The organism is Spirillospora sp. NPDC127506 (genome assembly GCF_040302145.1).
In the GTDB taxonomy this organism is placed as follows: domain Bacteria; phylum Actinomycetota; class Actinomycetes; order Streptosporangiales; family Streptosporangiaceae; genus Spirillospora.
On record NZ_JBEORG010000039.1, the window covers coordinates 1 to 57,103 of the forward strand.

Genomic DNA, 57,103 nt, shown 5'->3' on the forward strand with positions numbered 1-57,103 from the left:
ACTCAACAACAAGGTCGCGGTTCCAAAGAGCCAGCCCCACCGGCAGCGTCTACATCCCTAGTCTCACTGGGTTCCAGGGGGTCGCCCCCCTGGGCCAACACCTCCCCCTGGGCAAACACAGCCCCCTGGGCCAACACCTCCCCCTGGGCCAACAGCGCCTTACCTCACTCCGTACAGGTGTTCCAGCGCCAGCTGGTCCAGGTGTTCGAAGGCGGTGCGGCGGGCGCCGAGGGTTTCGGCGTCGGCGGTGGCGCTGCGGACGGCGCGCCAGTCTTCGCCGTCGGCGAGGGTGGGCTGGGCGAGTTCGGCGACCTTGGCCTGGCGCAGGGCGTCCTGGACGTCGGGGTCGGCGCGGAACGCGCGGACCTTTTCGCGCAGGATGAGCCAGTTGCGCATGCAGGCGGCGGCCGATTCCCACACGCCTTCGTCGTCTTCGGTGCGCGGCGGCTTGAAGTCGAAGTGGATGGGGCCGTCGTAGTCGCTGTTCTCGATGAGGTCGACGACCCAGAACGCGCCGCGCGCGTTGCCGGCGCCGAAGCGGAGGTCCTGGTCGTAGCGGGGACCGTTCTGCCCGTTCAGGTCGATGTGGAAGAGCTTGCCCTGCCACAGCGCCTGGGCGAGTCCGTGGGCGTAGTTGAGCCCGGCCATCTCCTCGTGGCCGACTTCGGGGTTCAGGCCGACCTTGTCGGCGTGTTCGAGGGTCTGGATGAAGGCGAGGGCGTGGCCGATGGTGGGGAGCAGGATGTCGCCGCGCGGCTCGTTGGGCTTCGGCTCGATCGCGAAGCGCAGGTCGTAGCCCTGGTCGGCGACGTAGGAGCCGAGGACGTCGAACGCCTCCTTGTAGCGGTCCAGGGCGGCCCGGACGTCCTTGGCCGCGCCGGATTCGGCGCCTTCGCGGCCGCCCCAGCACACGTAGGTCTTGGCGCCGAGTTCGGCGGCGAGGTCCAGGTTGTCCATGACCTTGCGGAGCGCGAACCGGCGGACGTCGCGGTCGTTGGCGGTGAACGCGCCGTCCTTGAAGATGGGGTGGCCGAACAGGTTCGTGGTGGCGGTGGTGACGACGAGGCCCGTCTCGTCGAGGGCCTTGCGGAACGCGTTGATCTTCTCCTGCCGCTCGCCGGGCGAGGCGTCGAAGTCGAACACGTCGTTGTCGTGGAAGTTGACGCCGTAGGCGCCGATCTCGGCGAGCTTGCGGACGGCGCGGTCGGCGGGCATCGGCGGGCGGGTGCCGGGGCCGAACACGTCGACGCCCTGCCAGCCGACGGTCCAGATGCCGAACGAGAACCGGTCCTCGGGCGTGGGCGTGTAGTCGCTCATGGAATCCTCCTCAGATCTCCGGGGCGGAGTCGCGCAGCGCGGCGTAGCGCTCGCGGACCTCCGGCTCGGTGCGGTCGCTGGTGTGTTCGGTGGCGGGCGGCGCGGGCCATGCGGGCGGCTCGGGCGTTCCGGCGAGCGCCCACGCGGCCTGGCGGGCGGCGCCGAGCGCGACGTATTCGGCGGGCTCGGGCACGGTCACCGGCGTCCCGAAGATCGCGGGGGCGAGTTCCCGGACGGCGGCGGAGCGTGCGCCGCCGCCGATCAGCAGGGTGCGGTTGGGCCGGACGCCCTGCGCGGCGAGGTGGTCGACGGCGTCGGCGAGCGAGCACAGCAGCGCCTCGACCGCGGCCCGCGCCACGTTCTGCCGCGTCGCGTTGGCGGTGGTGAGGCCCGCGAGGACGCCGGTGGCGCCGGGACGGTCGGGGGTGCGCTCGCCGTCCAGGTAGGGCAGGAGGGTCACGCCGCCGGCGCCGGGCTCGGCGGCGAGGGCGAGGTCGGACAGCTCGTCCAGCGTGGCGCCGGTCATCGCGGCGGCGGAGGTGAGGATCCGCGCGGCGTTCAGCGTGCAGACGAGCGGCAGGAACCGGCCGGTCGCGTCGGCGAACCCGGCGACGAGGCCGGAGGGGTCGGCGGCGGGCTCGTCGGCGACCGCGAACGCCGTCCCGGACGTGCCGATCGACACGACGACGTCGCCGGGCCGCAGCCCGAGGCCGAGCGCGGCGCCCATGTTGTCGCCGGTGCCGGGGCCGAGCGCGGCGCCCCACGCCGTCTCGCCGACCTGCTCGCCGGGTGCGGCGACGCGCGGCGTCGCGGCGTCGCGGCCGAGCGCGGCGCGCAGGATGTCGGGCAGGTAGGCGCCGGTGGCGGGGGACCAGTACCCGGTGCCGGACGCGTCGCCCCGGTCGGTGACCGGGGCGGGCGCGCCGAGCCGCAGCGTCAGCCAGTCGTGCGGCAGCATGACCTGCTCGGTGCGCCGCGCGTTCGCGGGCTCGTTGTCGGCCATCCACCGCAGCTTGGTCACCGTGAAGGAGGCGAGCGGCACGCTGCCGGTCCGCTCCGCCCACGCCTTCGCGCCGCCGAGCTCCTCGACGAGCGCGCGGGCCTGCGGCGCCGAGCGGGTGTCGTTCCACAGCAGCGCGGGCCGGACGACGTCGCCGGCCTCGTCGAGCGCGACCATGCCGTGCTGCTGGGCGCCGACGGCGACGGCGTCGGCCCGCTCCAGCAGCTCGCGGACCTGGGAGAGCGCGTTCCACCAGTGGTCGGGGTGGCATTCGGTGCCGTCGGGGTGCGGCGCGGACGCCTCCGCGACCACGGTGCCGTCCGCCGCCCTGCACAGGAGGACCTTCGTCGACTGCGTCGAGGAGTCGACGCCCGCGACCAGGGTCTCGGCCATCCCGCCCCCTTTCGTAAAGAGCTTGGACTAATTAACGTAGCAGAGGGCCGCTGCCCTGCCTATAGTCGCGCTTCATTTAGGGTTATTTCATGACTAAGTCCGCGAACGCCCCCGTCCGGCACGCGACGATGCGCGAGCGGAACCTCGCCGTCGTCCTGGAGCACGTGGCCCGGCACCAGCCCGTGACCAGGGCGCGGCTCGCCGAGCTGACCGGCTTCACCAAGACGACCGTGTCCAACCTCGTCGCCCTGCTGGAGGGCGCCGGGCTGGTCCGGGACGGCGCGCCCGTGCACGAGGGGGAGCGCGGGCGGCCGGGCGTGGGCGTGTCCCTGCACGGCGACGGCGCCGCCGGGCTCGGCCTGGAGGTGAACGTGGACTACCTCGCCGCCTGCGTCCTCGACCTCGCCAAGCAGGTCCGCTACCGGCACGTGATCAGCTCCGACAACCGCGGCCGCGAGCCGGAGGCCGTCCTCGCCGCGCTGTCCGCACTCGCGGCGGAGGCGGTCGCGGCCGCCGCGGGGCAGGGCCTCACCGTCGCCGGCGCCGCGGTGGCACTGCCCGGCCTGCTGGACCGCGAGAACGGCGTGGTGCGCCGCGCCCCGAACCTCGGCTGGACGGACGTGCCCGTCACCGGCGCGCCCGGCCTCGCGGCGGCGCTGCCCGCCGAGTACGACAACGAGGCCAACCTGGCGGCCCTCGGCGAGCTGTGGTTCGGCGGCGGCGCCCGGTTCGGCGACTTCGTGCACGTGTCGGGGGAGATCGGGATCGGCGCCGGCATCGTCGTGGGCGGGCGGGTGTTCCGCGGCGCGCACGGCTTCGCCGGCGAACTCGGCCACCTGGTCGCCGACCCGTCCGGCCCGCCCTGCTCCTGCGGCGGGCGCGGCTGCCTGGAGCAGATCGCCGGTCAGGACGCGATGCTGCGCGCGGCCGGGCTGCCCGTGACGCGGCCGGCCGGCGGGCCGGAGGGCTCGGCCGGCCGGCTCGCCGAGCGGCTCGCCGCCGGCGACGCGGCCGCGCTGGACGCGGTGACCCGCGCCGGGCGGGCGCTCGGCGGCGCGCTCGCCTCGGTCGTCAACCTGATCGACCCGGACACGATCGTGCTCGGCGGCGTGTTCTCCCCGCTGGCGCAATGGGTGCGGCCACCGCTCCAGGACGTCCTCGCGAACGGCTCCGGCGCGCTCCGGCAGGGCGTGCCGCCGGTCGAGGTCTCCGGCCTCGCCGAGGGCGCCGCCGTCCTCGGCGCCGCCGGGCTCGTCGTGGAGCGCGTGATCGCCGACCCCGCGCTCCTGCTCTAGAGGGGCGTGTACTCGAACCAGGCGAAGTCGGCGTGGTTCGTGCTCGCCCGCCCGTTGGACGTGGCGTAGAGGCCGATGTAGGCGCCGGTGAAGCCGCCCGCGACCTGGCTGGTGAGGATGTCGCCGTCCACCGGCTCGCCGAGGGGCGTCCACGTCCCGGGCTCGGTGCTGTAGGACGCCCGGTACCAGCGCCCGTGCGCCTCGAAGCCGAGCTTGACCGGCCCCGGCGCGGCCGGTCCCCGCGCCAGCACCGTCTCGATGCCCTGCTCGCGCTTGATGAGGCGCAGCCCCATGCTCGTCGACACGAGCAGGACGTGGAAGTCGTTGTTCTGGACGAGCGCGAGCCCCGCCGCCTCCTCGTCGGCCGGCGCGAAGTCCAGCGCGGTGAACGCGGCGAAGTCGTGGTGCTGCTGGCGCCGCCCGACGAACGACGGGTTGGCGACGTCGGCGAGGCTCTCCGGGCGGACCCGCAGCCGCAGATGCCCGGGACGCTCGGTCAGGCTCCACCAGCGTTCCCGCGGCGTCCGCTGCATGTTCCAGACCGGGCCCAGCTCGGGGCCGTCGAACTGGTCGCACACCGGTGCGGCGGGCCACGGGTGCGGCGGCAGCGAGGGCGCGGGGGAGGTCGCCTGCAGCCGCCCGCCGGTGACCGGCCAGCCGTCCTCCCAGACGACCGGGGCCAGGAACGTCTCCCGGCCGAGGGCGCACCGGTCGCCGTGGTGCGGGCGCATGGCGAGCAGCACCATCCACCATTCGCCGCCGGGCGTGTCCACCAGGTCGGCGTGCCCGGCGCCGACCACGGGATGGCCGGCGCCGAGATTGCGGTGGGTCAGGATCGGGTTGCGGGGGTTCCCCTGGTACGGGCCGGTCACCTCGTCGGCCCGCGCGACCATCACGGCGTGGTCCATCGCGGTGCCGCCCTCGGCGGTGAGCAGGTGGTACCGGCCGTCGATCTTGTAGATGTGGGAGCCCTCCGACCAGATCGCCCCCTTGACCGCCCCGTCCCAGATCACGTGCTCGTCGCCGGTCAGCGCGAGCGCCTCCGGATCGAACTCGCGCAGCCAGATCTCGGTGTGCCCCTCGTACTTCCCGGTCAGCCGGGTGCCGGTGCACCACGCGCGGCCGTCGTCGTCGAAGAACAGCGACGGATCGATGCCGTCGCCGCCGAGCCGGTGCGCGTCCGACCACGGCCCGGCCGGATCGGACGCGGTCATCACGAAGTGGCCCGACCACTCCGCCCCGTCCACGAGCGTGCAGACGACGTAGAACGTGCCGTCGTGGTGGCGCAGGGTCGGCGCGTACAGGCCGCCCGACGCCGGCACGCCGTCCAGCGGGAGCTGCGAAGGCCGGTCGAGGGCGTGCCCGATCTGCCGCCAGTGCACCAGGTCGCGGCTGTGGAACACCGGCAGGCCCGGGAACCACTCGAAACTGGACGTCATCAGGTAGAAGTCGTCGCCGACGCGGCAGATCGAGGGGTCGGGGTGGAAGCCCGGCAGCACGGGGTTGCGGAACACCGGGTCGCCGGAGGCGGGCCTTCCGAACGCGGGGTCGCCTGGCAGGGTCAAAGCCGTGTCACCTCCACGGGGACGGTGAGGACTCGGTCGGCGCCGAGCTCCCGCACGGGGCCCTCCAGCGTGAAGGAGCCCTGCAGGGGCAGGTCGGCGCTGGACCGCCCGACCGCGACCTCGACCACGCCGGGCTCGACGATGCGCCGCAGGTCCGGCCCGGTGAAGGAGGTCCGGTCGGCGTGCACCTCGAACTCGATGCGGGCCGCCTCGCCGGGCTCCAGCCGGACCCGGGCCCACCCGGCCAGCCAGCGCGCCGGCCGCACCACGGACGCGACCGGGTCGGAGAGGTAGAGCTGGGCGACCTCGGTGCCCGCCCGGTCTCCGGTGTTGCGGACGACCGCGCTGACCGTGACCGACCCGTCGGTGGGGGCGCTCCCGCCGACCTTGAGGTCCTCGTACTCGAACGTCGTCCAGGTCAGGCCGTAGCCGAACGGGTAGAGCGGGACCGGGTCGACGGTGCTCCAGTCGTGCCCGCCGTCCATCGGGGACCGCAGGTAGGTGACCGGAGGGCCGGACGCGCGGCGCGGCACACTGATCGGCATCCGCCCGGACGGCTCGACCCGTCCGGCGAGGACGCCCGCGACCGCGCGCCCGCCCTCCTCCCCGGGGAAGAACGCCTGCACCACGGCGGCGGCCCGGTCCGCGAGGCCCTCGATGGCGTACGGGCGGCCGGTCAGCATCACCAGGACCGTGGGCGTGCCGGTGTCCAGGACCGCCTCGGCCAGCTCCGCCTGCCGGCCGGGCAGCGCGAGCGTCTCGACGTCGCACCCCTCGCCGGAGGTGCCGCGGCCGAACAGCCCCGCACGGTCGCCGAGCACGAGCACGCACACCTCGGCGTCCCGGGCCGCGGCGACGGCGGCCTCGATGTCGGCGTCGTCGGCGACGAACACGTCCTTCGAGCCCGCCACCCGGACGCCGGGCAGCTCGCCGCGCAGCGCGTCCGCCACCGACGGGATCTCCACGCCGAGCGACAGCTCGGGGTGCTGGCGGCCGACGTGGCTCGGAAACGTGTAGCAGCCCATCATCGCGAACGGGTCCTCGGCGAGCGGCCCCGTCACCACGACCCCGCCGCCGGAGCGCAGCGGCAGCACGCCGTCGTTGGCCAGCAGGACGACCGACTCCTCGGCCAGCCGCCGCGCGAGCGCGCGGTGCTCCGGCGGGTCGAAGTCGAGCACCGCGCGGTCCCCGCCGGCCCCGCCGCCGTTGGCGTCCGCGTCGCGGGGCGGCCCGTCGAGCAGGCCCAGCTCGGCCTTCATCGTCAGGACCCGGCCCGCGGCCCGGTCGAGCAGCTCCTCCGGCACGGCGCCCGACCGGACCAGCTCCAGCAGCGGCTCGCCGTAGCAGCGGACGGTCGGCAGCTCCATGTCGATCCCGGCGCGCAGCGCGAGCGCGCCGGCCTCGCCGCGCCCCCCGGCCACCCGGTGCCGGGTCTCCAGGAACGAGATGCCGAAGTAGTCGGAGACGACGAGGCCGGTGAAGCCCAGCTCCTCGCGCAGCAGCCCGGTCAGCAGCCGCTCGTCGGCGGCGGCGGGCATCCCGTCCACGTCGGTGTAGGAGTGCATCACCGAGCGGGCGCCGCCGTCGCGCAGCGCCATCACGAACGGTTCGAGGACGACGTCGGCGAACTCGCGCGGCCCGATAGGCGTCGGGGCCATGTTCCGGCCGGCGCGGGAGGCGGAGTAGCCGGCGAAGTGCTTCAGCGTCGTGATGATGCCGGACCGTTCCATGGCTCTCACGTACGCCGTGCCGAGGACCCCGACGAGATACGGGTCCTCGCCGATGCACTCCTCGGTCCGGCCCCAGCGGGCGTCGCGGACGACGTCCAGCACGGGCGCGAGGCCCTGGTGGACGCCGGCCGCTCGCATGCTGGACCCGATCGCGGCGGCCATCTCGGCGACCAGGTCGGCGTCGAAGGTGGCGCCCCACGCGGGCGGGCTGGGGAACACGGTGGCGCCCCACGTCATGAAGCCGTTGAGGCATTCCTCGTGCGCGATCGCCGGGATGCCGAACCGGTTGCCGGCGGCGACCATGCGCTGCAGCTCGCGGAGCCGCTCGGCGGCCTCGGCGGCCGGGACGGGCGAGGTGCCGAACACGCGGGTGAGCTGGCCGAGGCCGCGATCGATGACCTCCTCCAGGGCCGGGGCGGTCTCGTTCGAGTCGTCCTCCATCGGGGCCACGGGCTCGCCCGGTTCGGCGGGCATCGCCCAGTACCCGGCGAGCTGGCCCGCCTTCTCCTCCGGCGTCATCCGCGCCAGCAGGTCGGCGACCCGCTCGGCGACCGGAGACCCGGGGTCCTGCCAGGGCTCGCGGGTCGCGCTCGCGGCCGGGACGGCTTCGGTCATCGTTCCTCCGAGGGGGGCGGCGGTGCGGTGGACGCGCGGACACGCAGGTCGGTGGCCAGTTCCACGCGCGGGGTCAGCGGTGGCCGGCCGTCCAGCAGCTGCAGCAGGGTGCGGGCCGCGACGCGGCCCATCTCCTCCAGCGGCTGCCGGACGGTCGTCAGCGGTGGCGAGAGCCACTCGCAGGTGGGCAGGTCGTCGAAGCCGACGACGCTGAGGTCCTCGGGGATGCGCAGCCCGGCGATCCGGGCGGCCTGGTAGGCGCCCATGGCCTGCTCGTCGCTGCCCGCGAAGATCGCGGTCGGCGGCTCGGGCAGCTCCAGCAGCTCGCGGGTGCGGGCGAACCCGCCCCGGTGGTGGAAGTCGCCGTACCGGACGAGGTCCTTGTCGACCTCGATCCCGGCGCGCTCCAGCGCCGTGCGGTACCCGTCCACGCGGGCCTGGGTGCAGAGCATGTCGGCCGGGCCGCCGATCATCGCGATGCGGCGGTGGCCGAGCTCGATCAGGTGCTCGGTCGCGGCGAGGCCGCCGGCCCAGTTGGTGGCGCCGACGCTGGCGATCTCGGTGTCCGGCAGGTTCACCGGGTCGACCAGCACGAGGCCGACACCGGCCCGCTCCAGCTGCTCGCGCTGGCGGCGCGTCATCCGGGACGTGACCAGGATGACCCCGTCGCTGTGGTGCAGCGCGGGCAGGTTCTGCCAGCTCGGCGGCCGGGCGTCGTCGTCGCGCACCAGCGAGACGACCACGCCGATGCCGTGGTCGGCGCACTCGGCCTCCACGCCGCGCAGGATCTCGACCGCCCACGGGCTGTCCAGACCGGCGAGCACGAGGTCGATCAGGCCGGACCTGCGGGCCCGGCGGGAGCCGCCCGGGCCCGGGTAGTTGTGGGTGCGCAGGAGCGCCTCGACCCGCTCGCGGGTCGCGGCGGCCACGTCGGTCCGGCCGTTCAGGACCTTGGAGACCGTGGCGGGGGAGACCCCCGCCTTCGACGCGATCAGCGCCAGAGTGGGCCGGGACGGCGGATCCGGCGTCTCGTCGGTGGTGCGCACGGGCACGCTTCACTCCTCCCCGAGGAAACGATTGCGAACAGTATCGCAATGTTTCGCTCGCTCCTAGCCCCCGAGTCCGACTTCTCAACATTTCATTTAGGTCAACAGCCGCTGAGCCCTTGACCCTGGGGTGGGCCTTTCTTAGAGTTCCACCGCAACGGCAAGCTCGAAGAGTTTCGAAAAGCTTTCGTGGCGGGTCCCTCCCGCTCCGTCCCTCCCAGGCCAAGCCCACCCCCGATCCAGGAGGCCATCATGGGCATTCCACACCTGTCGCGCCGTTCGTTCCTCACCGCAGTCTCCGCGGGCGCCGTGGTGGTCACCGCAGCACCCTTCCTCGCCGCCTGCGGCGACTCCGGTTCGGGGAGCGACGGCAAGGTCACCATCGAGTGGATGGACATCGCGACCACCGAACCGTCCAAGACGCTCTACCCGCAGATCGCCAGGGCGTACGAGGCCGCGCACCCGAACGTCAAGATCAAGCTCACCAACCTGGAGAACGAGGCGTTCAAGTCGAAGATGACGGCGCTCACCGCCTCCGGCAAGCTGCCGGACATCTTCGTGACCTGGGGCGGGGGTGTGCTCAAGCAGCAGATCGACGCCGGTCTGGTCAAGGACATCACCTCCGACGGCTCCGCCATCCTGAACACGCTGACGCCGGTGTCGCAGAAGCCGTACCAGTTCGACGGCAAGACCTACGCCATCCCGTACGACATGGGCGGCGTCGGCTTCTGGTACAACAAGGCGCTCTTCAAGAAGGCCGGGGTCAAGGACGTCCCGAAGACCTGGTCGGAGTACCTGGACGCCGTCCGCAAGCTCAAGAGCGCGGGGATCACCCCGATCGCGATCGCCGGCAAGGACAAGTGGCCCGAGATGTACTACTGGGCCTACCTCTCGATGCGCATCGGCGGGCTGTCCGCGCTGCAGCAGGCCCAGGAGAACAACGACTTCAGCGGCGCCGCCTTCGTCTCCGCCGGCCAGAAGCTCAAGGAGCTCACCGACCTGGAGCCCTTCCAGAAGGGCTTCCAGAACGCCGGCTACGACACGCCCGGCGGGCAGGCCGCGACCATGGGCGCCGGCAAGGCCGCCATGGAGCTGATGGGGCAGTGGGCGCCCGCGGTGCAGAAGGACGCCTCCGGCAAGGACCTCGGCGACGACCTCGGCTGGTTCCCCTTCCCGAGCGTGGAGGGCGGCCAGGGCGCGGCGACCGAGGTGTTCGGCGGCGGCAACGGGCACGCGCTCAGCAAGGACGCCCCCAAGGAGGCCATCGACTTCCTGGCCTTCCTCGTGAACGACGAGAACGAGCGCAAGCTCGTCTCCTCCGGCGCGTTCATGCCGGTGGTCAAGGGCGCCGAGAGCGAGCTGGACAAGAACCGCAAGCTGGTCGCCGACGCGCTGAACAGCTCGACCGGGTTCCAGCTCTACCTCGACCAGGCGTTCCCGCCCGCCGTCGGACAGGAGGTCAATGACAGCGTCGCGGCGCTGATCGGCGGCAAGAAGACGCCCCAGCAGGTCACCGAGGCTGTCACCAAGGCGGCCAAGAGCCAATGACACTGTCCGCCACGACCGACAATCGGCCGCGGCACGCCTCGCGGGCCCCGCGCAAGCGGGGCCCCAAGGCGTCGATGGGGACGCGGATCCGCGGCTGGGCGTCCACCACCTGGTTCCTGCTGCCGGCGCTGCTGCTGTTCTTCTTCTTCGTCCTGATCCCGATCTTCGTCGCGTTCTACACCAGCTTCTTCAACTGGGGCGGCTTCGGCCCGCCCGACGACTTCGCCGGCCTCGGCAACTACCGCAAGCTCGCCGACGACCCGGTCTTCCGCGGCGACCTGTGGCGCGGCCTGCTGATCATCGTGTTCTCGATCGCCGTCCAGCTGCCGATCGCGCTCGGCACCGCCGTGCTGCTGAACCAGAAGATGCGCGGCCGGGCGGTGTACCGGGCGATCTTCTTCGCGCCCTACATCCTGTCCGAGGTCATCGCGGGCGTGCTGTTCGGCATCATCTTCCTGCCCGGCGACGGGCTCGCCGACAAGATCGTCGGCGACCTGCCGCTGCTCGGCGAGCTCGCCGGCAAGTGGTTCGCCGATCCCGACACCGCGCTGCCCACCCTGTTCGCGGTCATGACGTGGAAGTACTTCGGCTTCCACATGATGATCTACCTCGCCGGGCTGCAGGGCATCCCCTCGGAGGTGCTGGAGGCCGCCTCGATCGACGGGGCCGGCCCGTGGCGGCGGTTCCGCAGCGTCACGCTGCCGCTGCTCGCCCCGACCCTGCGGATCAGCGTGTTCCTGTCCGTCATCGGCTCGATCCAGCTCTTCGACCTCGTGTGGGTCACCACGACGGGCGGGCCGACGCACTCCACCGAGACGATGGCCGTCACCATGTTCCAGTTCGGCTTCAAGCGCTATCAGATGGGCTATGCGAGCGCGATCAGCGTGGCCATGTTCGTGATCAGCATGATCTTCTCCCTGATCTACCAGCGCTACGCGCTCCGCCGCGACCTGCAGGGCGCGGTCACCTCCGCGGGAGGCCGCCGATGAGAGCGACCATCGCGCGGAGCATGTCACGGCACGCCATGGTCTGGCTGCTCGGCTCCTTCATCGTCGTCCCGCTGCTGTACGCGGTGATCTCCGGGTTCAAGACCACCGGCGACCTCACCGCCAACCCGTTCGGCCTCCCGCACCCGTGGAAGGTCTCGAACTACACCGGCATCCTGGCGTCCGGCGACTTCTGGCGGCAGATCGGCAACAGCGTGCTGATCGCGGTCGCCACCACGCTGATCACCGTCGCGGTGGCGGCGCTGGCGGCGTTCGCGTTCGCCCGGTACGCGTTCCGGGGCCGGGAGTTCTTCTTCACGCTGTTCGCGATGGGGCTGATGTTCCCGCCCGCGGTGGCGGTGCTGCCGCTGTTCGTCCTGCTGCGCTCGTTCGGGCTGCTGGACAACCCGCTCGGCATCGTCCTGCCGCAGGCCGCCTTCGCGCTGCCCGTCACGATCATCATCCTGCGGTCGTTCTTCCGCACCATCCCGGCGGAGCTGGAGGAGGCCGCCATCATGGACGGCTGCAGCCGGTTCGGGTTCTTCTGGCGCATCCTGCTGCCGATGGCGCGGCCCGCCCTCGGCACCGTGTCGGTCCTCGCCATCGTGACGAGCTGGAACAACTTCTTCCTGCCGCTGCTGGTGCTGGCCGACCCGAAATGGCAGACGATCCCCGTCGGCATCCAGCAGTTCCAGGGCCAGTACTCGACGAACTACGCGCTCGTCATCGCCTACATCGTCCTGGCGATGGTCCCGGCGCTGGCGTTCTACGCCGTCGCCGAGCGCCAGCTGATCGGAGGGCTCACCGCCGGCGCGACGAAGGGCTGAGCGCCCGCCGCGGGACGGCCCGGACGACGCGTCCGGGCCGTATGGTCCTGTCCTCCCGGCCTCCGGATGAAAGGTTGAAAGGACCGTTCCGGGGTCCGGTGATCCGGAGCTAGCTTCCGGTTGGACAGGACTCTCCTCACCCCGTGGACGGGAGGACGATGGGCAAGCGAAGACGAAGGGCGCTGCTGGCGGGCGCGGTACTCGGCCCCGCCATGCTCGCCGGCGCCCTGCTGACGGCGGCGCCGGCGTCCGCGCACGGCGCGATGATGGTGCCGGGCAGCCGCACGTACCTGTGCTGGAAGGACGGCCTGACCGCCAGCGGCCAGATCGTCCCGCACAACCCGGCCTGCGCCGCGGCGGTCGCGCAGAGCGGCACGACGTCGCTGTACAACTGGTTCGCCGTGCTCCGCTCGGACGGCGCCGGCCGCACCCGCGGCTTCATCCCCGACGGGGAGCTGTGCAGCGGCGGCGCGGTCGTGTACGACTTCAGCGGCTACGACCTGGCCCGCGACGACTGGCCGGTCACGCACCTGACGTCCGGCGCGGACATCGAGTTCAGGTACAACAAGTGGGCGGCGCATCCGGGAACGTTCCGCACCTACATCACCAAGGACACCTGGAGCCCGACCCGCCCGCTCAGCTGGGACGACCTGGAGAGCGAGCCGTTCTACAGCGTCACCGACCCGCCGAGCGTCGGGTCGCCCGGCAACGAGGACGCCTACTACCACTGGAACGCCAGGCTGCCGTCCGGCAAGAGCGGCCGCCACATCATCTACACCGTGTGGCAGCGCTCGGACAGCAACGAGACGTTCTACGGCTGCTCCGACGTCGTGTTCGACGGCGGCAACGGCGAGGTGACGGGCGTCGGCGAGGGCGACGGAGGCGAGACCGAGCCGCCCACCGATCCCACCGACCCGCCCGGCACGCCGGGCATGGTCTGCACCGCCGAGTACACCTCCGTCAACAGCTGGGGCGGCGGCTACCAGGGCGAAATCAAGATCACCAACACCGGCACGCTGCCGATCAACGGCTGGATGGCCCACTTCACCTTCGCCAACGGTGAGACGGTCGGCAGCCTGTGGAACGGCACCTACACGCAGTCCGGTCCGGACGTCACGGTCAAGAACGCGAGCTGGAACGGCTCGCTGGCCGTCGGCGCCTCGACCAGCTTCGGGTTCACCGTCAACGCACCGAGTTCCGCGACGGACCTCGAACCCCACTGCATGACCTCCTGACAGCGAAGAAGCTCCCGACGAAGACACGGCCCGCGGCGTCCGACAGGGGACGCCGCGGGCCGCTCCCTTTCCCCGCCCCCGCCCGCCGGCCTCCGGCCCGTGAGCCGCGCCGAGCCCGCCCGTGAGGGCTCGTCGAGGTCACTCATGAAGGGGCGTTGAGGTCGCTCATGAAGGAGCGTTGAGGTCGCTCGTGGGGCGCGTCGAGGCCCGTCTGCCGGGCGAGCCGAGGCCGCGGCCCCGTGGGGCGCGCCGGCCCCGTGGGGCGCGTTGCGTCAGCCGCGGAACGAGCCGAGTCCGGATGCGGGGCGCGCCGAGTCCGGATGCGGGGCGCGCCGAGTCCGGATGCGGGGCGCGCCGGCCCCGTGTGCGCGGCGCGCCGGGTTCGCCCTTGGGGCGCGCTGGTTTCACTCGTGAGGCGGGCGGACGGCCTGTTCCGGGTCGCGGTCCCCGGCTCGGTTCGGCGGCGTCTCGGGGACGAGAAGAGGCCCCGTGACCGGGAGCGGGTCACGGGGCCTTTTCCTCGGAGGGTTACTGGACAGGCGGGTAGGCGTTCTGCAGCAGCTCCTGGAACTGCGCGGAGAACCAGTGCCCGGACAGCGGCGCGTTCGGCAGGGCGCCGCTCATGTGGTTGTTGTTGCGCGGGTTGCCGGTGTACGTGGGGTCGCACATCCGGTCGAAGCCCTTGCCCTCGTCGTTCGGGATCTCCTCGCTGGCCCCGTCCGACTCGCCCGGAGGCTTGATCCAGACGTAGGCGTCGATGCCCTCCGCGGGCGCGGCCTTCGGCCGCTCACCGAGGCCCGCGCCGGCCTGGTTGCACCAGTTGCCGAGGTGGATGCGCCGGTCGATCCGGCTGCCGTCGACGTAGGCGTTGACGTCCGTCTGCGGGCCGGGCCCGGTCGGGCGGTCGGAGCCGCCCCAGCCGTTGCGGCTGGTGTCGATGAGCATGCCGATGCCGGAGTCGAAGCCCTTGCCGATGAGCTCCTGGCGGAACGCCTGGGCGTAGGACAGCTCGTCCACGTACCGGTTCCAGTCCACCCACGTCGACTGGCGGACCGACGTGCCGTTCACCGAGTCGTTGATGGAGAAGTAGGGCTCCTTCGTCGCCCCGTAGTTGGCGGTGTTGGTGATGAACCCGGCCACGTTGTTCTTGGAGCCGGACATGTCGGCGGTGTCGGCGAGCAGCTGCGCGGTCGGGCTGAAGTTGTCGTCCCAGCCGATCCAGCCGTGGTGGCCGATGTCGATGTAGTTGTAGACGTTCGACAGGGCGCCGAGCTTCTGCAGGGCGTAGGCGATGCCCTTCTCGTAGTTGCCGTTCGCCTTCATCACGTCGCAGTTCTCGGTGGCGGTCGGCCGGCTGCCCGTGTTGGTGACCAGGTTCGGCAGCGAGTCGATCTCCACGACCGTGACGATCCGCAGGTCGGCGTACTTGGAGTCGCCGAGGATCTCCGCGATCGGGTCGATGAAGTCGGTCTTGTACCGGTCGAGCTCCGTCGGGCCGAGCTCGCCGTTGGAGGCCAGCGCGGAGCAGTCGCGGCCGGGCAGGTCGTAGACGACCAGCTGGATGACGTCGGCGCCCTGGTCGAGCGCCTCGTCCAGGTGGTCGCGCAGGCCCATGCCGCCGTTCACGCCGTTGATCGCGGCGATCCGGTCCAGCCACACGCCGGTCGGCTGGTTCGCGACCGCGGAGCCGCCGGGCTCGGCGGCGGCGTGCGCGGACCATTCGGGGTTCACGTACACCTTCGCGCCGGCGTAGGGGTTGTCGACCCGGTCGCCGTCCGGCGGCGGGGTCACCGGCGGCGTGGTGGGCGGCTCGGAGTCGTCGTCGCCCGTCGAGCCGTCGCACACCGTCCCGTTCAGCTTGAACTGGGTGGGCTTGTCGTTCGAGCCGGAGTAGGTCCCCTGGAATCCGGGGGTGGCGGACGCGTTAGTGCCGAGCGTCCCTCCCCAGCTGGGGTTCGTCACGGTGACGTGCTTGCCCGACTGGGAGAACGTGCCGTTCCAGCCGTTCGTCACCTGCTGGTTGCCGGCGAAGTCCCACTCCAGCGTCCAGCTGTTGAGCGGGTCGCCCAGGTTGGTGACCTTCACATCGGCGGTGAAGCCGCTGCCCCAGTCGTTGACGGTGTAGTCGACGGTACAGCCGGCGGCCGCGCTGGCCTGGGCCTGGGCCAGCGCGACCGTGCCTGAGGCGAGCAGGACGGCCGCCGCGGCGGCCGATACGCCGCGGCGCCGGGCGCCGGGCCTCCTGCGCGCAGGGGGGTGCTTCATGCGGGTTTCCTCCATCTGGTTGAGCGGATCTCTCTTGCCGGAGGGGCAGGGGACGTGCCGGGAGGGTCGGTGGCGTGCCGGAGGGTCAGCCGGCGGACCGCAGGTGGTCGCGGAGCCCGGCGCCGTAGGCGGTGGGGGTGCCGTCGTACGAGCTGATCAGGGAGGGGCCGGAGGAGCAGTCCCACGTGTTCCACGTCCAGCCGAGGTAGGACGCGCCGTGCTGGTCCAGCCAGGCCATGAGCGTGTCGGTGTAGGAGTGGCCGCAGGTGTTCTCGCCGATCTCCCCGGCGACGAGCGGGACCTGCTCGGCGACGGGCGCGAGCTGCTGGTCCCAGCAGGACGCGTCCTTGCAGTAGTTGAAGTTGTAGGAGTGCCAGGCGGCGGCGAGGTTCCCGGTGGGGTCGGAGGGCTTCTGCGCGAGCCACTGGGACAGGTCGTTGGAGTAGCTGCTGCCGGCGGCCATCACCACGTTCTGCGCCCCGGTGGAGCGGACCGCGTCGAGGAGGTCCTGCATGCCGGCGGCCTCGTAGGTGAGGCCGGTGCACTCCGCGCCGCCGTCGCGCCAGCACTTCCACGACTGGGCGTAGTCCATGACCTGGAGATTGTTCGGATACGGCTCGTTGAAAAGGTCGAAGACGACGGCCGTGTCGTTCTTGTAGGCGGCGGCGACCTGCCGCCAGAACTCGGGCGCGTATTCGGCGTCCGGCATCGGCTTCTGGCATTCGGCGTTCGCCGTGGCGCAATGGTTGTCATTCCCGGTCCACAGACCGTGGCTCCAATGCAGCTCCAGAATGGGCGTGATGCCGTTCTTTTCGAGAAGGGCGACGTAGTCGCCGACCGCCTTCTGGTAAGCCGCCCCCCGGTAGGCCGGGTCGACGTTGGACAGCCCCAGCCAGCAGTCGGAGTTGAGCGGCACGCGGACGGCGTCGGCGTTCCAGCTCCTGATCGCCTCGACCGAGGCCGCGTCCATCGGGCCGTCCCAGATGCCGTTGCCCTGGACGCACGCGAACTCGCCGCCGGACCGGTTCACCCCGCGCAGCCGCACGGTGCCGCCCGAGGCGTCCACGAGCCTGTTGCCGGAGACTTCCAGTTCCGGCGCCGCCCCGCCGGGCGGGGGAGTGGTCGGCGGGGTGGTCGTCGGCGTCGTCGGCGGTGTTTCGGACGGTTCCGTGTCCTGGTTGCAGGCCGTCCCGTTCACCGCGAAGTCGGTGGGGTCGTCGTTGGCGCCGCTGTAGCTGAACTGGGCTCCGGCCTGGACGGCGCCGCCGGTCGGGAGGGAGCCGTTCCAGCTCTCGTTCACCACGGTGACGGTCTGGCCGGACTGCGACCAGCGCCCGTTCCAGCCGTTCGCCAGGCGCTGGTTCCCGGAGTAGGAGTACGTCAGCGTCCAGCCGCTGACGGCGGGGCCGCGGTTGGTGATCGTGACGGCTGCCGTGAAGCCGGTGCCCCAGTCGTCGGTGCTGTAGTCGACCTGGCAGGCGACGGCCGCGTGGGCGGCCGGCGCGCCGAGCACGGCCCCCGTGCCCGCGACGAGCGATCCCGCCGCGCAGACCGCGCCGGTGAGCGCGGCGATGGCGGCGGTACGCGGGGAGGGCGATCTCATGGACCTTCGCTTTCACGTCGGATGTTTCAGCTTGGGAGCGCTCCCACTCCTGGACTGCGGTGAACGTAGAACGGGCCGGACGCGACATGGAAGACCTGTTCCATTCCTTTCACGGATTTTCACGGCGGCTCGCGCGCGCGATGCCGGGCGGAGGGATTTCCAAAATCCGCCTGGCCTGTGACACTTGACACAATCGGCGTCCGATCCGATTCTTGGGAGCGCTCCCACTACTCCCCGACCCGGTCCACCCCGCTAAGGCCCGGGAACCCCCGAAGGGAGTGCCCAAGCGTGACCCTCACCCACCCCGAAGACCCCGCCCTCCCCGACCGCCCCCCGACCCTCGCCCACGTGGCACAGCTCGCCGGCGTGTCGCCCGCGACGGCGTCCCGCGTGCTCAACGGCTCGGCCAGGGTCAGCCGGTCGGCCCGCCTCCAGGTCGAGGCGGCCGTCGAGCGGCTCGGCTACGTCCGGCGCCGCAGCGGCTCCCCCGACCGGGAGTCCTCCGGCACGATCGCCGCCGTCGTGTGCGACGACGCCTGCCGCGTCCTCGGCGACCCGTACTACGCCCGCCTGCTGTGGGGCGTGCGGCGCGAGCTGGACGGCCGCGCGCCGCTCGTCGTCCTCATGGCCGGCCGCCCGGACGAGTGGCGCGCCACCGCCGGCTACCTGCGCGGCGGCCGGGCCGAGGGCGTGCTGCTCGTCGGCGCGCGCCGCGACCAGGTCGCCCCGCTCGTGCAGGCCGCCTCCGGCGCGCCCGTGGTGCTGGCCGGGCGCCCCCTCGACGAAGTGGCGCTGCCGTACGTCGACGTCGACAACCGGGGCGGCGCGCACGCCGCCGTCCGGCACCTGCTCACCACCGGCCGCCGCCGCATCGGCACGATCGCCGGGCCCGCCGACATGGGCGCGGCCGTCGACCGGCTGGCCGGCTACCGGCTCGCCGCCCGGGAGGCCGGGATGGGCGTCAACGGGCTGGTCTGCCAGGGCGACTTCGGCCGGCTGTCCGGCGAGCGCGCGATGCGCCGGCTGCTGGAGCGCCGCCCGGACGTCGACGCCGTGCTGGCCGCGTCCGACCAGATGGCGGTCGGCGCGCTCAGCGCGCTGCGCCGGGCCGGCCGCCGCGTGCCGGACGACGTCGCGGTCGTCGGTTTCGACGACGCACCCGTCGCCCGGCAGGTGCGGCCCCGGCTGACCACCGTCCGGCAGCCCGCCGAGGACCTCGGCGCCCGGCTCGCCCGCGAGCTGCGCGCCTGCACCGGCGGCCGGCCGAACACCGAGCGCGGCGTCGTGCTGCGCACCAAGTTGATCATCCGGGAGTCCGGCTGACGGCCCCGGTCTGACGCGCGTCCCGTCCCGGGCGCGCCCCTTGAAGGGACGCCACCGCCGGAGTCCGCCGGCGGTGGAGCCCGTCATGCCCGCACGGCGGGCGACTCAGGAAGGAACCGATGTGAGAAGACGGCAACGATGGCGCGCGCTCACCGCCGTGGGCGCGACGCTGACCCTGCTCTGCGGCGGCCTCGGCGCGCTGGCGCCCGCGGCCTCCGCGGCCGCCGCGTGCAAGGTCGTCTACACGAAGAACGACTGGGGCAGCGGCTTCACGGCGAGCATCGACATCACCAACCAGGGCGACGCGCTGGACGGCTGGACGCTGAAGTACTCCTACTCGGGGAACCAGCGGCTGGCCAACGGCTGGTCGGGCAAGTGGTCGCAGTCCGGGCAGGACATCACCGTCCAGAACGAGAGCTGGAACGGGTCGCTGGCCAGCGGGGCGACCGTGAACATCGGCGCCCAGTTCACCTACAGCGGGACGAACGCCGACCCGACGGCGTTCACGCTGAACGGCACGCCCTGCAACGGCAGCACGTCCGCGCCGAAGGTGACGCTGACCAGCCCGTCCGCCGGGGCGACGTACTCGGTGGGCGCCTCGGTGCCGCTCGCGGCGACCGCGACCGCCGGGACCGGCGCGTCGGTGTCCAAGGTCGAGTTCTTCGACCAGGACGGCTCGCTCGGCGCCGACACCAGCTCCCCCTACAGCCTGAACTGGACGCCGTCGGCGGCGGGCGACTACTCGATCTACGCCAAGGTGACCGACAGCGCGGGCGGGACGGCCGAGTCCGAGCCCGTGGGCATCACGGTGACGGCCGAGGCGAGCATCGTGGCGAGCCCCGCGACGCTGACCGTCGCGCAGGGCTCCACGGCCACGTTCGCGGTGAAGCTGTCGGAGGCGCCGTCCTCCGACGTCACCGTGACGACGACGCGCACCGCGGGGAACAGCGGCCTGTCGGTGGCCGGCGGCGGGACGCTGACCTTCACCCCGCAGAACTGGTCCACCGCGCAGAACGTGACGATCGCCGCGGACGACTCCGGGACGGGGCAGGCGACGTTCACCTCCTCCGCTGACGGGTACGCGGCGGCCGAGGTCACCGCGACCGAGGTGGCCACCGGAGGCGACACCTACACGCAGCGGTTCCTCGACCAGTACAACAAGATCAAGGACCCGGCGAACGGGTACTTCAGCCCCGAGGGCATCCCGTACCACTCGGTCGAGACGTTCATGGTCGAGGCCCCCGACCACGGGCACGAGACCACGTCCGAGGCCTACAGCTACCTCATCTGGCTGGAGGCCATGTACGGCAAGGTCACGCAGAACTGGGACCCCTTCAACGCCGCCTGGGCGCTGATGGAGGAGTACATGATCCCGACCCACGCGGACCAGCCGACGAACTCCTTCTACGACCCGTCCAAGCCCGCCACCTACGCCGCCGAGCACCCGCTGCCGAGCGACTACCCGTCGCAGATCGACGGCAGCATCCCGGTCGGCCAGGACCCGATCGCGGGCGAGCTGAAGTCCGCCTACGGCACCGACGACATCTACGGCATGCACTGGCTGCAGGACGTCGACAACGTGTACGGCTACGGCAACACGCCGGGCGGCGGCTGCGAGGAGGGCCCGGACGCCGACGGCCCGTCCTACATCAACACCTACCAGCGCGGCTCCCAGGAGTCGGTGTTCGAGACCGTCCCGCAGCCGACGTGCGACAAGTTCGCGTTCGGCGGCACCAACGGCTACCTGGACCTGTTCATCAAGGACTCGTCCTACGCCAAGCAGTGGAAGTTCACCGACGCCCCGGACGCCGACGCGCGCGCCATCCAGGCCGCGTACTGGGCGAACGTCTGGGCCGACGAGCAGGGCAAGGCCGGGGACGTCTCGGCGACCGTGGCCAAGGCCGGCAAGATGGGCGACTACCTGCGGTACTCGTTCTTCGACAAGTACTTCAAGAAGATCGGCGACTGCTACCCCGCCTCGTCCTGCCCGGCCGGGTCGGGCAAGAACAGCGAGCACTACCTGCTGTCCTGGTACTACGCGTGGGGCGGCGCGACCGACACGAACGCCGGCTGGGCCTGGCGCATCGGCGACGGCGCCTCGCACTTCGGGTACCAGAACCCCCTCGCGGCCTACGCGCTGGTGAACGACCCCGCGCTCGCGCCCAAGGGCTCGACGGCCAAGTCCGACTGGACCACGAGCCTCACCCGGCAGCTGCAGCTCTACAAGTGGCTGCAGTCCGCCGAGGGCGGCATCGCCGGCGGCGTCACCAACAGCTGGGAGGGCAGCTACAGCACCCCGACCACCGGCCTGACCAAGTTCTACGGCATGGCCTACGACTGGCAGCCCGTCTACCACGACCCGCCGAGCAACCAGTGGTTCGGGTTCCAGGCGTGGTCGATGGAGCGCGTGGCCGAGTACTACCAGGTCACCGGTGACTCGAACGCCAAGGCCATCCTCGACAAGTGGGTGGACTGGGCGCTGTCGGAGACGACCGTCGACCCGTCCACGGGCAGCATCCAGATCCCGTCCACGCTCAAGTGGACCGGGCAGCCGGACGCCGACTGGTCGTCCTCCAGCGGCATGCCGCCCGCGAACGACGACCTGCACGTCTCCGTGCAGGACTACACCAACGACGTCGGCGTGGCCGCCGCGTACGCCAAGACCCTGACGTACTACGCGGCCAAGTCCGGCGACGACGACGCCAAGCAGGCCGCCAAGGACCTGCTGGACGCCATCTGGAAGCACACCGACACCAAGGGCGTCTCGGTGCAGGAGACCAAGGCCGACTACTCGCGCGTCCTGGACCCGGTCTACATCCCGTCCGGCTGGACGGGCACCATGCCCAACGGCGACCCGATCAACTCCAGCTCGACCTTCATGTCCATCCGTTCCTTCTACAAGAGCGACCCGGACTACCAGCGCGTCATGGCGTACGCCAACGGCGAGACCTCGACCGCACCGGTGTTCACCTACCACCGGTTCTGGGCGCAGGCCGACGTGGCCCTGGCCATGGCCGACTACGGCCGGCTGTTCAACGAGTGACCCACCCCAACGGGCCCGTGGCGGCACCCGCCGCCACGGGCCCGTGCCCCTTCTCGGGCACGAGATTCGCCGACCCGTCCCGGACGGCGGCGACGCCGAGTATGCGAACATATGTTCGTGTCCGGTGGCGCCACGATCCTGCACGCCGACCTGGACGCGTTCTACGCGTCGGTCGAGCAGCGCGACGACCCGGCGCTGCGCGGGCGGCCGGTGATCGTCGGGGGCGGCGTGGTGCTGGCGGCGAGCTACGAGGCCAAGGCCCACGGCGTGCGGACGGCGATGAGCGGCGGCCAGGCGCGGCGCCTCTGCCCGCGGGCGGTCGTCGTCCCGCCCCGCATGAGCGCCTACAGCGAGGCGAGCAGGGCCGTGTTCGCCGTGTTCCGCGCCACCACCCCGCTCGTCGAGGGCCTGTCGATCGACGAGGCGTTCCTCGACGTGGACGGGCTGCGCGCGGACCCCGCCGACGTCGCCGCCCGGCTGCGGCGGGAGATCGCCGAGGAGGTCGGCCTCCCGATCACGGTCGGGGTGGCGCGGACCAAGTTCCTCGCCAAGGTCGCCAGCGGCGTCGCCAAACCGGACGGCCTCCTGGTCGTGCCGCCGGACGGCGAGCTCGATTTCCTGCGCCCGCTCCCGGTGCGGCGGCTGTGGGGCGTCGGGCCGGCGACCGCGGCCAAGCTCGCGAGGTTCGGCGTCGCCACGGTGGGCGACGTGGCGGACATGCCCGAGTCCGCACTCGTGTCGATGCTCGGCCCGGGAGCGGGCCGCCACCTGCACGCCCTCGCGCTCAACCGGGACCCGCGCCCGGTGCATACCGGCGCGCGCCGCCGGTCCATGGGCGCGCAGCGCGCCCTGGGGCGCCGCCGCCGGTCGCCCGAGGAGCTGGACGCCCTGCTCGTCGGGCTGGCCGACCGGCTCGGCGGCCGGCTGCGCAAGGCCCGGCGCGTCTGCCGGACGGTCACCCTCCGGCTGCGCTTCGGCGACTTCACCCGGGCCGCCCGCTCCCGGACGATGCCCCAGGCGACCGCCGAGACCTCCGCGATCCTCGCCGCGGCGCGCCGCCTGCTGGCCGCCGCCGCGCCGCTGATCGAGGAGCGCGGCCTGACGCTGATCGGCGTCTCGCTGGGCAACCTGCACGACGACCGGGCCGTCCAGCTCGCGCTCCCGTTCGACCAGGCCATGGCCGTGGACGGCGCGGTGGACGGCGTCCGCGGACGCTTCGGCTCGTCCGCCATCACCCGCGCCGTCCTGCTGGGCCGCGACCAGGGCGTACAGGTCCCGATGCTCCCCGACTAGGGCGGTTCCGCGCCGGCCGGTCCGGCGTCCGCCCGCGGGCGGCCCGGCTGACGCGAAGGTTCTTCCCGTCTTCGCCGTCGGCAAGAATGATGGGCTGACGAGTGGGATGGGAGAAACCGGGTGAGTGCCGCGAAGAAGCAGGCCCAGACCAGGGAGAGCAAGGCGGAGTTCTGCTACGGGCTGCTGAGGTCGCGCATCCTCGACGGCACCTACGTGCCCGGATACCGGCTGGTCATCAACCAGCTCGCGCACGAGACCGGGGTCAGCACGATCCCGCTGCGCGAGGCGCTGCGCCGGCTGCAGTCCGACGGGCTCGTCGAGGTGGTGCGCAACGTCGGCGCCCGCGTCGCGGTGTTCGACGACGAGCAGGTGGAGCACACCCTGCAGATCCTCGCCCGGCTGGAGGGCTACGCCACCGCGATCGCCGCGCCGGCCATGTCGGCCGGGGACGTCGCCGCGTCCCGCAAGATCAACGACCGGATGGCGGAGGCGCTGGAGGAGTTCGACCCGGCCGCGTTCACCGCGCTGAACCGCGAGTTCCACTTCTCGATCTACGAGCACTGCCCCGACGGCCACCTGCGGTCCCTGCTGGAGGCGGAGTGGACGCGCCTGGACCACATGCGCCGCTCCGCGTTCGCCTACGCCCCCGGGCGGGCCCGCCGCTCGGTGGCCGAGCACGGGCGCATCCTGACCCTGATCAGCGAGAAGGCGGACGCGGCCGAGATCGAGCGCGCCGCCCGCGCGCACAAGAACGCCGCGGCCGGGTCCCCGCGCGCCGCCCGCCCGGCCCCGCACGAGTAGCGCCGCGGTGCCCCGCCCACGGTCGGTCCCGATGCGGACGCTCCGCGGTCCATGAGACGATCATCGGACCGGGGATGAGCGGAGTTTGCGAATGGCCGATGAGAGGTGGACTCCCGCCGACGTGGATCTGGCCACCCCCAACACGGCCCGGATCTACGACTACCTGCTCGGCGGCAAGGACAACTACGCGGCGGACCGGGAGGTCGCCGAGCGGCTGCTCGACGTCATCCCGGAGGCGCGGACGGCGGCGCGGGAGAACCACGCCTTCATCGGCCGCGCCGTCCGGTTCCTCGCGCGCGAGGGCGTCCGGCAGTTCATCGACATCGGCAGCAAGCTCCCCGCGAGCGGGAACGTGCACGAGGTCGCCGCGGAGACCGCGCCCGACGCGACCGTCGTGTTCGCCGACGGCGACCCCGTCGTGCTCGCGCACGCCCGCGCGCTCCTCGCCCGGACGCGGCGGGCCGCCTTCGTGCGGTGCGACCCGCTGCGCCCCGACGCCGTCGCCGACGACCCCGAGGTCCGCGCGCTCATCGACTTCGAGCGGCCGGTGGCGGTCGTCCTCGACCGCGTCCTGCACTTCATCGAGGACGACGACGCGGCCGCCGCCGCGCTCCGCCGCCTGCACGCGGCGCTCGCGCCGGGCAGCCACCTGGTCTTCACGCACATCACCCACGAGCCCGAGCCCGAGTCCGGCGGCGACGTCGGCCGGGTGTTCAAGCCGACCAGCGGGCACTTCTGGGGCCGCGGCCGGGCCGGGATCCTCGGCATCGTCGGGTGCTTCGACCTCGTCGAGCCGGGCCTGACCTACACGCCCGAGTGGCGGCCCGACCCGTCCGCGCCGCGGGCCGCCCACCCGGAGCGCACCTTCACCCTGGCGGGCGTGGGCCGCCGCCGCTGACCGACAGGGCGCGCAGCCGGCGCCGCCAGCCGGGCAGGCCGGCCCGCGCGGCCCGCCCGTGGGCGCGCGCCGGCCCGGTCCCGCCGCCGAGGTCGTGCACCCAGCCCTGGTGGCTGCGGCCGGTCACCTCCAGCCGGACGAGCGGGACGTAGGAGTCGGCGCGGATCCCCTCGTACCCGTGCCGGACGATCGAGTGGTAGATGTCCTCGGACACGACCAGCACCAGCGGCGCGCGGGTGCGGCGCAGCGCGTCCTTCGCCTCCGCCGAGTCGAGCAGCCGGAACGCGACGTCCAGCGCCTCGCCGAAATTGCCGTGCCCGTCGTTGTGCACCTCTCCGGCGTGCACGACGACCCGGACGCGAATTCGCCGGTCGCCGCCCGGGGAGATCGTCTGCGCCGAATTGTATTCGGCGAGCAGCGCGGACAGGATCGGGATCACCGGGTGCAGCAGCAGCGTTTTCGGCACCTCGTCGAAAGGGTGCACCAGCACCAGCGCGCCGTCGCCCCGGTCGACGTACTCCTCCCGGTACCGCCGCCCGATTCCGGCCCGGTTGAACGCCTCCTCCAGCAGCGTGTACAGCGTGCGCCGCAACTCGGCCTTGACCGGGTCGGTGCGGGCGGTGGACCCCTCGATGTCCACCGCCAGGATCGCCCGGTACCGCGGCCGGACCCGCGCCCGGCCGGCGGCCGGGACCAGCGGCCCGGGCGCGCCGGCGAGCACGGGCCCCCCGGCCCCCGGCCCCCCGCCGCGCACGGCCGTCTCGTAGTTCATCCCCCCGCGCCCCTTTCTCCGTGCCCCCATTGTTCGCGGGAAACGATCCTGGCATTGCACGCCTTCTCCGGCAACCCAGGCGAACCCGGACCGGAGACCGGGTTTCCCCGGTGAATGTGAATTCCTTTCATCGGGTGTTGAAAGGGCCGCTGACCGGCGCTGCGGCGGGCGGCCGTCCCGAGTCAAGGGGTGCGCGTCCCGAATGGTCCCGGAGGCGCGGGACTCCGGCCCCGCAAGATCGGGACGGAAACGCCGGAACGGCACGCGCATCGATCGGATAACGCCGCTGTGCGGACGGCGGCGAATGGGGAACAATTCCGGTGCGGCCGGTCCGGCCGGCGCCGCGTCCGGGAAAGCACGGAGCGCCGCCCCGTGGGTTTCCGGTGGCAGGACGCCCCCCGAGGTCCGAGCATGGAGAGGGTGGTCGTGGTGATTTCCGCACCGCGGCGGCGCAGGTCGCCACCGTGGTTCGGCGCGGAGACGAGGCGCGCCCTCGTCGCCGGGCTGGCGGTGGCGGGGCTGGCGCTCCTGGCCGGCTGGCCGTACTGGCGGCACCATCCGGCCGCCGCCGCGATCACACTGGTCGGCTGCGCCGCCATCGCCGTGGACGGCGTGCTGCTCTCCACCGGGGGCCGCACCCGCCGCACCGGGCTGCTGTTCACCGTCGCGTCGGTCTGCTGGGCGGTCAACTGGGCGGCGAGCTGGGACGCGACCATCGGGCCGATCATGTCCCCGTACGCGCAGGCCACCTTCTACCTCGCGCTCGCCGTGGGCGTCCTGCTCTACCCGGCCGGGCGGCTGGAGTACCTGGCCGACCGGATCTGGACGGTCCTGGCGTGCGTGGTCCTCTGGGGATGCCCGACCGCGCTGTGGGTCACCTCGAAGCCGGAGTGGGCGGCGTTCCGCGGCGAATCGGTGTGGTGGCCCGCGCCGTTCCCGGACCTCGACGTCTTCCGGATCGTCCTGCGGGTCTCCGGCACCCTGTACGTCGTCCTCGCCTTCTCGTTCGCCCTCGTGCTGATGCTGCGGCTGCCGCGGATGGGCCGGATGCGGCGGCTGCTCACCCTCCCCGTCACCGTCGCCGTCGGGTTCGTGGCGATCCTGGCCGCGCTGACGCAGAAGCCGATCATGGAGGACTCGCTCCCGCTGGACGACCTCCTGCGCGTCTACGTCGTGCAGGGCGCCGTCATCGTGCTCGTCCCGCTGACCCTGCTGGCGTCCGGGCTGCGCGTCCGCATCAGCGAGCTGACCGTCGCCGGCCGCATGCTCCGCCTGACCGCGCCGATCTCGGTCGAGCGGGTCCGGGACGCGCTCCGCGACGTCCTGCACGACCCGACGCTGGAGCTGTGGTTCTGGGCGCCGATGGAGGAGACCTACGTCGACACCGCAGGCCACCCCGTCGACCTCGACCCGGAGGGCGACGCCGGCGCGGGCGCCGACGGGCGCTGGCGGCGCCGGGTGCGCAGCGCCGCCGGGGACCCGCTCGCCGTCGTCGAGCTGGGCGGCGCGCTCCGCGACCACGAGTCGCTGGTCGAGGCCGCGCTCGCCGCGGGCGGCCGGGCGCTGGAGACCGCGCGGCTGCAGGCCAGCGTGCACGCCGGCCTGGAGCAGGTCCGCGCCGCCTACCGGCGGCTCGTCCGCGCCGAGACCGTCGAGCGCGAGCGCCTCGCCCGCGACCTGCACGACGGTGCGCAGCAGCGGCTCCTCGCGCTCGGCGCGATGCTCGGCACGCTGGAGGCCGTGACCGACGACCCGGCGGTGAAGGAGCACGCCCGCAACTGCCGCGCCGAGCTGATGGAGGCGCTGGCCGAGCTGCGCGCGCTCGCCCGCGAGGTGCAGCCGGCGCTGCTCGTCCAGGACGGGCTCGGCCCGGCGCTGGAGGTGCTCGCCGAGCGGATCGGCGTCCGGGTGCGGCTCGACATCGCCCCGCGCCGGTTCTCCCGCGAGATCGAGTCCACGCTTTACTCGGTGCTTTGCGAGAGTCTGTCGTACGCTGTCGACCGCGCGCACGCGAGCCAGGTGCATGTCCGGGTCGGCCACGAGGACGGCCGGCTGGCCGCGGAGATGACCTGTGACGGCGCGGGGCCCTGCGACCCCGCCGCCGACCTCGCCGGGCTGTCCGGCCGGGTCCGGGCGCTGCGCGGGCAGGTGGCGGTCGGAGGCGGTCCCGGCGGGGGCACGACGGTGAGGATGGACCTTCCATGCGAGTAGCCGTGGCGGAGGACAGCGGGATCTTCCGGCAGGCGCTGGTCACCCTGCTCACCACGGTCGGCATCGAGGTCGTGGCGTCCGCGGGCTCCGGCGAGGAGCTGCTCGCGCGCGTCGCCGGCGATCCGCCCGACGTGGCGATCGTCGACCTGCACATGCCGCCGACGTTCAGCAACGAGGGCGTCGTCGCCGCCCGCCGGCTGCTGGAGCGCCACCCGGGCCTCGGCGTCCTGGTCCTGTCCGCCTACAACGAGACCCCGCAGGCGATGGAGCTGTTCCGCGACCAGCCGCGCGGCGTCGGCTACCTGCTGAAGGACCACGTCACCGACGTCGACAACCTGCGCTCGGCGCTGGAGCGGGTGATGCGCGGCGAGGTCGTCATCGACCCGGACGTGGTGAGCCGGCTCGTCGAGGCCCGGCACCGCGAGCAGGAGCTGTCCCGGCTGTCCGGGCGCGAGCGGGAGGTCCTGGCGCTGATGGCGGAGGGCCACTCGAACGCGGGGATCGGCAAGCGGCTGCACCTGTCCGCCCGGACGGTCGAGGACCACGTCCGCGCCATCTTCACCAAGCTGAAGATCGCCTCGGCGGGCGGGCCGCCGGGGCCGCAGGACAGCAACAAGCGGGTGCTGGCCGTCCTCACCTGGCTGCGGGCCGCCGAGACGCGCTGACGCCCGCCCCGCGCGCATCAATCGGGTAACGGGCCCTCCCAGTTTCCGCCCCGAGTGCGGAACACTGACCGCGGGAGTGGAGTCGGTGGCTCCGGTGGTGGCCCCCGCACGCCACCGGCACGCGCCGCGAGCCCGTGCCGGGGCCCCGTGCCAGGGCGCCGCGTCCGGCACGCTTCCATGCTCGCGGTGCCGCGTGCCCCGCACATCCGGGAAAACCCCACTCCCGGACGGTGGTTTCCCGGGACGACACGGAAGGAACGCGGTTGAGGGCCGTCCCCCGCTGGCCGCTGTGGCTGGGCGCGCGGGTCCGCCGCGCCCTGGGCGCGGGCGCGGCCGTCGCGGCGGCCGCGCTGGCGTGCGGCTGGCCGTACTGGCGCGGGCACCCCGTCGCCGCCGTCGTCACCCTGGCCTGCTGCGGCGGGTTCGCCGTCGCCGGCGGGCTGCTCGCCGCCGGCCGGCTCGGGCGGCGGACGGGCGCGGCGTTCATCTTCGCCGCGGCGGCATGGGCGGTCACCTGGGCGGGGGCGTGGAACGCCGGCGCGGCGCCGGTGGTCTCCCTGTTCGCCCAGTCGGTGTTCTTCGTCGCGATCGGCATCGGCGTCGTGATGTACCCGGGCGGCCGCCTGGAGGGCACCGCCGCCCGGCTGTGGACGGCCGCCGCCGTCGTCGTCATGGTCGGCGGGCAGGCGCTGCTGTGCGCGGTGTCGCGGCCCGGCTGGAACGGCTTCGCCTCCTCGGCCGCCTGGCCGTCCGTCCACCCCGACGAGGAGGTCTTCCGCTGCGTCCAGCGGGCCGTGACGGTCGCCATGGTCGCGCTCGCCGGCGCGCTGGTGGTCCTGCTGCTGGCGCGGGTGCCCCGGACCGGGCGGCTGGACCGCGCGTTCACCGTGCCCGTCGTGGTGGCGGTGACGGTCGGCGTCAGCATCGCCCTGGCCGTCCAGGGCACGCTCCTCGGCACGGCGGTCACCCTCGACGACGTCCTGAAGGTCTACTTCGTCCAGGGGTTCTGCGCCACGACGCTGCCGATCGTCTTCCTGTTCACCGCGCTGCGCGCCCGTCTGTCCGAGCTGACCGTGGCGGAGCGGATGCACCGCCTCACCGCCCCGGTCTCGGTGGAGAAGGTCCGCGACGCGCTGCGCAGCGTCCTCGGCGACGGCACCCTCGACCTGTGGCTGTGGGCCGAGGACGGCTACGTCGGGGTGGACGGGCGCCGGATGGAGGCCCCGCTGGAACCGGGGCCGGGCCGCTGGCGGCACGAGGTGCGCACGTCCGGCGGCGAGCCCCTCGCCACCGTCGACGTCGCCGCCGCGCTCCGCGACCACGAGCCGCTCGTCGAGGCGGCGCTGACCGCGGGCGGCCGGGCGCTGGAGACCGTCCGGCTGGAGGCCGCCGCGCAGGCCAACCTCGAACGGGCCCGCGACGCGCAGGAGCTCCTCGTCCGCGTCCAGGCCGCCGAGCGCGAGCGGCTCGCCGCGGACCTGCAGCGCAGCGCCCGCGCCCGGCTCCGCGCGCTGGAGGAGACCCTCGCCCGGCTGGAGGACGCCGCCGCCGACCCGGCGGCGCGCGAGCAGGCCCAGGTCTGCCGCCGCGAACTCGCCGAGGCCGTCGCCGAACTCGACGACCTGGCCCGCGGCGTCCACCCGGCGATCCTCGCCGACGCCGGCCTGGGCCCGGCCATGGAGCTGGTCGCGTCCCGCGCCCCGGTACCGGTCCGGCTGGACCTGCCCGCCGACCGCTTCCCGCCCGAGATCGAGTCGACCCTGTACTTCGCGCTCTGCGAGGCCCTCACGAACGCCGTCAAGCACGCGGGGGCCGGCACGGTCGAGGTGACCGTCCGCTCCGGCCGAGCCGAGATCACGGCGGAGGTCCGCGACGACGGCGCGGGCGGCGCGGCCCCGTCCCCGCGCGGCGGCCTCGCCGGCCTGACCGACCGCATCCGGGCCCTCCGCGGCACCGTGACCATCGACAGCCCACCGGGCCGGGGCACCACCCTGGCCATCACCCTCCCCGCGGGGGACGCGTCCGCCCGGTGAGCGGGCGCGGCGGAGGGCCTTCAGCCGTGCCGGGACGCGGGCCAGACCTCGGTCAGCGGAACGCCGACCGCTCCGAGCAGCCGGTGCAGCACCGGCAGGGACAGGCCCATCACGTTCCCGGCGTCCCCGTCGATCCCTTCGACGAACCAGGCGCCCAGGCCTTCGAGCGTGAACGCGCCGGCGACCCGCAGGGGCTCGCCCGTCGCGACGTAGCAGGCGATCTCGTCGTCGCCGGGGGAGCCGAAACGCACTCGGGTGCTCCCCGTCGCGGCCGCGGCCTCGCCCGTGGCGGTGTCGATGACGCAGTGGCCGGTGTGGAGCGTGCCCGTCCTGCCGCGCCTCGCCCGCCACCAGCCGGCCGCCTCCTCGGCCGACCCGGGCTTGCCGAGCGGCCTGCCGTCGAACTCCAGGACGGAGTCGCAGCCGACGACCAGGGCGCCGCGGTCGACCATGGCGGCGACCGCGGACGCCTTGGCGCGGGCCAGTTCCGCGACGAGCGAGGGCGCCGAGTCGGCCGTCACCGCCTCCTCGTCCACCCCGCTCACCACGACGTCCGGGTCCAGACCGGCCTGGCGCAGGATCCGCAGCCGGGCGGGAGAGGCAGAAGCCAGCACGACACTCCGCATCGCGACAGCCTAAAGTGTGGCGGCCGCGATCACGGCGCGCCCGGCCGCCGGGGCTTAGGCTGGGCAGATGCGTGACGACGCCGACCTTCATGCGGACCTCCATGCGGACGTGGCTCGGCGGGCGGTGGCGGCGGCGATCGAGGTGGCCCGCGCGAACTTCGGCCGCACGCTGGACGTCCAGGTCAAGGGCCCGCGCGGCGACGTCGTGACGGAGGTCGACCGGGAGGCCGAGCGGATCATCGTCGCGACGCTGCACGAGCGGTTCCCCGGCCACACGATCGAGGCCGAGGAGTCCGGCACGCTCTACGGCGGGTCCGACCACGTGTGGCTCGTCGACCCGCTGGACGGGACCAACAACTACGCCTACGGGCTGCCCGTCTACGGCGCGGCCGTGACCCTGTGCCACCGGGGCGAGCCGGTCGTGGCCGCCATCGGGGAGGCGCACACCGGCGACGTCGCGTGCGCCGTGCGGGGCCGGGGTGTGACCGTGAACGGGCGGCCCTTCGCGCGGACGGCCCCGCCGTGCGCCGGCCTGCCCGCCACCGCGCTCTGGGCCGGGTACCACACGCAGGGCGACGGCCACCTCGGCGCGCTCACCTCGCTCCTGCACGAGCGGAGCCGGCGCCTCTTCTCGACCTGGGCGCCGACCGCCGACGTCTTCCTCTACCTGCGCGGCGGCCTAGACGCGATCACCGTCTACCAGTGCAGCGGCACCGAGCTGCTGGGCTCGCTGCTGATCCTCCGGGAGGCCGGCGCCGAGATCACGGGAGCCGACGGGCGGCCCGTGCGGCGCCTCGCCGACCTCCCCGAACTCAGCTTCGCCGGGTCCGCGGCGGTCACTCTTCCCCTGGTGGAGGCTCTGACGCCGGCGGGGTCTCCGGCAGGAGCTCCCTGAGCTCTGAGCCGAGCAGGACGCGCTGCCGGTCGAACTCGGGCCCGAGGCCCGGATCGGCCTCGCCGACCAGCGCCACCAGTTCGCCGAGCGCCGCCAGTTCCCGTTCCAGCAGGTACCGGCGGCGGTCGGGATTGCGCAGCAGGACGCGCAGCGTGTAGAGGTCCATGACCCGGATGCGGCGGTAGGCCGGGACCTTCAGGTGCCGGACGGTGGCCCGGAAGAACCGCCCGCATTCGGGGTGGTTGTCGTCGACCCACAGCCCGTCCCCGTACGCCTGGTCGCCGTAGTAGATGCGGTTGTAGCCCATGTGGAAGGACACGGCCTCGGGGTCGGTCTCCATCCGCTTGACGAACGCGTCGAGGAGGTCGTGCCGGTCGTGGTGGAGGGCGTCGGCCACGGCGACCGCGCGCTGCAGGAACGGGTGCTCGGGGAACAGGTCGCCTGACCGCAGGCGGTCCATCGTGTGCGCGTCCGCCACGATCGGCAGCAGGTTCGCGGCCTGCTGCGCGGCCATCAGGTGGCCGGTGCCCGCGTCGATGTCCACTTTGTTGAGCACCGCGAGGAACGTCGCCTCGGTCGCCGCGCGCTTGTCGGGGTCGGCGGAGACGACGAGCAGCAGCTCGCGGACGAAGTCGATGACCTCGTCCGGAAGCGGGTGCAGCAGCAGCTCGGTGCGGTCCGCCCGGTTCTCCGCGCGCCGCTCGTCGAGGCACCTGACGACGTGCCGCGCCGCGCAGAACTCGAAGAAGGACTTGTGCACGAACCGGTACCGCCGCCGGTCGTTGGAGATGATCAGGAAGGACCGGTGGACGAGCTCCCGGCACACCTCGTCCACGGTGCCGTCCACGAGGATGTTCGACTCCAGCCAGCGCCCGGCGATGCGGCGCAGCTCGTCGGCCTCGATGAGCAGGTCCTTGAGCTCGAAGTGCCCCCAGCCGCGGCCCGACGCCAGGGACTTGGAGAAGATCTCCCAGGCCACGCACTCGATCAGCTCGCCCTTCTGCCACCAGGTCAGCTTCGAGGGCTCCTTCGCCTGCTCGCGCTGCAGCCACTTGTCGACGTACCGGCTGTAGATCGCCGAGGTCTCGCCGCCGTGGCCGACGGACAGGAACCCGTCGGCGTCGTGGTCCCGGAGGACGAGGTCGAGCAGCACCTCGGCGGTCATCCGCAGGATGAGCGGCCTGGCGACGGCCTCCCGCAGGGACGGGTTCCCGCCGATGATCCTGATCAGCTCCCCGGCCAGTTCCGGACGCCGCTGGGCCGCGGCGTACCAGCGCAGGAACGCCGTCCCCTGCTCCTCGAAGCGCAGCGGCAGCAGGCGGCCGGCGTTGCCGAACCCGGTCATCAGCTCGGTCGCGTCGACGTAGATGCTGTAGAACGCCGTGCGGGAGGTCAGCAGGGACGGGACCCGGAACAGGCCGAACAGGCTCTCGGGGACGATGCTGGTCAGCAGGTGCGGTGAGCGCATCACCGGGGCCTCGTCGAGCCCGTCGCAGACCAGGACGATGCGGTGGTCGTCCAGCAGCCTGGCGAGCTTGGGCACCTCGGGGAGCGCGACCTTCACCGCCAGCTGCTCCTTGAGCCACAGCGCCTGCTCCTCCGCCCGGGTCAGGCCCGCGTCCGGCGGCTGGGTCTGCGGCCTCATGGCGTTGAGCTGCAGGAAGACGGGGCAGCGGGCCGTGCGGGGCGAGGCGGCGAACTCGTCGGCGAGGCGGGCGAAGACGAGTCCGGCGATGAGGGACTTCCCCGATCCCGGCTCGCCCATCAGCATGACCCGGTCCCCGCCGCGCAGGACGTCGGTGACGACGTCCACGATCGGGCCGCCGTCCCGCAGGGCGCCGGATCCGGAGAAGAACGGGTCGACGAATCCGAACCCGGCCCGCAGCCGCTCCTCGTGCGTGCGGGGGGACGCGCTCCCCTCGACCGGGAGGCGCGCGGCCAGCGCCTCGACCTCCGCCCGGTGGTAGGCGCGGAGCCTGCGGCACTCCAGGTACCCGAGGCGGCGGCGGAACGCCAGGAAGCGGGCGCCGGCCGCGGCGAGCAGTGCGCCGGCGGCGACGGCGGCCAGCCAGTGGGACGCCAGGAAGAGGAGGAGGAAGGCGGGGACGGCGGCGAGGGTACCGATCCAGTCCAGCAGTTCCCGGACGACCTTCAGGTGCCGTATCGCGGGCGCCTGACCGGAAGAGGCCCTGACCGGTCGATTCATCGGAGAGCTCAGACCCCCTGCCGCGCGTGGTGAGGCAATCGCCCGATCGGTCGTCCGCTATTGGTTTATGTCGTGCTTCTAGTGGATCACATCGCGTCGTACGCGTACATCTCTACGACTGTTGATTAATGCACGCAACGCGGGGTTCAGGGGGCGGAGCGGACGACCATGGGGAGGAGGTAGCGGCGGGCGAACGATCGGGCGCCCTCGTCGTCCAGGGGGATGTGGCCCTCGGGGGTGAGGACGAGGGAGTGGGTGAGGCGGACGAGGATCTCGGCGACGACCTCCGGGTCGACGCCGGCGGGGGCGGCGCCCAGGCGCTGCGCGGTGCGCAGGCGGCCGGCGATGTAGCCGCGGGCGGCGGCGAGCAGCGGCCCCGCCTTCACCGTGGAGTGCGGCAGGATCAGTTCCGGCTCGACGACCAGCAGGCGGTTGACCAGCCGCTGCTCGCGGCTGATCCGCAGGGCGACGGCGAACCCCTCGACGAGGCGCTCCTCCAGGGTGGGGAGCGCGGCGACCGCCTCGTCCAGCTCGGCGAAGAAGCGGCGGGCCTCGCGCAGCAGGACGCCGGTGACCAGGTCGCCCTTGGTGGGGAAGCGGCGGTAGATCGTGGCGCGGCCGAGCCCGGACTCGCGGGCCACGTCGTCCATCGTGGTGCGGCGCGGCCCGTAGGTCTCGAAGCAGCGCTGCGCCGCGTCCAGGATGCGGCCGCTCTGCGGCTCGCTCTCCGGGCCGGCGGTGAGCAGGCTGAGCAGGTCGTCGTCGCTCGTCCGGTCGCTCGTCGGGTCGCTGGTCATGGTGCGGCCGACTCTAGCCTCCGCGGGACCGGCGCATGGCGTGCGCGGCGGCGGGGTGCGCCGCCCGCGGGCACTAGTCCGCGGCCAGCGCGTCGAGGGCCTGCTCGGCGGTCGGGTGGGCGACGAGGTGGCGGTCCAGGCCGCTGCGCTCGATGATCGTGCGGAACCGGCGGTCCAGGCCGGCCAGGACGAACTCGCCGCCGGCCCGGTGCGCGGCCTTCCAGATGATGATGAGCGCGTTCAGGCCGGAGGAGTCGCAGAAGCCGACCCGGGAGGCGTCCAGCACGACCAGCGGAGGGCCCGTCAGCTCGCGCATGTCGGCGAGGACGCGTTCGCGCAGCCGGTCGGCCGTCAGGATGGTCAGGTCACCCTCCGCCTGCACGAGCAGGCAGGGCCCGCGCACCTCGCTGCGCACCTCCAGCGTGTCGCCGCCGGGATGGTCCGACGGGTCGCCGGCTCCGAGAGACATGCCGTTCACCTCCGTAGGTACCCGGGCACCCGGCGTACCCGCGAAAGGGCCGGTCATGCAGCGGCGGCCGGGGGTCAGCCCACCCGGATGTACTCGATCGCGGCGTCGGCGAGGCGCCGCGCGGGCGCCTCGTAGCGGTCGCGCAGCTCCAGCAGGACCTGCTGGCCGCGGACGGCGGGCCACCCGGCGGGCAGGTGCTCGACCGGCAGCCGGGGGTCGGTGCGGACGAGCTGCAGCCACTCGGTGGTCATCCACAGGTAGCGGGCGAGGTCGTCGGGGGCGTGGGGGAGCGGGTCTGGGCGGTCCCAGCGGTCCAGGAACGCGCGGTAGCCGGCGGCGAGCCCGTCGAGGTCGAACGCCTCGCGGAGCATGTGCGGGACGTCCGTCGGCTCCTCGGCCGGGCCGGCGAACACCTTCAGGTGCCCGTTCAGGTTGAGGCCCGCGACGATCGGGCGGACGTCCACCCGGGACGGCGCGATCCACGTGCCGTTGCCGAGCGACCCGAACCCCGCCCAGGTCAGCCGGGCGCGCAGGTCGTGCCGGACGCGCTGCCACGACTCCGGCATGGAGAACGCGAGGACGGTCCAGCTGCCGTCCCAGTCGGTGTTGAGCACGCCGCGCCGCCAGACGCGGTCCTCACCGTCGTGCAGGATGCCCTCCGACCTCGGGGTGAGCCCGAAGTGCATGCGGCGCCCCTCGCGGTGCCGCGCCAGCAGGCCGCGGCGGACCATGCGCGTCAGCGTCGACCGGACGGCGTGCTCGCCCACGCCGAGGCGGGCGAAGGTGTCGATGAAGCTTCCGGAGAACACCGCGATGTCCCGCCCCAGCACGTAGTTGCCGAGGTAGGTCAGCATCAGCGACTGCGGCCGGAGCCTCGGGGACGGCTCGCCTGCCGGGGGCGGCCCGGCCGCGCTGTGTGCACTCACCCGTAGAGCTCCCGTCATCCCGCCAGCGTAACGACGGCGCCCGGGGTCCCCGGACCGCTGTCACGCTGATGTTGGGCAAATCATTGACTGCCGTGAAGAATACGCCTAACTTCGGGGCACGCCCACCCCGGGAGGTCCCAAGTGCGCAAACTCATCCCGCTTCTGGCCGCCACCGTGCTCGCCGCCGCCGCGTGCGGCTCGTCCGGCGGGTCCGGCGGCGGCTCCACCCTCAAGGTCGGCTTCATCGAGTCCCTGACCGGCAACTACGCCCCGCTGGGAGGTGAGGCGAAGAAGACCGTGGAGCTCGCCGTCGAGCAGATCAACACCGCGGGCGGCATCGACGGACGCAAGATCAAGCTGATCACCCTCGACGACAAGACCGCTCCGGACCAGGGCGTGCTGCACTTCAACAAGCTCAAGTCCGAGAAGGTCACCGCGATCATCGGCTCGACGTTCTCCAACGTCGGCCTGGCGGTGGAGCCGCTCGCCGAGCGGGAGAAGATCCCCTACATCTCGCTGAGCCCGGCGGACGAGCAGGTCGACCCGATCCGCAAGTACACGTTCGTGGTCCCGGCGATCTCGTCCACCTACGCGCAGGCGATGCTGTCGTACTTCAAGGCGCACGAGATCAGCAAGGTCGCGGTCGCCTACGACACCAAGAGCGCCTACGCCAAGGCGGGCTTCGCCGGCATGCAGAAGTACGCGGGCCAGTACGGCGTGCAGATCGTCAAGGAGGAGACGTTCGAGACGACCGCCTCCGACTTCAGCCCGCTGTTCACCCACGTCCGCGACTCCGACGCGCAGGCCCTCGTCGCGTGGGCGAGCGGCCCGCCCGGGGTCACCATCGCCAAGCAGTACCCGTCGTCGGGGCTCAAGCTGCCGCTCTTCATGACCGGCTCCCAGGCCAGCAAGCTGTGGCTCGACCCGGTCGGCAAGGCCGCCGAGGGCGTGTACGTCCAGTCGGCCATCGGCGTCGTCGGCGACTACCTGCCGGACGGGAAGCTGAAGCAGTCCGTCCAGGAGATGTCCGGGCCGTTCAAGCAGAAGTACGGCTACGAGCCGCCGCAGTTCGCGATGGACGGCTACGCCGGCGTCAAGCTGCTCGCCGCGGCGATCGAGAAGGCCGGCACCGACCGGGAGAAGATCCGGGACGCGCTGGAGAGCCTCACCCTGGTCACCCCGTGCGGCCAGTACACCTACTCCAAGACCGACCACTCCGGTCTCAAGCCCACCGACATCTCGATGAACCAGGTCAAGAACGGCAAGCTCGTCCCCACCGAGTGGTCGGTGAAGCAGCTCGCCGAGACCGCGAAGGCAGCCGGATGACGGCACTGCTGGAAATCGGCGGCGTCGGGCGCGCGTTCGGCGGCGTGTACGCCGTCCGCGACGTCGCGATGACGGTCGCCGAGGGCGAGACCCGCGCCGTGATCGGACCGAACGGCGCGGGCAAGTCCACCCTGTTCAACCTGATCAGCGGCCATCTCGCCGCCGACCACGGCACGCTCGCCTACGCGGGGCGGCGGATCGACCGGCTGCCCCCGCACGCGCGCGCCCGGCTCGGCATCGCGATCGTGTTCCAGGGCGCCCGGCTCTTCCACGGGATGACCGCGCTGGAGAACGTCATGGTCGGCGCGCACGCCCGCACCCGGCACGGCTTCCTGGCCGCCACGCTCCGGCTGCCCGCGCACCGCCGCGAGGAGGCCGCGATCCGGGCGGACGCCCTGGCCGCGCTCGACCGGGTCGGGCTGCGCGACTGGGCGCACCGGTCGGCGGACGTCCTGCCGCTCGGGCAGCAGCGGTCGCTGCAGGTGGCGCGGGCCCTGTGCGCGCGCCCCCGGCTCCTGCTGCTGGACGAGCCGGCGTCCGGGCTGCGCGCCGGCGAGCGGGAGGCCCTCGCGCAGCTGATCGAGGGCCTGCGCGCGGAGGGGCTGACGATGATGCTCGTCGAGCACGACGTCGCGTTCGTCGCCCGCCTCGCCGACCGGGTCGCCGTCCTGGACCTCGGCCGCCTCATCGCCGAGGGCACCCCGGACGAGATCCGCGCCGACCCCGCCGTCATCGCCGCGTACCTGGGGGAGGCAGCATGACAGCGGTGATCGAGGTGTCCGACCTCGTCGTCCGGTACGGGACGGCGACCGCGCTCGACCGGGTCGGGCTCACCGTGCGGGCCGGGGAGCTGGTCGCGCTGATCGGCCCGAACGGGGCGGGCAAGACCTCGCTCGTCAACGCGGTCCTCGGCGTGCTGCGCCCGGCGGCGGGCCGGGTGGACCTGGGCGGGCGCGTCGCGCTCGTCCCCGAGGGGCGGCAGATGTTCGACGACCTGACCGTCGAGGACAACCTCGCCCTCGGCGCCTGGCGCCGCCGCCGCGCGAAGGGCGCGCGCGACACCGAGCGGGTGTACGAGGTGCTGCCGCGGCTCGCCGAGCTGCGCGGGCGGCGCGCCGGGTCGCTGTCGGGCGGCGAGCAGCAGATGGTCGCGTTCGGGCGGGCGCTGATGGCCGAGCCGGACGCGATCGTCGTGGACGAGCTGTCGCTCGGCCTCGCGCCGCTCGTCACCGCCGGGCTCGCCGAGCACCTGCGCCGGCTGAACGCCGAGCGGGGCCTCGCCGTCCTGCTGATCGAGCAGAACGCGCGGCTGGCGCTCGACCTGTGCTCGCGCGGCTACGTCCTGGAGGCGGGCCGCATCCGCGCCGAGGGCACCGCCGCCGACCTCGCGGCGGGCCCCGACCTCGCCGACGCATACCTCGGCGGGCCCGCCGGCACCGAGGAGGGGACATGAGCGCGTTCCTGCAGTACCTCGTCTCCGGGATCGCCGTCGGCTGCGGCTTCGCGCTGCTGGCCAGCGGCCTCGTCGCGATCCACCGGGTGACCCGGGTGGTGAACTTCGCGCAGGGCATGTTCGCCGTCGTCGGCGGCATGACGGCCGGGTCGCTGCTGGCGGCCGGGCTGCCGCACGGCGCGGCCGAGGCCGGCGCGGTGGCCGTCGCGGGCGCGGTCGGGCTCGCGGTCGGGATCGCCGCGACCGGGAAGCGCGGCACGTCCCCGCAGTCGGCGCTGATCGTCACGCTCGGGATCGGCTTCCTGGCGTACGCGGTGGAGATCATGATCTGGGGCGACAACCCGCGTTCGCATCCCGGGCTGCGGGGCGCGGTGACGCTGTTCGGCGCGCATGTGCAGAAGCAGTCGTTCCTCGTCATCGGGGTCGCGGCCGCCGTGTTCGCGCTGCTCGCCCTGTTCTTCGGGCGCACCTACGCGGGCAAGGCGCTCAGCGCGTGCGCGTCCAACCCGTACGCGGCGCGCACCATGGGGATCGACCCGGTGCGGATGGGCCTGGTCGCGTTCGCGCTCGGCGGGATGCTCGGGGGCCTCGCCGGAGTGCTGCTCACGCCGCTGCAGCCCATCTCCTACAACAGCGACGTCCTGCTGATCACCAACGGGTTCGCGGCGGCGGTGCTCGGCGGCCTGAACCGCCCGGTCGTCGCGCTCGCCGGGGCGCTGACGCTCGGCGTGGCGGAGTCGATGGTCGCGGGCTACGGCGAGGCGTCCTACCAGACCGTCGTCGCGCTGGCGCTGATGCTGGCGATCATGATGGTGCGGGCCTCGCGGAGGACCGCGCTGCAGGAGGAGGCCGCCCGATGAGCGTGTCCGTCCGCAAGTCCCCGCCGGCGGCCGCCGCGGCCGTGCGCCGGCGGCCCGCGCCCGGGGCGCTCATCGCGGCGGCCGTCGCCGCCGCGGCGCTGCTCGCCCCGGTGCTGCTGCCGGAGACGCAGGTGTCGGTGTACGTGCTGCTCCTGCTGGCCGCGATCGTCGTCGTCGGCCTGTCGATGCTGATGGGATTCGCCGGGCAGGTCTCGCTCGGCCAGGCGGCCTTCACCATGATCGGCGGGTACACGGCGGCGCTGAGCGCGACGCACGGCGTGCCGACCTGGCTCGGCCTGCTGCTCGCGCCGGTCGTCGCGGCGGGGTGCGCGGCGCTGGTCGGCGGGCCGCTGCTGCGGCTGCGCGGCCACCAGCTCGCGTTCGCGACCCTCGCCGTCCAGCTCATCCTGCTCAGCCTCGTGGGACGGCAGGACTGGACGGGCGGCGACATCGGGCTGCAGGGCGTGCCGCGCCTCCAGGTCGCCGGGTACGAGTTCGCGGGCGAGATCTCCTACGCCTACCTGGCCCTCGCCGCGCTCGGGCTGGTCGTGCTGGTCACCCGGAACATCGTGGCGTCCCGGCCGGGGCGCGGGCTGCGGGCGCTCGCCACCAGCGAGGTCGCGGCGGCGTCCTCCGGGGTGCCGGTCGCCGTCTACAAGCAGGCGGTGTTCAGCCTGTCGGCCGCGTTCGCGGGGCTCGCGGGCGGCGTCTACGCCTTCTACATCGGCTACGTCGCGCCCGGCTCGTTCCCCGTCCTGCTGTCGTTCGAGTACGTCGTGATGGTCGTCGTCGGCGGCGCCGGGACGATCTGGGGCGCGCTCGCCGGTGCCACCGCCATCACCCTGCTGCTCCAGCTGCTCAACGACATCGGCACCCGCGAGGGGATGCCCGCGTCGGCGCCGGCCGTCCTGTCCTACGCGGTGTACGGGCTGCTGCTCATCGCGGTGGTGCTGTTCCTGCCGAAGGGGCTCGTGCCGTCCGCCACCGCGTGGTGGGATCGCCGCACGGCCTCGAAACCCGCGGAGGGGTGACGCGCATGCGCAACGAAGGACTCGGGTCGTGGCCCGCGCGCCGCGCCCGCAAGACCCCGCGAGCGGCCGCCCTCGTCCACGAGGGCGACTCGCTCACCTACGCCGGCCTGCTCGACCGCGTCGCGCGCCTCGCCCGCGGGCTGCGCGGGCTCGGCGTCCGGCCCGGCGACCGGGTCGCCTACCTCGGCCCGAACCACCCGTCGTTCCTGGAGGCGCTGTTCGCGACCGGGATGCTCGGCGGGATCTTCGTGCCGCTCAACACCCGGCTCGCCGGCCCCGAGATCGCCTACCAGCTGGACGACTCGGGCGCGTCCGTCCTCGTCCACGCGCCCTCGCACGCCGAGCTCGTCGGCGGCATCTCCGGCGGCCCGGTGCGGGAGCGCGTCCCGCTCGGCGGCGGGTACGAGGACCTCCTCGCGGGGGAGGACGGCGACCCGCTGGACCTGCCCGTCGCGCTCGACGACCCGTGCATGATCATGTACACGTCCGGGACGACCGGGCGGGCCAAGGGCGCGACGCTCACCCACGGCAACATCACCTGGAACGCGATCAACGTCCTGATCGACCACGACCTCGTCGCGGGCGAGGTGGCGCTCGTGTCGGCGCCGCTGTTCCACACCGCCGGGCTCAACATGCTCACGCTGCCGGTGCTGCTCAAGGGCGGGACGTGCGTGCTCGTCGCCGCGTTCGACCCGGCCGAGACGCTCCGCCTGGTCGAGGAGCACCGGGTCACGTTCATGTTCGGGGTGCCGACGATGTTCGAGCGGGTCGCCCGCGAGCCCGGCTGGGAGGCCGCCGACCTGTCGTCGCTGCGCATCCTGACCTGCGGCGGCGCGCCCGTCCCGCCGCCCCTCATCGAGACCTACCAGAAGCGGGGCCTGACGTTCCTGCAGGGCTACGGCATGACCGAGGCCGCGCCCGGCGTGCTGTTCCTGGACGCCGAGCACGCCGTGTCGAAGGCCGGGTCCGCCGGGGTGCCGCACTTCTTCAGCGACGTGCGCGTCGTCGGCCCGGACATGGCGGACGCGGCGCCCGGCGAGACCGGCGAGGTCGTCGTCCAGGGGCCGCACGTCATGAGCGGCTACTGGGGGCGGCCCGCCGACACCGCCGCCGTGCTCCGCGACGGCTGGTTCCGCAGCGGCGACGCCGCCCGCCTCGACGAGGACGGCTACGCCTACATCGTCGACCGCATCAAGGACATGATCATCTCCGGCGGGGAGAACGTGTACCCGGCGGAGGTCGAGCACGCGATCCTCGCCGCCAACCCCGCGGTGGCCGAGTGCGCGGTCATCGGCGTCCCGGACGCGACCTGGGGCGAGGCGTGCCGCGCCGTCCTCGTCCCGCGCCCCGGCGCGGACGTGGACCCGGCGGAGGTGATCGCGTCGCTGTCCGGCAGACTGGCCCGCTACAAGATCCCCAAGTCGGCGGTCCTCGCCGCGGAGCTTCCCCGCAACGCCGCCGGGAAGATCCTGAAGGCGCGGCTGCGGGAGGAGCACGGCGACCCATGACGGCGGGCGGCGGAGGCGCGCGCCGGCCGGCCGGCGGCGGCCGGCCGACGGTCACCAGCCGCGTCCTGGACATCCTGGAGGCGTTCTCCGCCGAGCGCGACGCGCTCACCATCACCCAGATCAGCCGGCGCGCGGGCCTGCCGCTGTCCACCGCGCACCGGCTGGTCGGCGAGCTGGCGTGCTGGGGCGCGCTCGAACGCGACGCGTCCGGGCTGTACCGGATCGGGCTGCGGCTGTTCGAGGTCGCGGCCCTCGCGCCCCGCGGCCCCGCGCTGCGCGCCGCCGCGATGCCGTTCCTGGAGGACCTGTACGAGGCGACGCACGAGAACGTCCACCTCGCCGTCCTGGACGGCCTCGACGTCGTCTACATCGAGCGGATCTCCGCCCGCGACGCCGTGCACGTGTTCTCCCGCGTCGGCGGCCGGTGGCCCGCGCACGCGACGGGCGTCGGCCTGGCGATGCTCGCGCACGCCGACCCCGCGCTGCAGGAGCGCGCCATCGCCGCGCCGCTGCGCCGCTTCACCGACCGGACGATCGGCACCGGCGCGGAGCTGCGCCGCGTCCTCGCCGAGGTCCGCCGCGCCGGCGTCGCCATCAGCGACGGCCAGGTGGAGACGTTCGCGCTGTCGGTCGGCGCGCCCGTGTACGGCCCGGACGACACCGTCGTCGCGGCGGTCGCGATCGTCGTGCCGTCCGACGGATGGGACGCGCGGGCGCTGATCCCCGTCGTGCGCGCCAGCGCCCGCGGCATCTCCCGCGCGCTCGGCGCGCCCCGCGCGCTGCGCCCGCCGGAGACGGCGCTGCACAACCGCTGACCTGTTCCTCCACTTCCTCCACCGGACTTCTTCCGTTGGACGGAATCGCTGTGGCCCGGGTCACCCTCCCGCCGCGATGGTCGTCACGACCCTGCCAACCACCCCTGCCATCCACCCCTGCCAGTCACACCCGCCATCGACGGAGGAGCGACCCATGGTCTTCGCACGCAACCAGTGGTACGTGGCCGCCTACGCCCGGGAGGTCGGCGACGGACTGCTCGCCCGGACGATCTGCGGCGAGCCCCTCGTCCTGTACCGGACGCGGGCGGGGGAGCCGGTCGCGCTCGCCGACCGCTGCGTGCACCGGCGCTTCCCGCTGTCGGAGAGCCACCGCGACGGCGACCGGATCGTCTGCGGCTACCACGGCTTCACCTACGCGCCCGACGGCGCGTGCGTCGCGGTGCCGGGGCAGACCCGCGTCCCGCGCACCGCCCGCGTCCCCGCCTACCAGGTCGTCGAGCAGGACTCGTTCGTCTGGGTGTGGATCGGCGACGGCGAGGGCGACGCGTCCGCGATCCCGCGCGCCGCGTGGTTCGACTCGCCCGAGTACACGACCGTCCGCGGGATGGAGCCGCTCGCCGCCCGGTACGGACTGCTCGTCGACAACCTGCTCGACCTGTCGCACGAGACCTACCTGCACGCCGGCTACATCGGCACGCCCGAGGTCGCGCAGACCCCGATCAACACCGAGGTGGACGAGGAGGCGGGCATCGTCTACGTCAGCCGCCGCATGAAGGACGTGGAGTGCCCGCCGTTCTACTCGCGGTCGACCGGCATCGAGGGGCGCATCGACCGCTGGCAGGACATCGAGTACCACCCGCCGTGCCTGTACCTCCTGCACAGCCGCATCGCGCCGACCGGCGTGGAGCCCGGCCCGGACGGCGACGACTCCCGGGCGTTCCACGTCGAGGTCGGCTACGCCATCACCCCGGAGACCGAGACGAGCACGCACGACTTCTGGCTCGTCGCCCGCGACTTCGCCCTGGAGGACGAGGAGGTGTCGCGGTTCCTGGCCGAGAGCAACCGCACGGTCGTGCTGCAGGACGTGGAGGCGCTGAACGTCCTGGAGAAGGTCATCGCGTCCGAGCCGGAGGGCTACCAGGAGCTGTCCATCAACATCGACACCGGCGGCCTCGCCGCCCGCCGCATCCTGGCGCGGCAGACGGCCCGATGAGCACGGGCCGCGGCGGGGGACCGGGCGGCGGACCGGGCGGCGGACGCGGTGGCGAGCGGCTGCGGGTGGAGTGGTCGCCGGGTTCGGACACCCTGACCGGCATCTGCCACTGCGGCGCCCAGCACACCGCCGGGGACCCGGTCGAGATCTGGGCGTGGCTCCTCGCCCACCCGGAGCATCCCGCGCCCTGAGCTGCCGCTTCGCCGGGGGCCGCCGCCATCCCGATGTGCTGCCTTCACCGGGATAGTTAGCTTAGGCTAGCCTTATACCGTGTTGTCCCCCGCACGAACCGGCCCGCCGCGATCCCCGGTGAAGAAGGGCGGGCGGCTCGGCGCCCACCTGCTCTGGCTGCCCCTCCTCACGGCCGTGCTCCTCGCGACGGTGCTCGCGAGCCTCGCGATCGGCGCCGGGGACGTCCCGTTCGGGCGGGTGCTCCCGGGCGTGCTCAGCCCGGACGACGGGTCCCGGGCGGAGCTGATCGTCCACGAGCTGCGGCTGCCCCGCACGCTCCTCGGCATCGCCGTCGGCATCGCGCTCGGCCTCGCCGGCGCGGTGATGCAGGCCCTCACCCGCAACCCGCTCGCCGAGCCGGGGCTGCTCGGCGTGAACGGCGGCGCCGCGTTCGCGGTCGTCCTCGTCATCGGCCTCGCCGACGCCGGCGACCCGCTCGTCTACGTGTGGGCGGCGTTCGTCGGCGCGGCGGGCGCGTCGGTCCTCGTCTACCTCGTCGGCGCGCGGGGCCGCGGCGGCGCGTCGCCCGCGCGGCTCGTGCTCGCCGGCGCGGCCCTCAACGCCGTGTTCAGCGCGATGACGGCCGGGGTCATGCTGTTCACCCCGTCCAACTTCAACGGCTTCCGGTTCTGGCAGGTCGGCTCGCTCGGCGGGCGGGAGCTGGCGGTGTTCCACCGCGTGCTGCCGTTCGTGCTGGCGGGGGCGATCCTGGCGCTGCTGCTCGCCCGCCCGCTGAACGCCCTCGGCATGGGCGACGACGCGGGCCGCGCCCTCGGCTCGAAGCCGGGCCGGACGCGGGCGCTCGGCGCGCTCGCCGTGGTGCTGCTGTGCGGGTCGGCGACGGCGGCGGCCGGGCCGATCTGGTTCCTCGGGCTCGCCGTCCCGTTCATCGTCCGCACGCTGGTCGGGCCCGACCAGCGGCTCGTCCTGCCGTACTCGCTGCTGCTCGCGCCCGTGCTGCTGCTCGGCGCCGACATCATCGGCCGGGTCGTCGCGCCCGGCGAACTGGAGACCGGCATCGTCACCGCGTTCTTCGGGGCGCCGCTGTTCGCGGTGATGGTCCGGCGGGGAAGGACGCGCGACCTATGAGAGTGCTGCGCGCGGGCGGCGTGTCGCTGCGCTGGGAGCCGCGGGCGGCGGCGGTGTGCGGGGCGCTGGCGGCGGTCGCGGCCTGCGCCGCCGTCCTCGTCGTCGGGTCGGGCGACTTCCCGATCTCGCCGCCGGACGTGGTGCGCGCCGTGACCGGGCAGGGCGACCGCGCCACCGAGTTCATCGTGCGGACGCTGCGGCTGCCGCGCGCCGCCACCGGGCTGCTCGCCGGGCTCGCGCTCGGCCTCAGCGGCGCGATCTTCCAGAGCATCTCCCGCAACCCGCTCGGCAGCCCCGACCTCATCGGCTTCACCACCGGCTCGGCGACCGGCGCGCTGCTGCAGATCCTGGTGTTCGGCGGCGGCGCCGTCGCGATCACGGTCTCCTCGGTCGCGGGCGCGGTGCTCACCGCCCTCGCCGTCTACCTGGTCGCCTACCGGCCGGGCGGCGGCGTGCACGGCGTCCGGCTGGTGCTGATCGGCGTCGCGGCGGCGGCGATGCTGGAGGCGTTCAACTCCTACCTCATCACCCGCGCCGAGCTGCACGAGGCGTACGAGGCCGGGTTCTGGCTCACCGGCAGCCTGAACGGGCGCGACTGGGACCAGGCCGTCCCGCTCGCGCTCGCCGTCGCGGTGCTCCTGCCGGCGGCGCTGCTGCTCGCCCGGCCGCTCGGCATGGGGGAGCTGGGCGACGACGCCGCGCAGGCGCTCGGCGTGCCCGTCCAGCGGACCCGCGCGCTGCTCACGGTCGCCGGGGTGGGCCTCGTCGCGGCGGCGACGGCGGCGGCGGGCCCGGTCCCGTTCGTCGCGCTCGTCGCGCCGCAGCTCGCCCGGCGGCTGACCCGCCGGCCCGGCGCGCAGCTGCTGCCCGCCGCGCTGACCGGCGCCGCCCTGCTGGCATGCAGCGACCTCATCTCGCTGCACCTGCCGGTCCAGGTGCCGGTGGGCGTCGTCACCGGCGTCCTCGGCGGCGCGTACCTGGCCTGGCTGCTGTCCACCACCGGACGTAAGGGGACGACATGACCCGGCTGCGCGCGGACGACCTCACCCTTTCCTACGAGAAGCGCGTCGTCGCCGAGGGGCTCGGCGTGGAGATCCCCGACGGGTCGTTCACCGTCATCGTCGGGCCGAACGCATGCGGGAAGTCGACGCTGCTGCGCGCCCTCGCCCGGCTGCTGCGTCCCCGCGCGGGCACGGTCTACCTGGACGGCGAGCCGATCACCGCGCTGCCGCCGAAGCGGCTCGCACGGCGGCTCGGGCTGCTGCCGCAGTCGCCGCTCACCCCGGAGGGCATCACCGCGGGCGACCTCGTCGCGCGCGGCCGCTACCCGCACCAGAGCCTGCTGCGGCAGTGGTCGCGGGAGGACGAGGCGGTCGTCGCCGAGGTGATGGACGCGGTCGGCGTCGCCGACCTCGCCGACCGGGTGGTGGACGAGCTGTCCGGCGGGCAGCGGCAGCGGGTGTGGCTCGCGCTCGTCCTGGCCCAGCAGACCGGCATCCTGCTGCTGGACGAGCCGACGACGTACCTGGACATCGCCCACCAGATCGAGGTCCTGGACCTGTGCGCGCGCCTCCACGAGGAGGGCCGGACGCTCGTCGCGGTGCTGCACGACCTCAACCACGCCTGCCGCTACGCCACCCACCTCATCGCGATGCGGGACGGCGAGGTGCTCGCCGAGGGACCGCCCGCCGAGATCGTCACCGCCGACCTGGTGGAGCGGGTGTTCGGGCTCCCGTGCCGCGTCATCCCGGACCCGGAGACCGAGACGCCGCTGATCGTCCCGGCCGGGCGGCGGCGGGCGTTGACGGCCGAAACCCCCTGATTTAGGTTAGCCTTACCTAATCTTGAGAGGGGTTCCGTGCTGACCTGGGAAGAGCTGCACACCGCGCTGACCGACGTGCTGGGCGAGGAAGCGGGAGCCGGCGACAACCTCATCGAGCTCGGGATGGACTCGATCCGGCTGATGCGGCTGACCGGGCGGCTGCGCCGCGCCGGCATCGAGATCCGCTTCGCCGAACTGGCCGAACGCCCCACGCTCGCCGGATGGTGGGAGCTGCTCGCCGCCAAGGGCCAGGTGGAACCGGCCGCCGGGCCGCCCGCGAAGGGCGAGGCCGGTGTGTCGCCAGCGGACGTGTCGCCAGCGGACGTGTTGCGGGCGGACGTGTTGCGGGCGGACGTGTTGCGGGCGGATCTGTCGCGGGCGGAGATCGAGCCGGACGGGCCCTTCCCGCTGGCGCTGATGCAGCACGCGTACTGGATCGGCCGCGACTCCGGCCAGTCGCTCGGCTCCGTCGCCGCCCACCTGTACGTGGAGCTGGACGGCCGCGCCATCGACCCCGCCCGTTTCAAGGACGCCGTCCGCGCCCTGGCCGCGCGGCACCCGATGCTGCGCGTCGCCGTGTCCGACGACGGCACGCAGCGGATCCTGCCCGAGCGCCCCGGGCCCGCCGTGACCGTCCACGACCTGCGCCCGGCGGACGATCCGGACGCCGAGCTGGCGCGGATCCGGGCCGAGATGTCCGAGCAGCGCCTCCCGATCGGGGACGGCCGCGTCTTCGACGCCCGCCTCAGCCTCCTGCCCGGCGGCACCGCCCGCCTCCACCTGGACGTCGACATGGTCGCCGCGGACGCGATGAGCTACCGCGTCATGCTCGCCGACCTCGCCGCGCTGTACGAGGGCGAGGCGCTCGCGCCGATCCGCTACGGCTACGCGCGCTACCTCGCCGACGACCCGCGCGCCGCCGCGCGCGAAGAGGACCGGCGGTGGTGGGCCGAGCGCCTCGCCGACCTGCCCGGCCCGCCGGAGCTGCCCGTCGTCCCCGAGCCGGGGAACCGGGTCGAACGCAAGCACCACTGGCTGGCACCCGACGACAAGGCCCGGTTCATCGCACGCGCGCACGCCGAGGGCGTCACCCCGGCGATGGCGCTGGCGGCGGTGTTCGCCGAGGTCATCGGCACCTGGTCGGCGACGCCGCGCTTCCTGCTGAACCTGCCGCTGTTCCACCGCGAGCCCGTCCACCCCGACGTGGACGCGGTCGTCGGCGACTTCACCGGCTCCATCATGCTCGAAGCCGACCTCACCGAGAACCTCACGTTCATCGAGCGGGCGCGCGCGCTCCAGGCGAACCTGCACACCGCCGGCGCGCACAGCGACTACTCGGGCCTGGAAGTGCTGCGCGACCTGTCGCGGCAGCGCGGCGAGCAGGTCCTCGCCCCGGTCGTCTACACGAGCGCGCTGAACCTGGGCGAGCTGTTCGGCGAGCGCGTCCGCGAGCACTTCGGCGAACCGGAGTGGATCATCTCGCAGGGCCCGCAGGTGCTGCTGGACGCGCAGGTCACCGAGGTGTCCGGCGGCCTGCTGCTGAACTGGGACGTGCGCGTCCCGGCGTTCCCGGACGGTGTCGCCGAGGCGATGTTCGCCGCCTACACCGACGCGATCGCCCGCCTGGGCGCGGACGGCGCCGACTGGTCGGAGCCGCTCGGCGTCGCGGCGCCCGCGTCGCAGCTGCGCGTCCGGAACGAGCTGAACGCGACCCCCGCACCGCCGCCGCGGACGCTGGCCGGCGGGTTCTTCGAGCACGCCCGCCTCCGCCCGGACGCCCCGGCCCTGCACTGGGGCGACGGCGGCACCCTCACCTACGGCGAGCTCGCCGACCGCGCCCTGCGGATCGCGTCCGCGCTCGTGGCGGGCGGCGTGCGTCCCGGCGACCGCGTCGCGATCGAGCTGCCGAAGAGCCCGGCGCAGGTGACCGCCGCGCTCGGCGTCCTCGCCGCCGGTGCCGCCTACGTCCCGATCGGCCCCGAGCAGCCGGACGCCCGCCGCGCCAAGATCCGCGCGAGCGCCGGGGTCGCCGCGTCCCTGGTCCCCGCCGGTGAGCTCGGCGTCGGCGTCGGCGTCGGCGTCGCGGGCGGCGGCTCGGCGCCGGCGGCCGGGCCGATCGGCGCTGAACCGCTGCCCGAACCGGTGGCCGAACCGCTGCCCGAACCGCTGCCCGAGCCGCTGGCCGAGCCGCTGGCCGAGCCGGTGGCCGTCCGCCCCGACCAGGTCGCGTACGTGCTGTTCACGTCGGGGTCGACCGGGGAGCCGAAGGGCGTCGAGGTGCCGCACGGCGCGGCCATGAACACCATCGGCGACCTGGTCGAGCGGTTCGCGATCGGGGAGGACGACGTCACCTTCGCCATCTCGGCGCTCAACTTCGACCTGTCGGTGTTCGACCTGTTCGCGGCCTGGTCGGCGGGCGGCGCGGTCGTGCTGCCGGGCGAGGACGAGCGGCGCGACGCCGCACGCTGGGCCGAGCTGGTCGACCGGTGGTCGGTGACCGTCCTGAACTGCGTCCCGTCCGTGCTGGAGATGCTGCTGAACGCGGGCCGCCCGGAGAGCCTGCGGCTCGTCCTGCTGGGCGGCGACTGGGTCGGCACGCACCTCCCCGCGCTGCTGGCGGAGCGCGCGCCGGGCTGCCGGTTCGCGGCCCTCGGCGGGACGACGGAGACGGCGATCCACTCCACGGTGCAGGAGGTCGCGGGGGAGGTGCCGTCCGACTGGCATGCCGTCCCGTACGGGGTGCCGCTGCGCGGCGTCGCCTGCCGGGTCGTGGACGACCTCGGCCGCGACCGCCCCGACTGGGTCGCGGGCGAACTGTGGATCGGCGGCGCCGGGGTCGCGGACGGCTACGCCGGTGACCCGGAGCGCACCGCCGACCGGTTCGTCGTCCACGGCGGCGTCCGCTGGTACCGGACGGGCGACCTGGCCCGCTACCGCCCGGACGGCACCATCGAGTTCCTCGGCCGCCGCGACCACCAGGTCAAGGTGCGCGGCTTCCGCATCGAGCTCGGCGAGGTCGAGGCCGCGCTGCAGGACCACCCGGAGGTCGGCCGGGCCGTCGCGCTGCTGGCCGGCGGGCGCCTGGCCGCCGCCATCGTGGCGTCCGGCGGTATCGATGGGGTGCTGGAGCACGCCCGCGCCCTCCTCCCGCCGCACATGGTGCCGGAGCAGCTCATCCGGGTGGACGAGCTGCCGCTCACGCCGAACGGCAAGGTCGACCGCAAGGCCCTGACCGTGCTCGCCTCCGCCGAGAAGGGCGAGGCGCCCTACGCCGAGCCGGCGACGGCGCTGGAGAAGGTGCTGGCCCGGATCGCCGGCGAGGTCCTGGGAGAGGAGCGCGTCGGCGCGGACGCCGACTTCTTCGCGCTCGGCGGCGACTCGGTCCTCGCGACCACGGTGATCGCGCGGCTGCGGGAGGCGCTCGACACGACCGCGCTGCCGGTCCGGGTGCTGTTCGCCGAGCGGACCGTCGCGCGGGTCTGCCGCCGCTTCACCGAGCTGGAGGACGAGCCGGGGCGGCTGGAGGCCGTCGCCGCGATCTGGCTGGAGGTCGAGGCGATGACCGAGGAGGAGCTCGCCGCCCGCCTCGGATGATCGGCCCGCCTCGGATGATCGGCCCGCCACGGGTGATCGGCGCGCCTCGGCTGATCGGCTCGCCTCGGGTCAGCCGGCTTCGGGTTCGGGCTCCGGGCGCATCGTCGCCGTCCGGAGCCCGGTCAGGGTCAGTGCCAGTGCGAGCGCGAGGACGGCACTGACCGTCCCGTACAGGACGATGGCGGGGCCCGGCGCGAGGTACCGGCCGAGGGCCCCGGCCCCCAGCGACCCGACCGCGCCGCCGCCCGTCTCCTGCGCCGCCCAGAGCGCGTTGACGCGTCCCAGGTGCGAGTCGGGCGTGTGGGACTGGATCAGTCCGTACCGCAGGATCTCCTCGATCGACTGGACGAACCCGTACGCGAACAGGATCGCGACCGCGAGCGCCGGATGGCGGGCGAGACCGAGGCACGCCAGCGCCGCGAACCCGGTCACGGACGCGACGAGCAGCGCCAGCCCCGGCGCCCTCGCCGACCCGGCCCATCCGCTCGTCACCGACGCGAGCACCGCCCCGCACGCGGGCGCGGCGAACAGCAGCCCGACGGTGGTGGCGCCGCCGTCCAGGCTCCGCTCCGCGAACGCGGGCATCAGCACGGGGATGCCGCCCGCGACCATGAACAGCAGGCCGAGGAGCATCAGCGACCCCACGACCCGGTGGGAGGCGACGAACCGGAACCCGTCCCCGATGGCCTTCAGCGGGTTGCCGGGCGCCTCCGCGGTCTCGGGCTTGAGCACCGGGAGGGTGGTGAGCAGCCCGATCGTGCCGAGGGTGCCGGCCGCGGCCGCCGCGTAGTTCCAGCCGACGCCGAACGCCGACACGACGACGCCGCCGAGCGCGGGCGAGGCCATCGACCCGAGCCGGACGGTGAGGGCGTTCAGCGCGCCCGCCGCGACGAGCTTGTCCGCGGCCACCAGCGCGGGCGTCGCGGCGAGCAGCGCGGTGATGCTGACGCCGGTCATCAGGCCGTCCCACGCGGCCAGGACGTACAGGGCGGCGAGCGACGGAGACGGCAGGAACGCGTTCAGCGCCAGCAGCACGAAACCGATCCCGGCGGCCGTGCGGGCGCGCAGCATGAGCCGCCGCCGGTCGTCCTTGTCGGCGAGCACGCCGCCCCACAGGAACCCGGCGAGCAGCGCGAACCCCTCCGCCGCCGACACCCCGCCGACGTGCACGGTGGAGCCGGTCAGGTCGTACACCTGCACGGGCAGCGCGACGGCCAGCATGCCGATCCCGAAGACCGAGACGGTGCGGGCAATGAACACGTTGCGGAACGGCCTGCTGTCGCGCAGCGGACTGATGTCCATGGCCAGTCGCCGGAGCATCCTCGGGGTTCTCCTCTGCCGGGGGAGTAGCTAAGGTAAGCCTAGCCTTAGTTGATCGTGAGAAATCGCGGAGAGATCAGGAAGAGATCGTGGAGAAGAGGACGAACCGGTGCAGCGGACGCTGATGAACGGAAAGATCCACCGCGCGACCGTCACCCAGGCGGATCTGCACTACGTGGGCTCCCTGACGATCGACGCGGACCTCATGGCCGCGGCCGACATCGTCGAAGGGGAGCAGGTCCACGTCGTGGACATCACCAACGGCTCCCGTCTCGTCACCTACGCCATCACCGGTGAGGCGGGCAGCGGCGTCATCGGGATCAACGGCGCCGCCGCACGCCTGGTCCAGCCCGGCGACATGGTCATCATCATCACGTACGCGTCCGTGGACGAGGTTGAGCGGGACCGGCACGAGCCCCGCGTCGTGCACGTCGACGCCGTCAACCGCATCGTCGCCCTCGGCTCCGACCCGGCCGAGCCGGTCCCCGGCGCCGCCGCCCAGATGGCCGGGCGGTGAGCATGGACGGCTTCACGCCCTGGCCCGCCGACCTCGAAGCCCGCTACAAGGCCGAGGGCTACTGGCAGGACCGCGTCCTCGGCGACGTGCTGCGCGGCGACCCGTCCGCCACGGCCCTCGTCGCGGGCGACGACCGCCTCAGCTACGCCGAGCTGGACGCGCGCGCCGCCCGCGCCGCCGCCGGCTACCTCGCCCTCGGCATCGGCCGCGGCGACCGCGTCGTCGTCCAGTTGCCGAACACGACCGCCTTCGTCATCACCTTCCTCGCCCTCGTCCGCATCGGCGCGGTGCCCGTCCTCGCCCTGCCAGCCCACCGCGAGAGCGAGATCCGGTACCTGTGCGAGCTGTCGGAGGCCAGCGCCTACATCTGCGCCGACCGCGACGGCGACTTCGACTACCGCGCCATGGCCCGCACCCTCCCCGTGGACCGTATGATCGTGGACGGCGACGCGGAGGAGTTCACCCCGCTCGCCTCCGTCGACGCCGAGCCCGTCGAGTTCACGCCCCCGTCGCCGTCCGACATCGGCGTCTTCCTGCTCTCCGGCGGCACGACGGGCCTGCCGAAGCTGATCCCGCGGACGCACCGCGACTACGTCTACAACCTGGAGGCCAGCGCCGAGGTCTGCGGATTCACCCCTGCCACGGTCTACCTGGTCGTCCTGCCCGCCGCGCACAATTTCGCCCTGGCCTGCCCCGGCATCCTCGGCGTCTTCGCCACCGGCGGCACGGTCGTGCTGTCCCCGTCCGGCTCGCCCGACGAGGCGTTCCCCCTCATCGAACGCGAGCGCGCCACGGTCTGCGCGGTCGTCCCGCCGATCGCCCTGGTCTGGCTGGACGCGGTGTCCTGGCAGGAGGAGGACATCTCCTCCCTCGAACTCCTCCAGGTCGGCGGCGCGAAGTTCGCCGCCGAGCGCGCCGCCGAAGTCCCGGGCACCCTCGGCTGCCAGGTCCAGCAGGTCTTCGGCATGGCCGAGGGACTCCTCAACTACACCCGGCTGGACGACCCCGCCGACCTCATCGAGCAGACGCAGGGCCGCCCGCTGTCGCCCGCCGACGAGATCCGCATCGTCGACGAGGACGGCGAGCAGGTGGCGCCCGGCGAGGTCGGCGAACTCCTGACCCGGGGCCCGTACACCCTGCGCGGCTACTACCGCGCCCCCGAGCACAACGCCCGCTCCTTCACCCCGGACGGCTTCTACCGGACCGGCGACCTCGTGCGGCGGCTCCCGTCCGGCCACCTGATCGTCGAAGGCCGTGAGAAGGACCAGATCAACCGGGGAGGCGACAAGGTGTCCGCCGAGGAGCTGGAGAACCACCTGCTCGCCCACCCGGCCGTCCACGACGCCGCCGTGGTGGGGATCCCCGACCCGATGATGGGTGAGCGGACCTGCGCCTTTCTTATCATCAGGGACGGCGGAAAGGCCCCCACCCTCCTGGAGGTCAAGGAGTTCCTCCGCACCCGCGGCCTGGCCGCCTACAAGTTCCCCGACCGCCTGGAGACCACCGACGCCTTCCCCCGCACCCCCGTAGGCAAGATCAGCAAGAAGACCCTGGCGGCCCGAGTGGCACCCGCCTGACCGTCCCCGTCCCCGTCACCCGCCGGTCGGCGGGGACAGGCGGTCGGCGGCGACAGGCGGCGACGGGCGGCCGGCGCCCTCACAGCCAGATGATGACGCTCAGGGTGGGGGCGTGGATGAACCGGAAGGCGCTCTTCGCCCTGGCCGCCGCGTCCGGCCGCGGCGGCGACACGGCGGTGGTCGCGACGACGTACCGGTCCTGGCTCCCCACCTGCCCGACCTGAGCGCCGCCCGGCGGTTCGGTGTCGCCACCCGGCACGAAGCGCAGATCGGTGTGCCGCAGTTGCCGCGCGGCCTCACGCGCCGCGGCCGCATCGCCGAACTTCATGACGTGGCTGCTGACCAGCACCCCGTCCGGGGTCTTGAACGCGATCTCGATGCGCCCCTCGCACCCGAGCCGGCGCGTGACACCGCGCCCCTGCTCGGTGGTCGCACCGGCGCGGCAGCCGTTCTCGTCGTCGAAGACCTCGGCCGCCGTCCGCTCGTAGGTCTCGGACTGCCCGTTGTAGGCGTTGGTGAACCGGATGTCATCGTCGTAGAAGGTGTTCACCTCGAACGCCGGACCGCTGCCGGGCACCGAACCGGTGGCGATCAACGGAATGGCGACCGGCGCCGTCAGAATGGCCACCCCGAGAACGCCGGTGATGGAGCCGATCGCGATGCGCCACCGGCGCTCCCGCCTTTCCCAGCGCCGCACATGGTCGGTACTCGGTACGACCGGCACGGAAGAGCCGAGCGCCGCCAGCCCACCGGTCTCCTCCTCGGGTGCGGGCGGCGCCTCCGCCCGCACGACCACGGTCTTGGCGCGGCGGTCGTGCAGGCACTGCCCGAGGCGCTCGTCGCTCCGGTGCGCCCACGGATCGGTGAACAACGGAACGGACGACGTCGACCGAGAGACGCCGTACCGCTGGAAAGAGCGGCGCCATCCCGGCACCCGCCTCCCGTCCTCCCGGCACACGACGCGGATACCGGCGACCCGCTGCCCGAGCGTGCAACCCCACCGTGCGATCCCGCCGACCCGCAGCAGGGCCGGAGCGGCGATGGCGAGAAGCATCGCCGGAACGGCCACCCAGAGGAGCTGGGAAGAAGAGGCGTCCTCGGCCAGGAAGACGGACAGGTACATGGGCGACACGACCACCAGCAACACCACGGCGGCCACGACGAAGTCGACGACCCGGGCCGCGACACGCTGCCGCGTACTCGCCAGAACCCGAACGACCCGCCCGTCCTCGTCCTGTGCCTGCCGAGGCGGAGTCCCAGCCGGGAGATACACCGGAGAAGCCATGAGGCCATATGCAACCACAGCACCGCGCGCCCCAGAACTTTTTAGCACCGAATGCGCATCACCGTGGAAGGTGATCATCGCCGCTCAGAGCGGCTTGATGAGTAACGTTCGATCAGATGGATCGGACGGATTCGAGGAGACGAACCCACTCCTGGCGCGTCAGTTCCAGTATCGGCGCTGCTCCCTGCGCTTTGGAATCGCGGATGCCTACGGTGCCAGCGGGGCCGGCGGCCACTTCCACACAGGTGCCGTTGGGCTCGCTGTAACGAGACTTGCGCCAGTTGGTGAATCTGCTGGTCATGGAGTTCCTGTCTAGTCGTTCGGCTCTCGCGCCGCCTCGATCAGGAGCATCTTGCTGTCTTCAGGGGACAGAGTCGCCCGACGGAGATACTCATACCTGCGTGTATACCGTTCAACCTCTCGCGGCTCGGTGTAGACGAGGTCAGCCGTGATGGTATCCACCACGGCCATGGGCGGGTCGTCCTGATCGGGAAAGGTATAGAGGGTGAAGGTCGAGCGGGGAAGCAGCGTGCCGACCAGCCGCGCGTTGACCGGCAGGATCCGTAGGGTCAGCTGCGGCTCGGTTTCCAGCATCTTGATGACGTGGCAGAGCTGGGCTCTCATGATGTCGTCTGGGACGGTGAGCCTCCGTATGACTACCTCGTCCACGACCACTTCGTATACCGGGCCGTCGGGTCGGAAGATCGACCGAACACGCTGAAGCCGGGCGTCCGTCATCTTCTTGGGGCTGAAGTCGAGCGGACCTTCAGCTTTCGTCAGGCCGATCAAAGCTGCGATGAAGTCTGGGGTCTGGAGGACACCCGGCATGGCGCTTTGGTTGTACTCACGAATGGTGGCAGCGCCCGACTCGATGTCGGCGTAGAGCCGCTGACGCGCGCCCATGGCGTCGCCGTAGCGGTCCCACCAGCCCCTTTCGGAGGCGGCGGAGGCCAGGCGGATGATGGTCATGCTCTCGTCGTCCGAGATCTCGAGCGCATCCAAGATCTTGACGACGTCACCTACGCCTCGATCCACCGGGTGATTGCTGTTCAGGTTGCGGAAACGACAAAAGGGATGCCCCGTGGCCTGCGATGATGGGCTTGTCTAAGGTCCAGCAG

46 protein-coding genes are annotated in these 57,103 nt (G+C 73.2%); 29 read left to right on the top strand and 17 right to left on the bottom strand.

The window, feature by feature from the left end:
* Window positions 1-159: 159 nt before the first annotated feature.
* Window positions 160-1,317 (bottom strand): xylose isomerase, encoded by a 1,158-nt coding sequence (xylA, locus tag ABTW95_RS28775; RefSeq protein WP_396448547.1) that lies wholly within the window; start codon window positions 1,315-1,317, stop codon window positions 160-162.
* A 10-nt stretch (window positions 1,318-1,327) separates the two neighbouring features.
* The gene (gene xylB, locus ABTW95_RS28780; protein WP_500227913.1) at window positions 1,328-2,710 is read right to left on the bottom strand and encodes a xylulokinase; all 1,383 of its coding nucleotides are present in this window, start codon (window positions 2,708-2,710) and stop codon (window positions 1,328-1,330) included.
* A gap of 89 nt (window positions 2,711-2,799) precedes the next feature.
* On the opposite strand from xylB, the gene ABTW95_RS28785 reads away from it, so the two are divergent.
* Complete coding sequence (locus tag ABTW95_RS28785) at window positions 2,800-4,005, top strand: ROK family transcriptional regulator (protein WP_500227914.1); 1,206 nt, start codon at window positions 2,800-2,802, stop codon at window positions 4,003-4,005.
* On the opposite strand, the gene ABTW95_RS28790 is transcribed toward ABTW95_RS28785, so the two are convergent.
* From ABTW95_RS28790 to ABTW95_RS28800, 3 genes are read right to left on the bottom strand one after another with little or no spacing between them, the layout of a single operon-like run.
* Window positions 4,002-5,570, bottom strand: a complete 1,569-nt coding sequence (locus ABTW95_RS28790) for a glycoside hydrolase family 43 protein (RefSeq protein WP_396448550.1) — start codon at window positions 5,568-5,570, stop codon at window positions 4,002-4,004. The two genes, ABTW95_RS28785 and ABTW95_RS28790, sit on opposite strands and share 4 nt — an antisense overlap.
* Window positions 5,567-7,915 (bottom strand): beta-xylosidase/alpha-l-arabinosidase, encoded by a 2,349-nt coding sequence (locus ABTW95_RS28795; protein ID WP_396448551.1) that lies wholly within the window; start codon window positions 7,913-7,915, stop codon window positions 5,567-5,569. Before ABTW95_RS28795 ends, ABTW95_RS28790 begins: the two co-directional genes overlap by 4 nt.
* A complete protein-coding gene (locus ABTW95_RS28800; RefSeq protein ID WP_396448552.1) occupies window positions 7,912-8,967 on the bottom strand; it encodes a LacI family DNA-binding transcriptional regulator in 1,056 nt (351 codons plus the stop codon). Before ABTW95_RS28800 ends, ABTW95_RS28795 begins: the two co-directional genes overlap by 4 nt.
* A 246-nt stretch (window positions 8,968-9,213) precedes the next feature.
* Here ABTW95_RS28800 and ABTW95_RS28805 point away from each other — a divergent pair, with 246 nt between their 5' ends.
* The 4 genes from ABTW95_RS28805 (at window position 9,214) to ABTW95_RS28820 (ending at window position 13,557) form a co-directional block, all read left to right on the top strand.
* The gene (locus tag ABTW95_RS28805; RefSeq protein ID WP_396448553.1) at window positions 9,214-10,509 is read left to right on the top strand and encodes an ABC transporter substrate-binding protein; all 1,296 of its coding nucleotides are present in this window, start codon (window positions 9,214-9,216) and stop codon (window positions 10,507-10,509) included.
* A 74-nt stretch (window positions 10,510-10,583) separates the two neighbouring features.
* A complete protein-coding gene (locus tag ABTW95_RS28810; RefSeq protein WP_500227915.1) occupies window positions 10,584-11,498 on the top strand; it encodes a carbohydrate ABC transporter permease in 915 nt (304 codons plus the stop codon).
* Window positions 11,495-12,322, top strand: a complete 828-nt coding sequence (locus tag ABTW95_RS28815; RefSeq protein WP_396448555.1) for a carbohydrate ABC transporter permease — start codon at window positions 11,495-11,497, stop codon at window positions 12,320-12,322. The genes ABTW95_RS28810 and ABTW95_RS28815 overlap by 4 nt, the downstream gene beginning before the upstream one ends.
* Window positions 12,323-12,465: 143 nt before the next feature.
* A complete protein-coding gene (locus ABTW95_RS28820) occupies window positions 12,466-13,557 on the top strand; it encodes a lytic polysaccharide monooxygenase auxiliary activity family 9 protein (protein WP_396448556.1) in 1,092 nt (363 codons plus the stop codon).
* 528 nt (window positions 13,558-14,085) lie between these two features.
* Here ABTW95_RS28820 and ABTW95_RS28825 read toward each other — a convergent pair.
* A complete protein-coding gene (locus ABTW95_RS28825; protein ID WP_500227916.1) occupies window positions 14,086-15,822 on the bottom strand; it encodes a glycoside hydrolase family 6 protein in 1,737 nt (578 codons plus the stop codon).
* Between the two features lie 85 nt (window positions 15,823-15,907).
* Window positions 15,908-17,425, bottom strand: coding sequence for a cellulase family glycosylhydrolase (locus ABTW95_RS28830; protein WP_396448558.1), 1,518 nt, complete (start codon window positions 17,423-17,425; stop codon window positions 15,908-15,910).
* 288 nt (window positions 17,426-17,713) lie between these two features.
* On the opposite strand from ABTW95_RS28830, the gene ABTW95_RS28835 reads away from it, so the two are divergent.
* From ABTW95_RS28835 to ABTW95_RS28855, 5 genes are all read left to right on the top strand, one after another.
* Complete coding sequence (locus ABTW95_RS28835) at window positions 17,714-18,748, top strand: LacI family DNA-binding transcriptional regulator (protein ID WP_396448559.1); 1,035 nt, start codon at window positions 17,714-17,716, stop codon at window positions 18,746-18,748.
* Window positions 18,749-18,869: 121 nt separating this feature from the next.
* Window positions 18,870-21,791 carry a glycoside hydrolase family 48 protein gene (locus ABTW95_RS28840; protein ID WP_500227917.1) on the top strand — a complete coding sequence of 974 codons (2,922 nt, stop codon included), beginning with the start codon at window positions 18,870-18,872 and terminating at the stop codon, window positions 21,789-21,791.
* Between the two features lie 117 nt (window positions 21,792-21,908).
* Window positions 21,909-23,084, top strand: coding sequence for a DNA polymerase IV (gene dinB, locus ABTW95_RS28845; protein WP_396448561.1), 1,176 nt, complete (start codon window positions 21,909-21,911; stop codon window positions 23,082-23,084).
* Between the two features lie 120 nt (window positions 23,085-23,204).
* Window positions 23,205-23,885, top strand: a complete 681-nt coding sequence (locus ABTW95_RS28850) for a GntR family transcriptional regulator (RefSeq protein ID WP_500227918.1) — start codon at window positions 23,205-23,207, stop codon at window positions 23,883-23,885.
* Window positions 23,886-23,976: 91 nt separating this feature from the next.
* Window positions 23,977-24,783 carry an SAM-dependent methyltransferase gene (locus ABTW95_RS28855; RefSeq protein ID WP_396448563.1) on the top strand — a complete coding sequence of 269 codons (807 nt, stop codon included), beginning with the start codon at window positions 23,977-23,979 and terminating at the stop codon, window positions 24,781-24,783.
* Here the strand turns inward: ABTW95_RS28855 and ABTW95_RS28860 are convergent.
* A complete protein-coding gene (locus tag ABTW95_RS28860) occupies window positions 24,752-25,555 on the bottom strand; it encodes a hypothetical protein (protein ID WP_500227919.1) in 804 nt (267 codons plus the stop codon). The genes ABTW95_RS28855 and ABTW95_RS28860 overlap by 32 nt on opposite strands.
* Window positions 25,556-25,984: 429 nt before the next feature.
* Between ABTW95_RS28860 and ABTW95_RS28865 the strand changes: the two genes are divergently transcribed.
* From ABTW95_RS28865 to ABTW95_RS28875, 3 genes are all read left to right on the top strand, one after another.
* Window positions 25,985-27,766, top strand: coding sequence for a sensor histidine kinase (locus tag ABTW95_RS28865; RefSeq protein ID WP_500227920.1), 1,782 nt, complete (start codon window positions 25,985-25,987; stop codon window positions 27,764-27,766).
* Window positions 27,757-28,431 (top strand): response regulator transcription factor, encoded by a 675-nt coding sequence (locus ABTW95_RS28870; protein WP_396448566.1) that lies wholly within the window; start codon window positions 27,757-27,759, stop codon window positions 28,429-28,431. Before ABTW95_RS28865 ends, ABTW95_RS28870 begins: the two co-directional genes overlap by 10 nt.
* A gap of 263 nt (window positions 28,432-28,694) precedes the next feature.
* Window positions 28,695-30,464: a sensor histidine kinase gene (locus tag ABTW95_RS28875; protein WP_500227921.1), complete on the top strand. Its 1,770-nt coding sequence runs from the start codon at window positions 28,695-28,697 to the stop codon at window positions 30,462-30,464.
* 20 nt (window positions 30,465-30,484) lie between these two features.
* On the opposite strand, the gene ABTW95_RS28880 is transcribed toward ABTW95_RS28875, so the two are convergent.
* On the bottom strand, window positions 30,485-31,090 hold the full coding sequence (locus tag ABTW95_RS28880) for a nucleoside triphosphate pyrophosphatase (protein ID WP_500227922.1): 606 nt from the start codon (window positions 31,088-31,090) through the stop codon (window positions 30,485-30,487).
* A gap of 67 nt (window positions 31,091-31,157) precedes the next feature.
* On the opposite strand from ABTW95_RS28880, the gene ABTW95_RS28885 reads away from it, so the two are divergent.
* The gene (locus ABTW95_RS28885) at window positions 31,158-31,985 is read left to right on the top strand and encodes an inositol monophosphatase family protein (RefSeq protein WP_396448569.1); all 828 of its coding nucleotides are present in this window, start codon (window positions 31,158-31,160) and stop codon (window positions 31,983-31,985) included.
* Here the strand turns inward: ABTW95_RS28885 and ABTW95_RS28890 are convergent.
* The 4 genes from ABTW95_RS28890 to ABTW95_RS28905 all read right to left on the bottom strand — a co-directional run bounded on the left by ABTW95_RS28890 (window position 31,927) and on the right by ABTW95_RS28905 (window position 36,383).
* Window positions 31,927-34,191 (bottom strand): NACHT domain-containing protein, encoded by a 2,265-nt coding sequence (locus tag ABTW95_RS28890; RefSeq protein ID WP_500227923.1) that lies wholly within the window; start codon window positions 34,189-34,191, stop codon window positions 31,927-31,929. The genes ABTW95_RS28885 and ABTW95_RS28890 overlap by 59 nt on opposite strands.
* 146 nt (window positions 34,192-34,337) lie before the next feature.
* A complete protein-coding gene (locus ABTW95_RS28895) occupies window positions 34,338-34,988 on the bottom strand; it encodes a TetR/AcrR family transcriptional regulator (protein WP_500227924.1) in 651 nt (216 codons plus the stop codon).
* 73 nt (window positions 34,989-35,061) lie between these two features.
* Entirely contained in the window at window positions 35,062-35,457 is a 396-nt protein-coding gene (locus tag ABTW95_RS28900; RefSeq protein ID WP_500227925.1) for an STAS domain-containing protein, read from the bottom strand.
* Window positions 35,458-35,531: 74 nt separating this feature from the next.
* On the bottom strand, window positions 35,532-36,383 hold the full coding sequence (locus tag ABTW95_RS28905) for a PaaX family transcriptional regulator (protein WP_500227926.1): 852 nt from the start codon (window positions 36,381-36,383) through the stop codon (window positions 35,532-35,534).
* Window positions 36,384-36,524: 141 nt separating this feature from the next.
* Between ABTW95_RS28905 and ABTW95_RS28910 the strand changes: the two genes are divergently transcribed.
* The 13 genes from ABTW95_RS28910 to ABTW95_RS28970 all read left to right on the top strand — a co-directional run bounded on the left by ABTW95_RS28910 (window position 36,525) and on the right by ABTW95_RS28970 (window position 51,286).
* Window positions 36,525-37,709 carry an ABC transporter substrate-binding protein gene (locus tag ABTW95_RS28910; RefSeq protein ID WP_396448574.1) on the top strand — a complete coding sequence of 395 codons (1,185 nt, stop codon included), beginning with the start codon at window positions 36,525-36,527 and terminating at the stop codon, window positions 37,707-37,709.
* Entirely contained in the window at window positions 37,706-38,470 is a 765-nt protein-coding gene (locus tag ABTW95_RS28915; RefSeq protein WP_396448575.1) for an ABC transporter ATP-binding protein, read from the top strand. The genes ABTW95_RS28910 and ABTW95_RS28915 overlap by 4 nt, the downstream gene beginning before the upstream one ends.
* Window positions 38,467-39,162, top strand: coding sequence for an ABC transporter ATP-binding protein (locus ABTW95_RS28920; protein ID WP_500227927.1), 696 nt, complete (start codon window positions 38,467-38,469; stop codon window positions 39,160-39,162). The genes ABTW95_RS28915 and ABTW95_RS28920 overlap by 4 nt, the downstream gene beginning before the upstream one ends.
* Complete coding sequence (locus ABTW95_RS28925) at window positions 39,159-40,022, top strand: branched-chain amino acid ABC transporter permease (protein WP_396448577.1); 864 nt, start codon at window positions 39,159-39,161, stop codon at window positions 40,020-40,022. The genes ABTW95_RS28920 and ABTW95_RS28925 overlap by 4 nt, the downstream gene beginning before the upstream one ends.
* Window positions 40,019-41,053: a branched-chain amino acid ABC transporter permease gene (locus ABTW95_RS28930; protein WP_500227928.1), complete on the top strand. Its 1,035-nt coding sequence runs from the start codon at window positions 40,019-40,021 to the stop codon at window positions 41,051-41,053. The genes ABTW95_RS28925 and ABTW95_RS28930 overlap by 4 nt, the downstream gene beginning before the upstream one ends.
* A gap of 5 nt (window positions 41,054-41,058) precedes the next feature.
* Window positions 41,059-42,561: an acyl-CoA synthetase gene (locus ABTW95_RS28935; RefSeq protein ID WP_500227929.1), complete on the top strand. Its 1,503-nt coding sequence runs from the start codon at window positions 41,059-41,061 to the stop codon at window positions 42,559-42,561.
* Window positions 42,558-43,376: an IclR family transcriptional regulator gene (locus tag ABTW95_RS28940; RefSeq protein ID WP_500227930.1), complete on the top strand. Its 819-nt coding sequence runs from the start codon at window positions 42,558-42,560 to the stop codon at window positions 43,374-43,376. Before ABTW95_RS28935 ends, ABTW95_RS28940 begins: the two co-directional genes overlap by 4 nt.
* Before the next feature lie 154 nt (window positions 43,377-43,530).
* Window positions 43,531-44,550 carry a Rieske 2Fe-2S domain-containing protein gene (locus ABTW95_RS28945; protein WP_089327440.1) on the top strand — a complete coding sequence of 340 codons (1,020 nt, stop codon included), beginning with the start codon at window positions 43,531-43,533 and terminating at the stop codon, window positions 44,548-44,550.
* Window positions 44,547-44,741: a hypothetical protein gene (locus tag ABTW95_RS28950; protein ID WP_500227931.1), complete on the top strand. Its 195-nt coding sequence runs from the start codon at window positions 44,547-44,549 to the stop codon at window positions 44,739-44,741. Before ABTW95_RS28945 ends, ABTW95_RS28950 begins: the two co-directional genes overlap by 4 nt.
* Window positions 44,742-44,820: 79 nt before the next feature.
* Window positions 44,821-45,870, top strand: a complete 1,050-nt coding sequence (locus ABTW95_RS28955) for a FecCD family ABC transporter permease (RefSeq protein WP_500227932.1) — start codon at window positions 44,821-44,823, stop codon at window positions 45,868-45,870.
* Window positions 45,867-46,892: a FecCD family ABC transporter permease gene (locus ABTW95_RS28960; RefSeq protein WP_089327443.1), complete on the top strand. Its 1,026-nt coding sequence runs from the start codon at window positions 45,867-45,869 to the stop codon at window positions 46,890-46,892. The genes ABTW95_RS28955 and ABTW95_RS28960 overlap by 4 nt, the downstream gene beginning before the upstream one ends.
* Window positions 46,889-47,692, top strand: coding sequence for an ABC transporter ATP-binding protein (locus tag ABTW95_RS28965; RefSeq protein ID WP_500227933.1), 804 nt, complete (start codon window positions 46,889-46,891; stop codon window positions 47,690-47,692). The genes ABTW95_RS28960 and ABTW95_RS28965 overlap by 4 nt, the downstream gene beginning before the upstream one ends.
* Window positions 47,693-47,728: 36 nt before the next feature.
* A complete protein-coding gene (locus tag ABTW95_RS28970; protein WP_500227934.1) occupies window positions 47,729-51,286 on the top strand; it encodes a non-ribosomal peptide synthetase in 3,558 nt (1,185 codons plus the stop codon).
* Between the two features lie 69 nt (window positions 51,287-51,355).
* On the opposite strand, the gene entS is transcribed toward ABTW95_RS28970, so the two are convergent.
* Complete coding sequence (entS, locus tag ABTW95_RS28975; RefSeq protein WP_500227935.1) at window positions 51,356-52,606, bottom strand: enterobactin transporter EntS; 1,251 nt, start codon at window positions 52,604-52,606, stop codon at window positions 51,356-51,358.
* Between the two features lie 109 nt (window positions 52,607-52,715).
* Between entS and panD the strand changes: the two genes are divergently transcribed.
* A complete protein-coding gene (gene panD / locus ABTW95_RS28980; protein ID WP_500227936.1) occupies window positions 52,716-53,123 on the top strand; it encodes an aspartate 1-decarboxylase in 408 nt (135 codons plus the stop codon).
* Window positions 53,124-53,125: 2 nt separating this feature from the next.
* The gene (locus ABTW95_RS28985) at window positions 53,126-54,700 is read left to right on the top strand and encodes a (2,3-dihydroxybenzoyl)adenylate synthase (RefSeq protein ID WP_500227937.1); all 1,575 of its coding nucleotides are present in this window, start codon (window positions 53,126-53,128) and stop codon (window positions 54,698-54,700) included.
* A 79-nt stretch (window positions 54,701-54,779) separates the two neighbouring features.
* Here ABTW95_RS28985 and ABTW95_RS28990 read toward each other — a convergent pair whose 3' ends face one another.
* Genes ABTW95_RS28990 through ABTW95_RS29000 form a run of 3 tightly spaced genes read right to left on the bottom strand, consistent with a single transcriptional unit; the run spans window position 54,780 to window position 57,020 of the window.
* Window positions 54,780-56,063, bottom strand: coding sequence for an RDD family protein (locus ABTW95_RS28990; RefSeq protein ID WP_500227938.1), 1,284 nt, complete (start codon window positions 56,061-56,063; stop codon window positions 54,780-54,782).
* Between the two features lie 34 nt (window positions 56,064-56,097).
* Window positions 56,098-56,286, bottom strand: coding sequence for a DUF397 domain-containing protein (locus tag ABTW95_RS28995; RefSeq protein WP_089327450.1), 189 nt, complete (start codon window positions 56,284-56,286; stop codon window positions 56,098-56,100).
* 11 nt (window positions 56,287-56,297) lie between these two features.
* On the bottom strand, window positions 56,298-57,020 hold the full coding sequence (locus ABTW95_RS29000; RefSeq protein ID WP_500227939.1) for a DUF5753 domain-containing protein: 723 nt from the start codon (window positions 57,018-57,020) through the stop codon (window positions 56,298-56,300).
* Between the last annotated feature and the right edge of the window lie 83 nt (window positions 57,021-57,103).

Excerpts from the sequence above, each read along its gene's own strand:
- xylA (WP_396448547.1), bottom strand. The coding sequence starts at position 1,317 with ATGAGCGACTACACGCCCACGCCCGAGGACCGGTTCTCGTTCGGCATC.
- xylB (WP_500227913.1), bottom strand. The coding sequence starts at position 2,710 with ATGGCCGAGACCCTGGTCGCGGGCGTCGACTCCTCGACGCAGTCGACG.
- ABTW95_RS28785 (WP_500227914.1), top strand. The coding sequence starts at position 2,800 with ATGACTAAGTCCGCGAACGCCCCCGTCCGGCACGCGACGATGCGCGAG.
- ABTW95_RS28795 (WP_396448551.1), bottom strand. The coding sequence starts at position 7,915 with ATGACCGAAGCCGTCCCGGCCGCGAGCGCGACCCGCGAGCCCTGGCAG.
- ABTW95_RS28805 (WP_396448553.1), top strand. The coding sequence starts at position 9,214 with ATGGGCATTCCACACCTGTCGCGCCGTTCGTTCCTCACCGCAGTCTCC.
- ABTW95_RS28810 (WP_500227915.1), top strand. The coding sequence starts at position 10,584 with ATGGGGACGCGGATCCGCGGCTGGGCGTCCACCACCTGGTTCCTGCTG.
- ABTW95_RS28815 (WP_396448555.1), top strand. The coding sequence starts at position 11,495 with ATGAGAGCGACCATCGCGCGGAGCATGTCACGGCACGCCATGGTCTGG.
- ABTW95_RS28825 (WP_500227916.1), bottom strand. The coding sequence starts at position 15,822 with ATGAAGCACCCCCCTGCGCGCAGGAGGCCCGGCGCCCGGCGCCGCGGC.
- ABTW95_RS28830 (WP_396448558.1), bottom strand. The coding sequence starts at position 17,425 with ATGAGATCGCCCTCCCCGCGTACCGCCGCCATCGCCGCGCTCACCGGC.
- ABTW95_RS28855 (WP_396448563.1), top strand. The coding sequence starts at position 23,977 with ATGGCCGATGAGAGGTGGACTCCCGCCGACGTGGATCTGGCCACCCCC.
- ABTW95_RS28860 (WP_500227919.1), bottom strand. The coding sequence starts at position 25,555 with ATGAACTACGAGACGGCCGTGCGCGGCGGGGGGCCGGGGGCCGGGGGG.
- ABTW95_RS28870 (WP_396448566.1), top strand. The coding sequence starts at position 27,757 with ATGCGAGTAGCCGTGGCGGAGGACAGCGGGATCTTCCGGCAGGCGCTG.
- ABTW95_RS28880 (WP_500227922.1), bottom strand. The coding sequence starts at position 31,090 with ATGCGGAGTGTCGTGCTGGCTTCTGCCTCTCCCGCCCGGCTGCGGATC.
- ABTW95_RS28885 (WP_396448569.1), top strand. The coding sequence starts at position 31,158 with ATGCGTGACGACGCCGACCTTCATGCGGACCTCCATGCGGACGTGGCT.
- ABTW95_RS28890 (WP_500227923.1), bottom strand. The coding sequence starts at position 34,191 with ATGAATCGACCGGTCAGGGCCTCTTCCGGTCAGGCGCCCGCGATACGG.
- ABTW95_RS28895 (WP_500227924.1), bottom strand. The coding sequence starts at position 34,988 with ATGACCAGCGACCCGACGAGCGACCGGACGAGCGACGACGACCTGCTC.
- ABTW95_RS28900 (WP_500227925.1), bottom strand. The coding sequence starts at position 35,457 with ATGTCTCTCGGAGCCGGCGACCCGTCGGACCATCCCGGCGGCGACACG.
- ABTW95_RS28915 (WP_396448575.1), top strand. The coding sequence starts at position 37,706 with ATGACGGCACTGCTGGAAATCGGCGGCGTCGGGCGCGCGTTCGGCGGC.
- ABTW95_RS28920 (WP_500227927.1), top strand. The coding sequence starts at position 38,467 with ATGACAGCGGTGATCGAGGTGTCCGACCTCGTCGTCCGGTACGGGACG.
- ABTW95_RS28925 (WP_396448577.1), top strand. The coding sequence starts at position 39,159 with ATGAGCGCGTTCCTGCAGTACCTCGTCTCCGGGATCGCCGTCGGCTGC.
- ABTW95_RS28930 (WP_500227928.1), top strand. The coding sequence starts at position 40,019 with ATGAGCGTGTCCGTCCGCAAGTCCCCGCCGGCGGCCGCCGCGGCCGTG.
- ABTW95_RS28935 (WP_500227929.1), top strand. The coding sequence starts at position 41,059 with ATGCGCAACGAAGGACTCGGGTCGTGGCCCGCGCGCCGCGCCCGCAAG.
- ABTW95_RS28940 (WP_500227930.1), top strand. The coding sequence starts at position 42,558 with ATGACGGCGGGCGGCGGAGGCGCGCGCCGGCCGGCCGGCGGCGGCCGG.
- ABTW95_RS28945 (WP_089327440.1), top strand. The coding sequence starts at position 43,531 with ATGGTCTTCGCACGCAACCAGTGGTACGTGGCCGCCTACGCCCGGGAG.
- ABTW95_RS28950 (WP_500227931.1), top strand. The coding sequence starts at position 44,547 with ATGAGCACGGGCCGCGGCGGGGGACCGGGCGGCGGACCGGGCGGCGGA.
- ABTW95_RS28960 (WP_089327443.1), top strand. The coding sequence starts at position 45,867 with ATGAGAGTGCTGCGCGCGGGCGGCGTGTCGCTGCGCTGGGAGCCGCGG.
- ABTW95_RS28965 (WP_500227933.1), top strand. The coding sequence starts at position 46,889 with ATGACCCGGCTGCGCGCGGACGACCTCACCCTTTCCTACGAGAAGCGC.
- entS (WP_500227935.1), bottom strand. The coding sequence starts at position 52,606 with ATGCTCCGGCGACTGGCCATGGACATCAGTCCGCTGCGCGACAGCAGG.
- ABTW95_RS28985 (WP_500227937.1), top strand. The coding sequence starts at position 53,126 with ATGGACGGCTTCACGCCCTGGCCCGCCGACCTCGAAGCCCGCTACAAG.
- ABTW95_RS28990 (WP_500227938.1), bottom strand. The coding sequence starts at position 56,063 with ATGATCACCTTCCACGGTGATGCGCATTCGGTGCTAAAAAGTTCTGGG.
- ABTW95_RS28995 (WP_089327450.1), bottom strand. The coding sequence starts at position 56,286 with ATGACCAGCAGATTCACCAACTGGCGCAAGTCTCGTTACAGCGAGCCC.